This window comes from Pseudomonas sp. R37(2017) (assembly GCF_002113375.1).
Lineage (GTDB): Bacteria > Pseudomonadota > Gammaproteobacteria > Pseudomonadales > Pseudomonadaceae > Aquipseudomonas.
In genome coordinates this window covers 42134-99804 of record NZ_NEHO01000008.1, presented here as the reverse complement: position 1 = coordinate 99804, position 57671 = coordinate 42134, and the positions used below count along the sequence as shown (strand labels likewise).

Here is a 57671-nt window from a genome sequence, read left to right as displayed (position 1 = left end):
GCCACATCCTTGCACAGCTTTTCGCCATCCAGGCGCAAGTGCTGATGCCCTACCCGTGCCTCCTCCCGTTCCAGCTCGCCAGCATCCGGCGAATGCTCCCCCCGTGACTTCGGACCGAAGCCCCAGAGGTTCATCAATGGCAGCACCGTCAGGTCGAATGCCCCGCCACTCTCGCGGGACAGAGACTCACCGTACGCCACCAGGCGACGCATATCGTCCGGCAACGCCTGACAGGCGCCGGCCGGCAGATCGTTGAAGCGGGATACCACGGAGTCGCCGCGCCAATTGGAGAACTGCTGGTCGAGCGCTCCGAGTATCGTCTCGACTTCGGTCTTTACTCGCTGCGAATCGGGCGTCTGCGCGGCGGGTACGTACTGGATCGTGTAAGTGCTCCCCATGGTCGGTCCGGAAACACGCTCGATCCGTTCGCCACAGCCATACAGCAACGTCAACAGCATCACCAGCAGGCTTGCACGCATCAATCAATACCTCTCTGATCCCGTGGGATGAGCGACCGTTCATCAGCAATCTTGTTCAAAAATTGAACAAAGCCTTCGTTGGGCGCTCTGATCTCCACGGGTGATCATTGTCCCCTCCCTATTCGCTTAACGTCCTGGAAGCAAAAAAAACATCATGTGCATTGGCGCACAGGGGTGTTTTTTGCCCAAAAATTGGAGGACAGAAAATGTCTAGCCATTCTTTGCAGAGCGCCGAACGCATACAGAGCCGCGTCCGCGCCCAGCGTCAGCCGCAACAGAAACCCTTCTGGCGCAGCCTGCTGACCATCGACTCATCCTCACAGCGTAGTTGGCGCGGAGGGATTGAGCTCAGAGGCTACAAAGAACTTTCCAACGCCAGGCCGGTTGCTCCGGTCGAGATCGCAAACATACAGCTGGCGATTCCGCTCGAGCGCGGTCGCCGGTCTGTCCAGCCTTGCGTGCAGCCTGGACAGCACGTGCGCAAGGGTGAAGTGATCGGTATTGGCGATGACAACACCCCTTGGGTACATGCCAGCACCTCCGGCATCGTGGAACGGATTGATCTCGCCTTCGCGGCCGACTCGGCCGAGCCGGTCATGGCCGTCATTCTGAACGCAGATGGTCTGGATGAGTGGATCGAGCGCCCATTGCCGGGGCTGCCGCAAACGCCTGAGGCGCTGATCGAACGCGCATTGCAGATGGGCATAGTCGGCCTTGGTGGGGCGGGCTTCCCGACGGCCCTCAAGCTGGCCGGCGCCCGGCAGCCTGATCTTCTGCTGATCAACGGTGCCGAATGCGAGCCCTTCCTTACCTGCGATGACCGTCTCATGCGCGAACGTGCCGAGGCACTGATCGAGACCGCCGACTATGTCGCCGCACTGATGGGAGTAACGCAGACCCGCTTCGGTATCGAAACCAACAAACCTGAGGCGATGGCCACGTTACGCGCCGCCGCTCGCCGGGCGCGCACCCGGGTCGAGATCTGTCCGCTACCGGCGCGCTACCCGGCAGGGGGGCAGCCGTTGATGATCAAGAGCCTTAGCGGCCGCAACCTGGCGCCAGGGACCCTGCCCGCCGATATCGGCGTACTGGCGCTGAATGTCGCGACGCTCTACGCACTGGGCCGGGCCGTCTTCCACGGCGAACCACTGGTAAGACGCGTGCTGACGCTGACCGGGGACTGCGAGCGCCCGGGCAATTTCCTGGTGCCGGTGGGTTACCCGGTCAGCGCACTGCGCGCAGTGGCTGGCGCGGCCCCCGAAGGCCAGTTCACCCAGGTTGGCGGGCCGATGATGGGCCAGCCGTTACCGGACCCTGCCGCTGTCATCAGCAAGACCAGTAGTTGCCTGATATTCGGCGCCGAGCGTTACTTGCCGGCGACTCAGCCCGCAGGCAGTTGCGTTCGCTGCACGCGCTGTGTGGATGTCTGCCCGATGTCGCTCAGACCGCTGGATCTCTACGTTGCTGCCGAACGCCATGACAAGGCCAGCCTGCAGGAACTGCGATTGGATGCCTGTATCGAATGCGGCAGCTGCAGCAGCACCTGCCCGAGCCATATCCCGCTGCGCGAACGTTTCCGCCAGAGCAAAGCGGAGCTGCGTGCATGAGCCTGATACTCCGTCCTGCTGCGCACCGACCGCTGCGCACAATCATGCTGCTGGTCAGCCTGTGCCTCCTGCCGGGCACCGCCCTGTACGCCTGGCAATTCGGCATCGTGGTCTGGATGCAGACCTTCTGGTGCGTGCTGCTCGCCCTGGGCTTCGAAGCCGGCCTGCTGCGCCTGCGCGGACGTAATGTCCGCGAGGGTTTGAGCGACCTGAGCTGGCTGGTGCTGGGCCTGATACTGGCTCGGGCATTGCCGCTGATGGTGCCGCTGTGGATGATCACCGTGGCCAGTTTTGCCGCGCTCGCACTGTGTAAACACGGCAGTGGCGGCCTGGGTCGCAACCGCCTCAACCCCGCCATGGTCGGCCTGGGGATCATCGCAATCTGCTTCTACCAGCAGTTGTACCCTGCGCCTTCGAACTATGCCCCCTGGACGCTCACCCTGGACGCCAAGGCGGTTCTTCTACAGCAGTTACAACTGGCGCCACGCCTTGAACTCGATGCGTTCGCCGGCGCGACCCAGCTGGCCAAGAACCAGTTCACACTGATCACCCCCAATCTGTCGGGGTACGGCTACATTGCCAGCGGTTTGATACTGGCAGCCCTGCGGGTGATCCGGATCGAGATTCCGCTGGCGATGCTCACGAGCACAGTATTGCTGTGCATGGCAGCCGGCCACAGCCTGCAAGAAGCCGTGTACAACCTCAGTCTCGGTGGCCTTCTCTTCACCGCCTTCTTCATCGCCACCGATCCGGTCACCAGTCCCGATACACGCACCGGTCGCATCCTCTTCGCCGCCGCCATTGGCGCGGTGACTGAATTGATTCGCGAATTCGGGCTTTATGCCGATGGTCTGTGCTTCGCCGTGCTGGCCGCCAATCTGCTGGTGCCGCAGTTCGACCGGTTGGTGCTGCGCATACAGCGCCCCTGGTACGTAAGAAGGCCTGCCGCTCAGAGCGTGCACAGCGGGTAGTCCAGGCATTTTCGGCGGGTCCCCCCATACTCGCTGGCGAAAAACGGCTGTCCGTGCCGGGCAGCTGGCAAAGCCCTGATTATTCAGGGCTTTGTCGTTTCCGGGGCTTAGAAAAAAGCTGCCAGCCCACACTTCGCCCCCTGCCCTGGTCGTTTTAATGTCCGCGAATATAGTGTTCCAGTTGCCGGATCAGTTCGGCCTGCTCGACGATGGCTTCTTTGACCAGATCGCCGATCGACAACAGGCCAATCAGTTGGTCGCCCTCCACCACCGGTAGATGGCGCAGATGGCTGTCGGTCATGACCGCCATGCAACGCTCGATGCTCTGCTGACTGTCTGCCGTGACGACGGGCGCGCTCATGATGGCCCGCACCGGCGTACCGACCGAAGAACGCCCCTGTAGAACGACCTTGCGCGCATAGTCGCGTTCGCTGATAACGCCGACCACCTGCCCCTCCTCCATGACGGGTAGAGCCCCGACGTTTTTTTCGGCCATCAGCTTCAACGCTTCAAGCACCATCTGGTCTGGCGCGATGCTGTGTACCCGCTGGTTCTGCACGGCCTTGAGCTTGAGCAGTTGTGCGGCTGTTTTCATACGAGCCTCCGATACTGTTTGTCATTGATCATCGACTCCGCCGGAACCTGGCATGAATCATTCATTGAATGAGCGCCCGGACGCCGGCGAAATCCATGGGGTCAGGCCACCGCGACTTCCACCTGGCCTGCGTTCAAGCGCACCGGCCAGACCCGCAGGCGCTGCTGCGGATATTCCAGGCAACTGCCGTCCTCAAGGCGGAAATGCTGTTTGTAGAGTGGCGAGGCAATCACCAGATCGCCCTTGATGCTGCCGATCAGTCCGCGACCGATGACATTCGCCCCGGATTGCGGGTCATGATTGTCGATGGCATAGAGGGTCTGGCCTTCGGCAGCCGGCAGGTAGAACAGTGCCACTTGTGCGCCGTCGAGCCAGACGACGACGCCGGAGTTACTCACCAGATCCTCCTGGCTGCACACTGTTTGCCAAGCTTGGGGATTGGCCAGGGAGGAATTGGAACAGGCTCGCAGGGTATCGGACTGGCTCATCAGGCAATCTCCTCAATGACGGGGATAAGGTGGAGTTCAGCGGCCATGATCGGCCGGCGCTGACCGCGTTCCTGGACAAAATGGATGTCCGGGTCCGGTCGTTGATCGTTGACGAACGTGCGGAAGCGCTTGAGTTTTTCCGGGTCTTTAAGGGCGTTGGCCCATTCGCATTCGTAGCGGTTGACCACCAGTTGCATCTGCGCTTCGAGCTCGGAGCCAAGCCCCAGGCTGTCGTTGATGACCACGTCCTTGAGGTAATCCAGACCGCCCTCCAGGCTCTCGCGCCAGACCGAGGTGCGCTGCAACTTGTCGGCGGTGCGGATGTAGAACATCAGGAAACGGTCGATGTAACGAATCAGGGTGGCGTCATCGAGGTCGGTGGCGAACAACTCGGCGTGGCGCGGGCGCATGCCGCCGTTACCGCACACATAGAGGTTCCAGCCTTTCTCGGTGGCGATCACGCCCACGTCCTTGCTCTGTGCCTCGGCGCACTCACGGGTGCAACCGGAAACCGCGAACTTGAGCTTGTGCGGTGAACGCAGGCCCTTGTAGCGATCCTCGAGGGTCAGGGCCATTTGCACGCTGTCCTGTACGCCGTAACGGCACCAGGTGCTGCCGACGCAGGATTTCACCGTCCGGGTCGATTTGCCGTAGGCGTGCCCGGTTTCGAAACCCGCTGCAATCAGCTCGGCCCAGATGTCCGGCAACTGATGCAACTGAGCGCCGAACAGGTCGATGCGCTGGCCGCCGGTGATTTTTGTGTAAAGGTCGTATTTCTTCGCCACCACGCCAATCGCGATCAGCTTGTCAGCCGTGATCTCGCCACCGGGAATGCGTGGCACCACCGAATAAGTGCCGTTTTTCTGCATGTTGGCCATGAAGGTATCGTTGGTGTCCTGCAACGGCACCAGCGACGTATCCATGATCGGCTGGTTCCAGCACGAGGCAAGGATCGAGCCCACCGCCGGTTTGCAGACGTCGCAACCAGTGTGGCCACGGCCATGTTTGGCCAACAGTTCGTCGAAGGTGATCACCCCTTCTACCCGCACCAGCGCATACAGCTCCTGGCGGGTGTAGGCGAAGTGTTCGCACAGGCTCTTGTCGACACTGACGCCACGGGCAATCAGCTCATGCTCGAACACTTGCTTGAGCAAGCCGGCGCAACCGCCGCAGCCGGTACAGGCCTTGGTCTGCGACTTGAGCTGGCCCAGGTCGGTGCAACCGCCATCGATGGCCGAACAAATGGAGCCCTTGGTGACGTTATGACATGAACACACCGTAGCCGATTCGGGCAGCGCACCCGGGCCCAGGGTCGGCGCGCCTTCAGAGGACGGCAGGATCAGGCTGGCGGGTTCTGCTGGCAGGACGATGCCGTTCTGCATGTATTGCAGCAAGGTGTCGTAATAGCTGTTGTCACCGACCAGCACTGCACCGAGGACCCGCTTGCCACTCGCATCCACCACCAGGCGGCGATAGCTGGCGCTGGTTTCGTCGATGAATTGATAGCTGCGCGCGCCCGGGGTATTGCCGTGGGCGTCGCCAATGGAGCCGACATCCACCCCCAGCAACTTGAGCTTGGTCGACATGTCGGCACCGCTGAACGGCTCGGCGACTTCGTTGCACAGACGGGCCGCGACGCTGCGCGCCATCTGGTAGCCCGGCGCCACCAGGCCGAACAGGCTGCCGTTCCATGAAGCGCATTCACCGATGGCGTAAATGTTCGGGTCGCAACTCAGGCACGTGTCATCGATCACCACGCCACCGCGCGGACCGATCTCCAGCGCGCATTGGCGTGCCAGCGCGTCTTGGGCGCGGATACCGGCGGAAAACACGATCAGATCGGTTTCGAGGAATTCGTCATTGGCGAAGTTCATGCGATAGCGGTACTGCTCGCCAACGCTGATCGATTGAGTGGCGCGGGACAGGTGTACACCGACGCCCAATCGTTCGATCTGCGCCTTGAGCGCCTGGCCACCGAGGTCATCCAGTTGTACCGGCATCAAGCGCGGTGCGAATTCCACCACGTGGGCTTCAAGGCCCAGGCTCTTCAACGCGTTCGCGGCTTCCAGGCCCAGCAAGCCACCGCCGACCACCACGCCGCGCCGGGCATTGGCCGCCGCGGCCCGAATGGCGTCGAGGTCTTCCAGGGTGCGATAGACCAGACGCGATTCACCTTCGGCGCCTTCGATGGGTGGGACAAACGGATAAGAACCGGTGGCCAGGACCAATTTGTCGTACGTGAAACTGCCTTGCGAGGTGACCACCTGGCAATGGGCACGGTCGATTTCCACCACCGGCACACCCAAATGCAGGGTAACGCCGGGCGTCTGGTAGAGCGACGCATCGGACAGCGCCAGCGACTCGGCATCACGACCGGAGAAGTACTCGGAAAGATGCACACGGTCATAGGCGCGCATCGGCTCTTCACTGAACACGTGCAGCCGGTAATGCTCAAGCGCTCCCCGCTCGATCAGTTGTTCGACACAATGATGTCCGACCATGCCGTTACCGATCACGATCAGCGTTTGCATCTTGTTCAACGTGGCAACATTGGATTTCATAGAAAGCACCCAGCCCGAGCGGTTTTAAAAGCAAAAAAAAACGCCTGAAACCTTGCGGTTCCAGGCGTCTTTGCCTGTTCTTTTGCGGTGTAGAAACCAGACTCCCACGCCTGATTCACCGATGCTGCCCACGACCTGTTCGGCCAATCGATCGTCGTTGACCGAGGGGGCTGTCCACACGAATGCGTTCCGGGTGGACCTGATGTCAGCCTTGCAGCCTTTGTGCCAGTCAGCCACAGAGAGACTTCAACACTCTGCAAACACTGACTCTTGAGCGAAGGGGATTGTCACGGGGATTGCTGTGCAGGCACGTTTGGGCAAGCGAGGGCTGACTTGCAGGAAAGGTGAATCGATAAGGGCAAGCATTCGAGACACTGGAGCTACCGCAGGCGAAAGCGCTTTGCTGCGCTTCCGACTGGTGCACGTTGTTACGCGTAGCGCCTTATAAAAGTGCATCCTCAGCCAAAACCAGAATACCAAGTGCTCAGTCAAACGCCTGACCGGGGGGAACTTCCCCCGCCGGCCGAGGATAGTGAACTATCAATTACCCGAAGTAGTCATGGAGACAGGCACCTATCGCTTCCCCTTCATGCAGACTACGGAAAGATAGGCCCCCCAAAGAACACCACCCAGGGCGAGTATCAGCTCAGGACTGAAAATGCTCTGATCGGCCGGTGCCACCAGGATTTCGCTGTAAAGGCACAAGGCCCCCGCGATCAGCGCCAAAAAGTAATTGGTCCGGTTTCTGGTCCGGCGCAGCAACAGAACCTTTTTCAGACCCTCGTCTTTCCATTCTTGAGGGGGTATGCATTGTATTTCCTCCAGCAGTACAAAACCCCACAGCAACGCGCACAACCAATAGCCGATCATCATGGTTTTTCTCCAGTTGGAACATTGATTCAACAAGAATGCAGCGCACACTTCGCGCTCAACTTGCGAATATCGATTCAGCGTCTTTTCTGACTCGGGCAACTTGCTCCCATATGCATATCCTGAAGCAGTCGAGAACGTTCAAGCGGCTGCAGCACGGCTAGAAAGTCGTGTTCTTTACCGATTGGTTCCATGGGGTACTGCTCCCATTGGGGGATGATTGCCAGCAGGAAAAATCCTCGGGTAACAAGAACTTGGCCAAACGCTCCAACATGCGGCACATGATGGCCAGTTCACGGTTCTTGTCGTAGAAGGCGTAGGCTCCCGCTTTTGTGAAGTACTTCCAATGTGTCGGTTCGGCGCGATTGCTGACCACTATGACTTTTGTCAGCGGATACTCGGCTGCGACCAGACGCAATACTTCCATGCCCTGACCGTCGCCGAGGTTGACGTCCAGCAGGACGACATCGGGCGGTTCACGCCGGATGGCGACGATCGCGGCCGTTGCGCGGTGGAACATCCCGGCAAGTGACAGGCCGGTGATCCGTGGCAACACCGTGCGCCACAGCGCTGGCACGGCGTTGGAATCCTCAACGATAAACAGACGCAAAGAGCCTGTATCTCTGGCAGGCATCAGTGCCCTCAATGGTTCTGTGTGGGTGACCTGCATGACTTCACCTCTCATACATGACATGGCGGTACAACACACTGACGAAGACAACTCCATTCAGCGGACGACATTTTTCGAGAGGTAAATATGCTTAAGTGCAACAGATCCCACTATCGACGTTAGCGGGACTTCTTTGTAGAGATATCGGCCAAGCGCTTGTAGTGGTTCCACTACAAGCAGGCTGGGCGCTCTAGGTCAACAGGCCGTTTTCGAGTGCATAGCGGGCCAGTTTCGCGTTGCTGTCCAGCCCTGTTTTTTCCAGGATGCGTGCCCGGTACGTCGTGACGGTACTCGGGCTCAAGTGCAATATCTGAGCGATGCGAACGATTTTCTCGCCTGAAGCCAGGAGCTTCAGCACTTCAAGCTCCCGGTCGGATAGCGCTTCGTGGGGGGCCGCATCGCCTTTGCCGATAACGTTCACCAGCTTTTCTGCCAGCTCAGGACTGACATGCTTGCCGCCCGAGGCCACCTTGCGAACTGCCGCAACCAGGGTGGCGGCGGAAATATCTTTGGTGAGGTACCCCGCAGCACCCAGCTTGATTGCGCGTAACGCATAGGCCTCGACCGAATGCATGCTCAACATCAGAACCGCGAGCCTGGGCTTTTCCGCACGCATGAGCTTGAGGAGTTGGAGGCCGGTCTTGTCGGGCAGTTGAATATCGACCAGCGCCACGTCGAAATCCTGCTCCCGGACCAGCAGCATTGCGTCTTGCGCCGTCCCGGCCTCACCCGTTACGTCGATCTCGCTGGCAGTCTCCAGCATGCGTCGCACGCCGCTGCGCACGATGCTGTGATCATCTACCAGCAAGACTCTGATTTTGCGATCAATCATCACGCAAGGCCCTGGTCGTATCGTGTCTCGATGCACAGATGACGTTGAGCCCGCCGACACGGTGGAGCGCGCTCATGCATTCCCACCCTAACCCTGCGGCCAGTGGCCAGCAAGCCATGGAATCTACTGCAGAGCTTGACGTTAGCAGTCCCGTAGCGCACTCGCACTTTTGTCTCAGGATCAGGGGCATCGCGCCAACCTTGCTAATATTTCGTAACGCAACGCTCGGTTTTCAGCAGGGTCAATACTGCAATGCTGGCTCCTGCATGACGCCTTGCGCGTGGCATCAAACCTGACTGGACATAGACATGGCCACAGTGACGACACCGATCGAAGATTTCGACATGAATACGTTGCTGGCAGCGCTGAAGTCCTTGCGCAAAGGTGACTTCACCACGCGTATGCCGCAAGACTGGACCGGCGTGCCGGGCAAGATCGCCGACACACTCAATGAAATCATCGACATGGCAGCCGACACCACCACCGAATTCGAACGCGTGGCGCGGCTGATCGGCAAGCAGGGCAAGGTCGACGAACGTATCGAATTGCCAATGATGAAAGGCTCATGGCAAAAGATCGTCAACTCGAGCAATACGCTCACCAGCGACCTCATCCGCCCGATGAACGAGATCATTCGCGTTGTCGGTTCGGTTGCCGAGGGTAATCTGAGCCAGCAGGTCCCGCCCGTGCTCGACGGCCTGAAACTCCGGGGCCAGTTCCTCAAATCCGCCGAGATCGTCAACACCATGGTCACGCGACTGGGCTCCTTCGCCTCCGAGGTGACCCGCGTGGCGCGCGAAGTCGGCACCGAAGGGATTCTCGGCGGGCAGGCCAATGTCAAAGGGGTGTCCGGCACCTGGAAAGACCTGACCGACTCCGTCAATGACATGGCCGCCAATCTGACCACCCAGATGCGCAACATCGCTTACGTGACGACCGCGGTGGCCAACGGCGATCTGGGCAAGACGATTACCGTGGAAGTCAGGGGTGAGATTCTCGAGCTGAAAAACACCATCAACACGATGGTCGGCCAGCTCTCGAGCTTCGCCGCGGAGGTGACCCGCGTGGCGCTGGAGGTCGGTACCGAAGGCAAGTTGGGCGGTCAGGCGGAAGTGCGCGACGTATCCGGCACCTGGCGCGACCTGACCGAATCGGTCAACGGCATGGCGGCCAACCTGACCACCCAGGTGCGCAACCTGGCACAGGTGACGACGGCAGTGGCGCGCGGCGACCTCGGCAAGAAAATTACCGTTGAAGCCAAGGGCGAGATTCTCGAACTGAAAAACACCATCAACACGATGGTCGACCAACTCTCGAGCTTCGCCGCAGAGGTGACCCGCGTTGCGCTGGAGGTCGGTACCGAGGGCAAACTGGGCGGACAGGCCGAAGTGACCGGCGTGTCCGGCACCTGGAAGGACTTGACCAATTCGGTCAACGGCATGGCGGCCAACCTGACCACCCAGGTGCGCAACATTGCCGACGTGACGACGGCGGTGGCCAACGGCGACCTGTCGCACAAGATCACAGCCGCAGCGCAAGGTGAAGTGCTCCAACTCAAGGAAACCATCAACACCATGGTGGACCAACTCTCGACCTTTGCCGACGAAGTGACCCGCATGGCGCGGGAAGTGGGGACTGACGGCAAGCTCGGCGGTCAGGCCAAGGTGGCGGGTGTCGGTGGAACCTGGAAAGACTTGACCGACTCGGTCAACAGCATGGCGGCCAACCTGACCAATCAGGTACGCAACATCGCCGATGTGACCACGGCGGTGGCCAAAGGCGATCTGGGGCGCAAGATTACCGTGGAAGCCAGGGGCGAAATCATGGAGCTGAAGAACACCATCAACACCATGGTGGACCAGCTCAATAGCTTTGCCGCCGAAGTGACGCGGGTAGCGCGCGAAGTCGGCACCGAAGGAAAGCTCGGGGGACAGGCACAGGTGCAAGGCGTGTCCGGCACCTGGAAGGATTTGACCGAAAACGTGAACTTCATGGCGGCCAATCTGACCAGCCAGGTGCGAGGCATCGCGAAAGTGGTGACCGCGGTAGCCAACGGCGACATGAAGAAGAAACTGACACTGCAGGCCAAGGGCGAGATCGCCGAACTGGCCGACACCATCAACGGTATGACCGATACGCTGGCGCTGTTCTCCGATCAGGTGACCTCCGTGGCGCGCGAAGTGGGCGTCGAGGGCAAGCTGGGCGGCCAGGCCAACGTGCCGGGTGCCGCTGGCACCTGGCGCGATCTGACCGACAACGTGAACGGTCTGGCGGCCAACCTGACCAATCAGGTGCGCGCCATTGCCGATGTGGCGACTGCCGTGACCAAGGGCGATCTGACGCGTTACGTGGAGGTGGAGGCAAAGGGTGAAGTGGCGGAGCTGAAGGACAACGTCAACGAGATGATCCGCAACCTGCGGGAAACCACGCGGCAAAACGCTGAACAGGATTGGCTCAAGACCAATCTCGCGAAATTTACCCGCCTGCTGCAGGGCCAGCGCGATCTGGAGGCAGTCTCCAAGATGGTGCTGTCAGAACTGGCTCCACTGATCAACGCCCAGCACGGTGTGTTCTACATGATGAACGAGAACCCACCCGATGCTCCGAAGCTCAAACTGCTATCGGCTTATGCGTACAAGGGAAACATCAATGTGAACGATGAGTGGCGGCTCGGCGAGGGCCTGGTCGGGCAATGCGCTTATGAAAAGCGGCGCATCCTGCTGACCGATGTACCCGCAAGTTACGTCGCGATTTCATCGGGGCTGGGTGCGGCCGCCCCGCTGAATATCATCGTGTTGCCGATCCTGTTCGAGAGCAAGGTCAAGGCCGTCGTCGAATTGGCGTCGTTCACGCGCTACAACGTCATTCATCAAACCTTCCTTGATCAACTGGCTGAATCGATTGGGATCCTGCTCAACACGATCGAAGCCAACATGCGTACCGAAGAACTGCTCAAGCAGTCGCAATCGCTGGCGCAGGAGCTGCAAAGGCAACAGGAAGAATTGAGACAGACCAACGAGGAGCTGGAGGACAAGGCTGGACTGCTGGCAGAGCAGAAAGCCGAAGTCGAGCGCAAGAACCGCGAAGTCGAAATCACCAAGCTGTCGCTGGAGGAGAAGGCGGAACAACTGATGCTGACCTCCAAGTACAAGTCCGAATTCCTCTCCAGTATGTCCCATGAGCTCAGAACGCCATTGAACAGCTTGCTGATCCTGGCCCGGCAGCTCAGCGACAACGCGGAACACAATCTCACCCCCAGGCAGGTCGAATATGCCAGGACCATCCGTAGCGCGGGCAAAGACCTGCTGGAACTGATCGACGAGATTCTCTATCTGTCCAAGATCGAGTCGGGTACGGTCACACTGCATCTGAATGAAGCGCTGTTCGCCGATCTGCACCACCAGATCGAACGCACCTTCCGGCCGGTCGCCGAAAGCCGAGGCCTGGACTTCACGATTGAACTGGCGCCTACCCTGCCCCCCGTCATCTGGACCGACGAAAAGCGCCTGCTGCAGGTGGTCAAGAACCTGCTGTCCAACGCCTTCAAATTCACTGAGCAAGGCAGTGTCAAGATCAGCATCGAACCCGCTGTGTCCGGGTGGAGCGTGGATCACACCGAACTCAATCGCACCGATGCGGTGATCGCCTTCGTGGTCACCGACACCGGCATTGGCGTAGCGGCCGACAAACAGAAGCTTATCTTCGAGGCATTCCAGCAAGCAGATACCGGAACCTCACGCAAATACGGCGGCACCGGCCTCGGCCTGTCGATCAGCCGCGAGCTCGCGCATCGGCTGGGCGGTGAGCTGCGGCTGATCCCCGGTGAGATCGGCAAGGGCAGCACTTTCGCGCTGTACGTGCCCTTGCATGCACGGGATGCCCTGCGTCAAACGCTGGACGAATCAGCGACAGAGACGGTGCCGGGCCAAGGCAAGCGCGATCCTGTGCCAGACCTGCCTGTACAGATACTCGACGACCGCGAGTCTGTCCAACCCGGGGACCAGGTGCTGCTGATGCTCGAGGGCGACGCCCGATTCGCCAGCATTCTGCTCGAAGCCGCGCGCCATAAGGGGTTCAGGGCCATCGTCACGACTCGTGGCTCGGATGCGCTGGAGCTTGTCGAGCGTTTCAAACCCGCCGCGATCACGCTGGACCCGGGCCTGACGGACACCGACGGTTGGTCGCTACTCGAGCAGTTGAAGCGAAATTTCGCCACGCGTCACATCCCGGTCCAGATCATCTCGATCGCCGACGACCACACACGCGGGCTGCGCTATGGCGCTTTCGACTATCTGCTCAAGCCGGTCACAGCCGACGAGATTCAAAATGCGCTGGTCGCAATCGTGGCATTCGCTGGGCGCAAGACCAGGAATCTGCTGCTCATCGACGGCGACGAAGGGAGCCGCACCCGCATCCTCGATCTGCTCGGCAACTCCGATGTGCAGATCGCAACGGCCGGCAGCGGCGCTGAAGCCTTGAAGATACTGGCAACGAAACGCTTCGAGTGCATGGCAATCAATATCAACCTGCCCGACACATCCGGCATCAGGTTTCTCGAAGCGTTGCAGGAAGACCCCGCAATGCGTGAATCGCCGATCGTCGTCTATGGTGCGCAGACACTGACCAGGCCGGAACACGAGCGTTTCAGGACACTGCTCGGCAAGGGCGTCATCAAGGCCGTTCAATCCCCCGAGCGCATACTCGACGAAACCGCGCTGTTTCTCCACCGCGTCATAGCCACGCTGACACCGACCCAGCGCAGGATGCTGGAAAAACTCTATGCGGGTTCGGACAGTCTCGAGGGTAAAAAGGCCCTGGTGGTCGACGATGACGTGCGCAATATTTTTGCCCTGACCAGCGTGCTTGAGTGCAACAAAATGCTGGTGGCCACGGCCGAAAACGGCCGAACCGCCATAGAACTGCTGCAGCAGCAGCCCGATACCGACATCGTGCTGATGGACATCATGATGCCGGAGATGGATGGTTTTGAAACCATGCGCCAGATTCGTACATTCAAAAGATTTGAAACCCTGCCCATGATTGCGCTGACAGCCAAGGCGATGATGGGTGACCGTGAAAAGTGCATCGAGGCAGGAGCATCGGACTATGTCAGCAAGCCGGTGGATACCGACCAGTTGCTGTCACTGATGCGCAAATGGCTCTATCGATGACGCTGTACCGCGCTGATTGCGCGACAGTTCTAACCGAAGTGACATGAATATGCAGCAGGAACCCCCGGTATTCAAAGAAAGAGCCCAGGTGCGGCAACCGCTCCCGCCCGATGGCGTGCCAGCCCCCGTGTTGCTGGTGGATGACAATCCCGCCAAGCTTGCGGCGCTTGCCGCGGTGATTGCCGACATGGGCCTCGATACTGCCATGGCGACTTCCGGTCGCGAGGCACTGCGCCTGCTGTTGCAGCGCGACTTCGCCGTCATTCTGCTCGATGTGAAAATGCCGGTGATGGACGGTTTTGAAACCGCGGCACTCATACACGGCCGTCCGAAGTCGGCCCACACGCCCATCATCTTCGTCACGGCTGAGGCCGATACGGATTCCGAGCGTTTCCACGGTTATACGTCCGGCGCAGTGGATTACATCTTCTCGCCGATCGTGGCCGAGGTTCTTCGCGCCAAGATCCGGGTGTTTGTCGACCTGTTCTACCTGCAGCGCAAATTGACGATGCAGGCCGAAGAATTGCTGCAATCGAAGCGGCTGCTGCGTGAACTGGCCTCTTATCAGGAACACATCAAGGAAGAAGAGCGAAAGCGGATCGCACGCGACATCCATGACGAACTGGGACAGAGTCTGCTGGCGTTGCGAATGGATGTTTCCATGCTGCAGGCGCGCACCAGTGCCATGCACCCCAGGCTCAATGAAAAGGCCAGCGATGCCCTGAACCATCTCGATACAGCCATCCGCAGCGTCCGCAGCATCATCAATGATCTTCGGCCGCCCGTACTCGATCTGGGATTGCAGGCCGCGATCGAGTGGCAGCTTGAAGAGTTCCGGCAGCGCAGCGCGATCGATTGCACGATGTCGGTGAAAGAGCAGAATTACCGTTGCGATCTGAATGAAAAGTCCGCCACGACGCTGTTCCGCATCGTGCAGGAATCGCTGTCGAATATTGCCCGGCACGCACAAGCGACACAGGTGCATGTCGAACTCTACAAGGAGGATCACCGGCTTTACCTGCAGATCGAAGACAATGGCATTGGCATGACGGATCGCAAAAAATTGAACTCGTTCGGGTTGGTGGGGATGAAGGAACGCATCAGCATGCTGGGCGGGGAATTGACGATCGACAGCGCACCGGACAAAGGAACGAGATTGACGATATCGCTGCCACTCGACTGACTTGGGTTTCCAGGATCAAGAAGCCCGCGGCCCCAGCTCCTGGGCAAGTCCGATGAGAATTCCTTCGGGACCGCGGATGTAACACAGACGATACATGTCTTCGTACCGGGCCACTTTGCCGACGAGCTCCGCGCCGCGCTTTTTGAGCCTGGCGAGCGTGTCGTCGATGTCCTCCACGGTGAACATGACGCGCAGGTAGCCGAGCGCGTTCACCGGGGCGCTTCGGTGGTCGGCGACCACAGGTGGTGCGAGGAATCGGGACAACTCGAGGCGGCTGTAACTGTCCGGCGTACGCATCATGGCAATCTCGACGCGCATGCCGCGCAATCCAGTGACACCATCTGCCCAGTCACCTTCGATTGGAGCGCGTCCCTCGAACTCAAGCCCCAGCTCGGTAAAGAATTCAATGGCGGCATCGATGTCTTCGACAACGATACCGATGTTATCCATACGCTTGACCGTCATGATCTCTCCTCGGCGTCTTGGACGACGAAATGAACCGGGCCATCGTCAAGATCCAGCGTCCCTCGTTGAAAGGTCGGCTACTGATCGTGTGTAGGCCGCCGTCGCAATTTCGATCAGTGTGTTGCGCTCTGACCTGTCGATGACGCCTCGACATCGAAAGTCGTCAGCCAGCTTGAGCAACTCGTCATATCGTTCTTGCGCACCTATCAGGATTTCGGGATCCGTCAAAAGTTCGTGCCATTTGCCGAAGGCCAGCATTTTCGCTTCGCTGTACATGACTGCATCGCTCCGTCGTCTTTGTTCAGTAGAGGGCGACGGCAAATGCTCGTTCATTGCGATAGACGGATGGCGTTGCGGAGTTGGGTTTAAGGACCGCGGCTCGGCGATGGAGCCCCGACGAGCAGCCGTCACTGCTCGAACACTGCCCGCCAGCAAAGACAGACAAGAGGCGCAGACCCCATGAAAGCGGGCGCCTCTTCACTTCTCAGTGCGCCACCGTACTCTCGGAATACTGATCAGCGGCTCGATAAACGGCACAAAATTTGCACACATGCAGCGCCATGACGGCTTTCTGTCGCCAGTGAAGCCAATGTAGTGGCCACTGATATGTTTTGTAACAAAGCTGTGATTTAATCGCCGCCCTCCTCCGGGCTCGACCTGCCAGACAACCGCAATGGAGTGCTTGATGCGCGCCGCACATATACAAAACCTGACCGGGTTACGGGGATTCGCCGCCCTGTCGGTCCTGCTGCTTCACATTCGATACGGCGAGCTCGCCAATGCCTACGGCAGCCTGGCATTTCTCTTCCAAACGAGAGGCCTCGGCGTCGATGTATTTTTTGTCCTGTCCGGTTTCATTCTGGCCTATGTCCACGGCAAAGACTTTGCAGACGGTGTCAGTCCAAGGGCAGCGAAAAATTTCTGGGTAGCCAGGCTTGCCCGGATCTACCCGGTGCACTTGTTCATGCTGGTCGGTACAGCCTTCATTCTGCCGATGCATCGTCTATATGAATGGTCGCCGGTCGACAGTGCCTACACGTTCTACGCGAACCTGTTTCTGGTGCACGCATGGGGCATAACCCCCGACCTGACATTCAACCAGCCTTCGTGGTCGATCAGTTGCGAGTGGGCGGCATACCTGACCTTTCCGTTTGTCGCCTATTTCACGAGAAAGTGGGGAAAGATTTCGTTCTCACTGCTTTTGATCGGTCTGGCACTCTATGCGCCCTTCCTGCAACCGAATTTGCTTGCCAATGGCATCTGGACCATCAAGTGCATCGTCTACTTTGTAGCCGGATACTGCACCTACCAGGTATGCCATGACCTGCCGGACTCCAGACTCTGGAGAGTCATCGCAATCGCGATAGCCCCGCTGATCCTGCTGATGCTCTGGGCAACCAGCATCCAGTACTACTTCAACATTGTTTTCCCGTTCCTCGTGATCGTGATGATTGCCAGTCTGTTCCGTGCAGGCCCGATCTGGGCGTTTTCCAACCCAGTCTCGGTCTATCTCGGGAAAATCAGTTTCAGCCTCTACATGTGTCACATCATGGTGCTGTTTGTTGAGCGCAAGCTGTTTGGCATGATGGATCTGAAGTATGAGATCCCTATCATCCTCGCCTTCTCGATGTTCCTGTACCACTGCGTTGAAGAGCCGGCGCGCAAAGTTATCCGGATGGTGTCCGAAGGTGGTCAGAAAGAGCCCCGCCAGAAAAACTTCGCCGATAGCTTCGCAGTGCCAGCTCCTGCAGCGGAGCCGGAACCACAGAAAGAGCGCCCGGCGCTCGTGTAACAAAGAGGCCCGCCACATCGGCGGGCCTTTTTTTGCGCAGTAAAAACCTGCGAAAGACCTGGCTAACGGCCCCGGGCCTTGACGTCGTTCACGCGTTGCAGAGGGAGCAAGCCACGGCGCGGCTCCTGGACAATGCAGGAGCGGCTAGGCTGTCCTCAGTGTTGATGATCAGGTAGCTGCCAGCACCAGCAAGGCTGGCATTTAGCCTATCGACCGTTCATTGACACAGGTCTAAACAATGAACGACCGAATCCTGATAATGATTTTTCAGTTTTTAGGCAGGCCTTAAATGACTTCACAGATCTTCCAGGTTCACGGTCTCGTGAGCTTTACACTCGCCATCCTTCTGCTTTTCCTCGGCAAGACCCTCGTCCAGCACAACACCTTTCTACGTCAATACTGTATCCCCGAGTCGGTCGTCGGCGGCTTCGTCTGTGCGGCGGTGACGTCCCTGCTTTACTTCGGCCTGAATGTCCAGATCGAATTCGATTTACAGGTTCGCGACACCCTGCTGCTCTATTTCTTTGCCGGCATTGGCTTGAAATCGGACATGCGCCAACTGCTCAAAGGTGGGCGCCCGCTGCTGATCCTGCTGTTACTCGCCGCTGTATTCATTCTTCTGCAGAACTCGCTGGGCATGGGTGTGGCCGAGGCGTTCGGGCTTGATCCCAAGGCGGGCTTGATGGTGGGCTCCATTTCCCTCACGGGTGGGGTGGGCACGACCCTGGCCTGGGCCCCGCTGTTCGTGGAAAAGCTGGGAATCGGTAACGCACACGAACTGGGCATCGCCAGCAACACCGTCGGCCTGATTGCCGCTTGCGTCATTGGCGGCCCGATCGCCAACCGACTGATACATCGTTACCACCTGTCAACCTCCGGGGATGCGGCACTGGAAGTTGGCATTCTCGACCAACAACCGAGCAAGCCACTGGATTACTACGACGTGCTCTGGGCCTGGATGTGGCTCAACCTGACCCTGATGGCCGGCTATGGGCTCAACCTGCTGCTGGTCGATGCCGGCGTCACCCTGCCCAAATTTGTCAGTTGCCTGTTCGCGGGCATCGTCATTCACCACCTCGTTCTCGCCTTTGTGGGTGATCAACGACTGAAAACCTGGAGCGGTGCCAGCCTGGGTCTGTCGCTGATCTCCGATATCTGCCTGGGCATGTTCTTGACCATGGCCCTGATGGGGCTGCAACTATGGCAACTGAGCGGCGCCTTGATGTTCATCCTGTGCGCGCTGACCCTGCAAATTCTGCTGACGGTCGCCTATACCTACTTCGTGGTCTTCCGCTGCATGGGGCGCGATTACGAAGCCAGCGTGATTGCTTCGGGATTCGGCGGGATCGCCCTCGGATCCACCGCAACGGCCATCGTCAACATGTCGACCGTGACGCAAAAATACGGTGCGGCGCACCAGGCCTTCCTGATCGTGCCCTTGGTATGCGGCTTTTTCATTGACCTGGTCAACGCCGTGATCATCAGTATGTTCAGCGGTTTGTAGCGCTACGATTGGTCCTGTGAATGGCATAATCGCTACCGGTTCATAACAGGTGCGAATAAATGACCGTCGAAAGCTACGACCAATTGGCAATCTTCTCGGCCGTGGCACAGGAGCGCAGCTTCACCCGTGCCGCCGCCAGGCTGGGCATGTCGCAACCGGCCTTGAGCCGGGCCATGCGCCAGCTCGAGGATCGGCTGGGCGTCAGGTTGCTGTCGCGTACCACGCGCAGCGTTTCACCGACCGAAGCCGGTGAGCATCTGCTGCGGGTGATCGCCCCCCGATTCGAAGAAATCGACACCGAGCTGGCCTTGCTCAGTGAATTCCGCGACAAGCCCGCCGGCAAACTGCGGATCACCGCCGGCGAGCATTCGGCGATCACTGTTCTGCACCCCGTGCTCGCAAAATTGCTGCCGGACAATCCCGACCTCAACATCGAAATCATCGTCGACTACGGTTTTACCGACATCGTGGCGGAAGGCTTCGATGCCGGCGTTCGATTGGGTGAGCAGGTCGCCAAGGACATGATCGCCATGCGCATCGGCCCCGACATGCGCATGGCGGTGGTCGGCTCCCCGGCGTATTTCGCCCGATACTCGAAGCCAGTCGTGCCGATTGATCTGATGCAGCACAACTGCATCACCCTGCGCATGCCGACTTACGGCGGGCTGTATCTATGGGAGTTCGAGAAGAATGGCCAGGAACTGAAAGTCCGCGTCGAAGGCCAACTGGTGTTCAACAACATTGCCATGCGCCTGGAGGCCGCCCTCCAGGGGTTGGGTCTGGCTTACATGCCGCAAGACCTGGTGCAGGAGCATGTCGCGCAGGGGCGCTTGATCCACGTGCTCGCGGATTGGTGCGAGCCGTTCTCTGGCTACCACCTCTATTACCCGAGCCGACGCCAGAGCTCACCGGCCTTTACCTTGCTGCGCGAAGCCCTGCGCTATCCGGGCTGATTGGCCTGGGTGGCGTCGAGCGCCTCGGTGGCCCGCTTCGCCGCATCGGCATCGCCCTGTTCCGCCAGTAGCCCGGTCAACTGACGCAATTGCGCGACGGTCAACCCGACCCGCAGGCTGGCGGCCATGTGCGAACGCAGTTGTGACTCCACACCCGGCGTAGCGGCCAGCGCTGCGACGGTCGCCAGTTCCCGGCTTTGCCAGTCAAGGTTGTCTCGCTCGAAAATATCGCCGAACAAATGCGCTTGCAGGTACTGGTTGATGACGGGAACGAAATCGAACAGCGGCCCCTGCACCGGCGCCCCGGCAATGCGCGTCTGGTTGGCCTTGCCGACCGACAGCAGCTCATCGCCGACAGGGATCATGCGACCCGGCTCACGCCCGGGATCGTCCTGCACGCCGCGCTGTTTACGCGCCTCCACCACTTTCATCAACTCGCCAAGGGCATTGAGGCTGCGCGGAAAGCCACTGTAGGCGTAAAGCTGGACCAGTATTTCCTTGGCCTCGCTGACTGTCATCCCGGCATCCAGCCCCTGGTTCAGGGCAACGTTGAGCCGGGGAATATCGCTCGTGGCCATGGCGGCGGCAATCAAGGGGATGGCCTGCTGTTTGCCGGACAATGTCTGCGATGCGGGTTGAGCCACCGTCTGCGGTGCTTTGGAACCCTGGGCGCCGTACTGCGCATCGGTGACTTTCTCCAGCCACTGCACGCTTTTGCCCTCTACCGAACCGGTCACGGCCAGGTGCGTCATGGTGCTTGCCGGAGCGGCACCATGCCAGTGCTTGACGCCCGGCGGGCAGACAATCACATCGCCCGGATGGATTTCCTGAACGGGCTTGCCCCACTCCTGCGTCAGCCCCACACCGGACATCACGACCAACCGCTGGCCGGCAGGATGGGTATGCCAGGCCGATCGCGCGCCGGGCTCGAAAGTGACGTAAGCGCCAGACGCATTGTTTTCGCCAGTGGCGGCAAACAACGGATCGACGCGCACCCGGCCGGTGAAGTATTCCTCGGGACCCGCGACCGAAGCCTGGCTGCCTGCACGGCTGATCTGCTGGGCAGCCCCGGGCTGGCTGAGACTGTCTGACCCGGCTGCATCGGCGAAAGGCGCCGCGACGCACACGGCGATGCCAAAAAGCGTGTTTTTCATGATGGAAACTCCTTCAAGTCAGAGCGTTCGGGTGTAAAACGCAGTCAACTGGGCAATGGCGACATCCACATACTCAGGCACCCAATAGGTTTCGATATGGGTCGCGCCATCGATGGTGAACAGTTTCTTATCCCGGGTTCCGCTGGCCTTGGCGAACGCTTGTTCCGACATGTACAGGCTGTCGGCCTTGCTGCCGGCGATCATCAGCAACGGCTTGTCGATCAGTTCGATCTGGTCCGTGGCATCGAAACTCATCAGGTCCAGCAGACTGCTCTGGGTGTACCGGAAGGTCGAATTCGGGTGCGCGTGGGTCTTGCCGTAATACTCGAACCCCTGCCGATACAGATCGAACGGCAACCTGGCGATCTGCTCATCGGTCAGTCTGGCGTCGCCTACATAGTGCACCTCCCCGCCCGCCGCTTCCTCTGCGCGGGCCGCCGAAGCCTGTTGCAAACGCTCCTGAATCGTCGACAGTTGCGAGTCCTGGTAGCCGTTGCGACGCACCAGTCCGGAGTTGAACATGCTCAGGGTCGCAATCGACTGGAAGCGCTTGTCGGTTTGCGCTGCCTTCAGCGAATAGCCCCCGCCGCCGCAGATGCCGAGCAAGCCCAGTCGCGTGTTATCGACGCCAGGATAGCGGGCGATGAAATCCGCCATGCCATGGATATCCTCGATGCGATACGCAGGCTTGTCGATGTTGCGCGGTTCGCCACCGCTGGCGCCCTGATACGCCGCATCCGCCGCGATCGTTATGTAGCCCTGATCGGCCAGGCGCTGGGCGTACAGGCCGGCGACCTGCTCTTTCACCCCGCCATTGGGATGCGCGACGACAACGGCCGGATACTTTTTCGCGGCGTCATAATTGGCCGGGGTGTAGACGTTGGCGGCAATGTCCAGGCCATCGAGTTTGTAGGTGACCGGGTGGATGTTGACCTTGCCCGGCTCGTTCTTCACCAGCGCGCCGGCGTAGGCCAGGGTATAGGGATTCTGTTTGTAGTCCGCCGCCTCGGCTTCAACACCGGACATGCCAATCATGGCGGCCATGAGGGTGGCCTTTATCGTGGTTCGCATCATGTGAATACTCCTGACGATTGCTGTTTGCAAAGGTGTGCGGCAGCGATTGCCATGCTCGTTGTCAATTCAGGTTTTTCTCGGCGAGAAACCGCGAAACCAGGTCCGCAATCTCGACGTTGTTCAGGTCGGAAAACGGAAAGTGGCTGTTGCCCCTGATGCCGATCTCGGGCAAGTGAACGAGCCGCACGTCCCCGCCATGGCGGTTCACGGCGTCTCGCCACAGTCGAGCCATTTCAAGCCGGGCACGCCAGCTGTCCTGTGCCGGCAAACGAACCGGATGGTCCGGAATGTTGTCGCCGTAGATGATCAGGATGGGGATATGGGTCAGCGCCTCGAACTGCGCCTTCGATACGACCTGCGCCGTGAGCGTGTCGAACGCGCTGGGAATCGGCGCGGGCACTTCGCCTTCGGGAAACACGAAGCTGCTTCCCGGCTCGAACGCCACAATGCTGCGCACATTGCGGCTCTTGATCGCCGTCATCCAGCCGGGGCCACCGCCCTGCGAATGGGTGAACAGTATCGCCGGCCCGGTCTTTTCCAGTAGCGCGGATACGCCGTCGGAGGCGACTTCGATGTCGTAAGGGCCGGTATTGGGCGTCATCGAACGGAAGAACTGCTCCAGCGCCTGCGGCCCACGGGGAAACTGACTGCCTGCGAAGATCTCGGGCCACAGGCCAATGCGGAACTGGTTGAACCACAGTTGTTCGTCCGGCACAGGCTTGATCGTCGCTTCCACCAGGCTACGCCCGGCGTCGCCCCGGCGCGGCTGGTCGACCAGGTAAGTGGAGAAACCGCGCCGCAGGAAGATGTTCTGGAACCCTTCGCGGCCATCGGCCGTGGTTTCCCAGGACTTTGCCGATTGCCCTGCGCCATGCCACATGACGATGGGCAACGGGTGAGCGTCGACCGGCACCTGATAGAACGCGTACACGTGGTCGCCATGGTAGGTCTGGCCATCAGGCATCATCGGTTTGTAAGGGTCGAAGCGACCCGGCTGGGTAATCAGCCCTCCGCCGGCCATCAGGCTTCCCTGATCCTTGATGATCAGCGGGCTACGCTCGACAGCGTCCACGAGTGCACTGGTAGTCAGACTGAAACAAAGCGCTCCCACCCTGACTGCGGCGTGTGCGGACTTGCGGATGGAATCCCGGGTCATGAGTTGCTCTCGATCTGTCATCACAGAGAGGCAACTTACCGTTCAGGTATTAATTTATGAATAGATGCAATCGGATAGCACTGATACCAAAAACACATAAACAAGAAGTGTGAGACAGAAACCCACTGGCGGCGGATGATGGTTAGACAGGGCTCTGACCTGAGCCCGTTGATACAGGGGAACCGAGATGACCGGGCAATCGGCACGACAATCCTCGCCATGGGTCCTGCTTTCGCTGCTCGCCATCGACCTGGCGCTGACAGCCGGATGCTCAGGCAAATCCAGCACAGTTGCAGCGCCCTATTCCCCCCCAGGCACCGGCTCGACCTGCTATGCAAAAGCCCTCCCCACAGTAGGCGAAGGTGGCCTCGCCTGGGCTGACACCTTGAGCATGGCCCGGCAAAAATCCCTGGACAATTGCATACGTTATGCCGGCCGATCCGGCGGTACGCCGAATACCTGCAAGGTGGTGCTGGCGGAATGCAAACCTTGATAGAGCGGTTTTTCGTTTCTGCGCCGCTTTTGCATTTCTGTGCGACAGATCCCACTTCAGGGGCTCCCGTTTCACGCGCGCGGGGTGTTAGTTTTGAAAGGTTTCTGATCAAGCAATCAGATATTTCTTACAAACCGCCTGCAAAGGAATGCCCCCAGCAATGGATTTTTCACTCAAGCACCTGGCTGCGACCACCCTCATGCTCGCCAGCCTTTCGTCGTTCACCACCGCCGTGCAAGCCAACATCGCCCCGGAACAGAGCACCGTCATCCTCAAGACCTTCAACGATGCCTCGGTCAAGGATTTCAGGCAGTTCCTGGAAAGTCTGGCCAAGAGCGATGTCGCCAGAACCGACGACCTCGGCCCGGCCATCCGTGGGTTTCTCGACAACAAGACGCTGTCCGCTGAGCAACAAAACGAAATCCATCGCCTGCTTGGCCTCTATGCCCGGGTGAAATACGGCAGCGCGGCCACCGAAACCTTGAAAGAGCTGGTGGCCATTCCAACCGTGCGCGTGGACGGTGTCGAGCAGCACGACAATCCGGAATTCCTCAAGATTGCCGAGAAGATCAAGGGCCTCGCCCAGGCCTTCGACCTGAACTTTCGCAACATCGACAACCGCGTATATGAGATTTCCCTCGAAGGCAGTGGCGATGAAGTCGTGGGCATTCACGCCCATGCCGATGTGGTGCCGGTGACTCCGGAGAACTGGGTGCTGCAGGACGGCACCCGCCTCGATCCGTTCAAGGTCACCCTGATCGGTGATCGCATGTATGGCCGTGGCACCGAAGATGACAAGAACGGCATCGTGGTGACGCTCTACGCCATGAAGATCATCAAGGAAGAAAAGCTGCCGCTGGCCCGCCACTTCAAGCTGCTGGTCGACACCACCGAAGAGACCACGGGCGACGCCATTCCCTACTACTTCGAACGCAACCCGACGCCGAACTACAACCTGGCGCTGGATGGCGGCTACCCGGTGGTGATCGCCGAGAAAGGCTACGGCACGGTCATGGCCAGCTTCGCCAAACGCAAGGCTGAAGGCAAAGGCGCAGAAATCATCTCGATGACGGGCGGCCTGGCCACCAACCAGATTCCGTCGACATCGGTCGCGACCCTGGTGACCGACAAGCCCGCCGATCTGGCTGCCAGCCTGCAAAAGGCCGGCACCGAGTATGCCAAGCGCAATGGTGGCAATTTCGAAGTGACGGCCAAGGTCGACGGCAAGGACGTCAAACTGACGGTCACCGGCGTTTCCGCGCACTCCTCCGACCCTGAGTCCGGCGTCAACCCGGTGGCCAGGATGCTCGATTTCATCAATGGTCTCGACGGCAAGGTCGCGCTCAAGCACAACCCGATCACTGACGCCGCCCGCTATGCCGCCGACAACTGGGGGCTGGATTATCTGGGCGGCAAGTTGGGGGTCGGTTTTTCCGATGAATTCATGGGTCCGCTGACCACGTCCCTGACCTATGTCGGGATGGACGACAACGCCTTCAAGCTCGCGGTCAACCTGCGCGTTCCGAAGGGCAAGTCGCCGCAAGCGCTGAAGTCCGAAATCGCCGCCAAGCTGGACGCCTGGAGCAAGAAGACCGGCATCGCGCCGGTCTTCGACCTGTCGATTGCCGAACCGATGTACCGCAACCCCGAGGGTGAATGGGTCAAGGCCCTGCTGGCGGTGGCCAGCGAAAACCTCGGCATGGAACACAAGTTCGGTACTTCGGCAGGCGCTACGTCCGTGCATGAACTGCCCAACGGCGTGCAATTCGGCCTGGCCATGCCGAACGTCAAATACACCGGTCACAACGACAACGAGTTCAAGACCACCGAGCAGTTCCTGCTGGACCTGCAGATCGTCACCGAAATGATGGGCCGCATCGGGCAATTGCCGAAGCTGTGATCATCCTTCGGGCCCGCCTTTGTGGCGGGTCCGATTGCAGGCCTGTGACGAGGCGCCTGGCATTTGGCGCACGATATACCTCCACCTGATGGATCAGGACAGGCTTTCCAGTAATTCCAGCGCCTGATCGAAATCGAAGCACTGCGCTTGCTGGACAACCCGATGCAATTGCTCGGCCATCCGCGGGTCTGAAGCCAGCCTCTGCAGCTCAAGCAAGGCAGTCAGGGCCTGGGTGTCGCTCTCGGCCAGCAGAGACCGGGTGTGGGCCAGTTGCACATGCCATTCGCTGTCGAGTGGCGGGGTTGACGAGTCTGCGCAGGAAGCCGCTTCGCCGAGCACCGCTAATCCTTCCAGCACAGGTGTCAGGCAGCGTTCGACCTCCGCCAGCCGGTCAGCCAGGTCCTGCTGCGCCCCATCGTTTTGACACGCCAGCTCCAGCGCAGCGGCAGCGTTCGCCACCTCGATGGCACCCATGTTGCCCGCCGTACCCCGCAAGGTATGGGCCAGCCTGGCCGCCGCCAAAGGATCGCCCTGATCTCGGGCTGCCTGGAACTCGCTGCAAAAAGCCTGGTGGCTGGAGCGAAACCTGCGCAGCAGGCGCAGGTAGAGTTCGACCTTGCCCATGCAGGTGCCCAGGCCCGCTTGCATATCGATACCGGGAAGGCTGGCTGGCAGGCTCGCCGCCGACTCCGTGGTGACTGGCAAAACGTCGGCCGGCATCGCGCCACGGCCAGGCCGCGGGTGTATCCACTTGGCCAGCGTGACGAACATGTCCTCGACGTTCAAGGGTTTGCAAATGTGGTCGTTCATACCGCAGGCCAGGGCCCGTTCACGGTCTCCGGCCATGGCGTTGGCCGTCATGGCGATCACCGGCAGGTTCGCCCAACGTGACTGCTCGCGTATCTTGCCGGTCGCGGTATAACCGTCCATCACCGGCATCTGGCAGTCCATCAGCACACCATCGAATGGCCCGCCACGTTCCAGTTGCGCGAGCGCTTCTGCGCCGTGAATGGCCAGGCACAGTTCGATCCCGGCGCTTTCCAGCAGTTCACAGGCAAGCTCGCGATTCAGCTCATTGTCTTCCACCAGCAGCAGCCGCGCGCCGCGCAGGCTGGCCATGGCGCTGGCACTCTGGCCGGATCGCTCGCTGGCGCGGGTATCGGCCTGGGGTATCTTGCCGAGCACCGTACCCAGCGCCTCAAGCAAAGTAGACGGCGTCACCGGCTTGGTCAGGACCACCGGCAATTGAATGCCGTGTCGCCTGGCTTCTTCGCGGGCCTCTTCGCGACCGAAAGCCGTGACCATGATCACCGACGGCGTTTGCGCCAGCCTGGCGGCATGCATCTGCCGCACCGTCTCCACACCATCCATGCCAGGCATGCGCCAATCCATCAGCACCAGATCGTAAGGCAGCACCTTCGCTTCGGCCTCCACCAACATGGCCAGTGCGGTCCGGCCACTTTGCGCGACGTCCACCTCCACGCCAAAGCTGCGCGCCATGCCGGACAGGATCTCGCGCGCGCTGGCATTGTCATCGACCACCAACACTCGGGTGCCCAGTAATTCGTCGGCGGTTACCATACGCCGCAACTGGCTGTCGTGCTGCACGCCCAGGCTCACCTCGAAATGAAAGGTGGAACCCTGGCCCGGCTCGCTCTCGACCCAGATGTGTCCGCCCATCAGTTCCACCAGATGCCGGGAGATGGCCAGGCCCAACCCGGTGCCACCGTACTTGCGGGTGGTGGAGCTATCGGCCTGGCTGAACGGTTGAAACAGGCGCGAACACTGCTCGGTGCTCATGCCGATCCCGCTGTCGCGTACCCAGAAATGCAACTGCACTTGCTCTGCCACCGAGCCGCGCCGCTCGACACCGAGCACGATCTCGCCCTGCTCGGTGAATTTTGTCGCATTGTTACCCAGGTTGATCAGCACCTGGCCCAGTCGCAGTGGATCGCCGATCAAGGCCGTCGGCAGATCGGCATCGGTGCTGAACAGCAATTCCAGGCCTTTGTCTTCCGCTTTCAGGCCAATCATGCTGGCAAAGCCATCCAGCACGTCCTCAAGGTGGAAGGGAATGTGCTCCAGGAGCATCTTGCCGGCTTCGATCCTGGAGAAGTCGAGGATATCGTTGATGATCACCAGCAGATATTCCGCCGAGCGATGGACCTTTTCGATGTAGTTGCGTTGGCGGTGGTCGAGCTCGGTGCGTAATGCCAGATAGCTCATGCCGATGATGGCGTTCATCGGTGTGCGGATCTCGTGGCTCATCGTGGCCAAAAAGTTGCTTTTGGCCCGGGTCGCTTCTTCCGCGGCCTCGCGCGCACGCTGAACCTCGGCTTCAGCGGCCTTGCGGTCGGTGATGTCGAAGTACCAGTTGGCCTTGATATGACGCTCGCCCAGCGTCAGGGTGACGGCCGAGACCAGTACGTCGAAGCGTTCGCCTCCAAGGCGTTGCAGGCTGGCCTCGAAGTTGACCACCGGACCTTGCGCCGCTGCGGCGGTAAAGCGCTGGTGTGCCTGCGGGTCAACCCAGAACTGCCCCAGATCCATGGCCTTGAGTTGCTCAAGACGCGTCGCGAACAAGCTGTCGAACTGCGGATTACTGTAGGTCGGACGACCACCGACATCCTTGATCAACATGGCCACCGGGCTGCTGTCGAGTACTGCGCGCAACTGCGCCTCGCTGGCCTTGAGCGCCGCCTGCAACTGACGGCGCTCACTGACATCACGCACCGAAGCGCACACGCAGACGCCCCCCCCTTCAAGGCTTGGAAGATGCGAAAGGCTGATCTCGGCAGAGAACAGACTTCCGTCTTTGCGCACGCCTTGCAGATCGTCCAGGTTGGCGCCCATTTGTCGGGTTTCACCCTGGGCCATGAATCCCTGGCGCAGCGTCTTGTGGTGTCCTCGGCTCTTCAGCGGCACCAGGCGTTCGATCGGCTCACCGATCAACTCACCGGCGCTGTAGCCGAACAGTTGATCCAGTTGGCGATTGGTCCGCAGGATGTGCCCCTCGGCATCCACCACCAGCATGCCGTCCGGTGCCGCTTCGATGATCCCGCGATACCAGGCCTCGGTAGCACGCAACGCCGACTGCTGGTTTTCCAGCGCTTGCGCCTGCGCCTCCAGTCGCAGCGACTGTTCCGCCATTTCATTGGCCTGGCGCCGGGTTTCCGCCAACAGGTTCTTGACCGCCTGATTACGCTCCAGAATCGCCATGGCGGCCGCCAGACGTGACGTTGCTTCCTGCAACAGGAGCATTTCCCGCTCGCCCAACGGCTCCAGCCCAGCCAACTCGAGCACGCCCAGCAGCCGCTCGCCACGCACAATCGGTTGCAGCAGCAGATAATTGGCCGGGGTCTCGCCAAGCGGCGAACGCAAACGCCAGGAATGCTCCGGCATGGCTTGCAACTGACGCTGCAGGCGATCCACCGCACACTGCCCCAGCAGGCCATCGCCGAACCTGACTTGCGCCTCGGGCGGTCGCTCGGAATCGGTGGCATAGCGACCCATCAGCAGCAACGTGGCGCACTCCTCGTTGGCGCTGTAAAGCACGCCCTGGCAAATACCGTGCAGGCTCGCCATATGCTGCAAAAAGACCTGGGCCAGTTCCGCTGGCGTTTCGGCCTGCTGCAGATCGACCTGTAGTTGCGCGGTATGCGCTTTGATCCAGCGTTGACGCTCCAGTTGCTGGGACTCGGTCTGGAGTTTGGCAATGGCCCGCGCCAGATCGCCCGTTTCGTTGTTCAAGTCGGTATGAGGAATCGGCTGATCGAGCTGCCCTGCGGCCAAATGGTCGACCGCAGCCCGCACCCGATTGAGCGGATTGCGGATCGACTGACTGACCAGCCAGGACAACAGCAACGCCAGCGACAAACCACCGAACAAGAGTATGTAGGTCAGCTTGGTGCTGCGCTCGGCAAAGTCGGCGAGGTCCTTGGCCGTGTCGCGAATCGCCGCCTCCTTGACCTGGGATATCGCGTCCAGAAGCGTGTCGGCCTGCTGATCGAGTTGCTGGAACTCACTGCTGTTGAGCAGCAGCAGCGCCTGGCCCTGGCGCCCCTGATCGATCAGCAGAAAGACTTGTTCGCTGCCGCTTTCCAGCTGTTGCAGCAGCAAATCGAATTCGGCAAGGCGCGCCAGGTTCTCCGGGCGTGTGAGGGTCAGCTTGGCATGGGCAAGCGCCAACTGCAGGCGATTGCGGGTGTCACGAAGTTGCTGCAGGGACTCAATGCGTATCTGCGCGTTGTTGGTGCCCACGGCACGCTGCAGCGCTTGCACCAGGTGAGGCAGATGCACTCGTGCCTCACTCAAGTGTTCCATCCCGACCAGTTCCTGGAGATAGAGCGTCTGCATGTCCCGCTTCAGGGACTCCAGGGTACGCAGGCTTTGCACGCCGAGCACCAGCACCAACAACAGCAGTGCCGCGAATCCCAGGATCAGTTTGTGCAGAAGCGCCAGACGCTCGAGCACGGAGCGCAGTCCGGTCATGGATTATCCTCGTGGACCTGATGAAAGCTGCAACGGTGCAAGTGCGGGCTCACTGAGTCTGGCCGATACGCTCCAGCGCAGCCCGCTTGACCGCCATGTCCTGGTCGGTATCGGCGAAGTGCTCGGCAATCGCCTGGAACTGCTCGAGGCAGGCCAGGAAGGCATCGCAGATATCAGGGTCGAAATGCGTGCCCCGGCCCAGGCGGATAATCTCGACGGCCTGCTCATGGGGCATCCCGGGTTTATAGACCCGACGGCTTATCAGCGCGTCATAGACGTCAGCCACGGCCATCAAGCGTGCACTGATGGGGATGGCGTCTCCCGCCAGCCCTTGCGGATAGCCGCTGCCGTCCCATTTTTCCTGATGACTGTAGGCAATCTCCTTGGCCAGGCTGAGGAACTGCGCGCGAATGCCAAGTTGATCCTCGGCATGCTGGATGGCGTCACGTCCCAGCGTTGTATGGGTCTTCATGATCTCGAATTCCGCCTCGGTGTAGCGTCCAGGCTTGAGAAGAATATGGTCGGGAATGCCGATCTTGCCGATGTCGTGCAGCGGCGCCGACTTGAACAGCAACTTGATGGTGTCATCGCTGAGAAAGTGGCTGAATCGCGGGTGATCACGCAAATGTTCCGCCAGCACCTTGATGTAGTGCTGGGTCCGCCGGATATGGTTGCCCGTTTCGTTGTCGCGAGTCTCGGCCAGTGAAGCCATGGCCTGGATGGCCACATCCTGGATCGCAATGACCTCGCGGGTCCGACGCGCCACTTCCTGCTCCAGATAGTCGTTGTGATCCCGCAGGAAGTCTTGCGCGGCCTTGAGCTTGAGCTGGGTATCCACCCGCGCCAGGACCAGCGCCGGCCTGATCGGTTTGGTGATGTAGTCGACGGCGCCCAGTTCCAGGCCAACGATCTCGTCTTCGGTCGCGGCCATGGCCGTCAGAAAGATAATCGGGATGTCACGGGTACGCGGGTCGCCCTTGAGTTGCCGCGCCACCTCATGGCCCGAGAGCCCAGGCATCATCACATCAAGCAGGATAAGGTCCGGAAGTGTATCGCCCTGAAGTACGCGTAACGCCTTTTCACCGCTATTGGCGGCCTTGACCCGGTAGCGATCCTTGAGCAGATCAGTCATCAGCATCAGGTTATCGGGCGTGTCATCGACCACCAGGAGGGTCGGTGGGCTGTAACGACTCTGTTCGGCACTCATGGCGCATGGCTCCCTTGCCCGACATAGACACTCCAAGGCAACACTTCTCACTGCCGCCCCAGCGCAGGAAAGCTTAGCTGCTGTTCTGCAGGGCTGCCCGATGTCGAGCGACGTGCAGAGAGGCTCGGCGACTGCGCAAGGCGTTGTGCCCAGGGCAAGACGCCAGGATAACGCGGGCATTCAGACAGCCCGCGTTATCGTTGACGTCCATCGCGAGCGTGCTCGCTCCTACAGGGTTTTGTGCAACACCACAGATTTACTGTAGGAGCGAGCATGCTCGCGATGGTCGTCAACGATGACACTGGCTACCTGACACCCCGCGGAGCCTGCGCCTCCATCGCGAGCGTGTGCCAGTCGCTGGTTCACGTATCCCATGAGCAGACCAACAGGTTCGTGGCGGTACGGTTCACCTTCTTTTGCATCCAGTTGCTGTGCTTTCTCGCACTTATCGGCATAGCCGCTTGTTACAGCCTTTGAGTGCCACTGTAACGGCTGGTGATTCGTGCTGCGCTTGTTAATTCAATCGGTTATTTGGGTGAGGAGCATTCGTTCTATGGGTCCCGGTATTGATAGCTAATCTACTGAGGTCACAAGGAACAACCTTCAGAAAGGCGCAAGCATATGGACGCAAATCTGATCGAAACCGACTATCTGATCATCGGTGCTGGCGCGATGGCCATGGCTTTCGTCGATACACTGCTCGAGGAAACCAATGCAAGCATCGTGATGGTGGATCGGCACGACCGGCCTGGCGGGCACTGGAATGATGCCTACCCTTTCGTCCGCTTACACCAGCCTTCGGCTTTCTATGGCGTCAACTCACGGGAACTGAGCAGCGGGAAGAAAGACCATGCGCAATTGAACCAAGGCTTGTATGAGCTGGCTTCTGGCGCCGAGGTGGTGAGCTACTACGACCAGGTGATGAACCAGCAGTTTCTGCCGTCAGGCCGAGTCCGTTACTTCCCCATGTGCGACTACACCGGCGACCGCATTGACGACCATCGCTTTACCTCGCTGGTCAGCGGCGCAAACCATCAGGTGCGGGTCCACAAAAAGGTGGTGGACGCCACCCATACCCAGACCGCTGTGCCCTCGACCCACCCGCCCAGGTACAAGGTGGAGCCCGGCGTGCAATGCGTACCACTGAACAACCTGCCGAAGATCCAGCGCCCGCACTCCAGCTACGTAGTGGTGGGATCCGGCAAGACCGGGATCGACGCTTGCCTGTGGTGTCTGCAAAGCGGTATTGCGCCCGCAAACATCTGCTGGATCATGCCGAACGATCCGTGGTTGATCGACCGGGCCAACCTGCAACCGGGCCTCGATAGCTTCGAACGGACAATCGGCGGCCTCACGGCACAATTCGAGGCCATCGCGGCCGCCGACTCGATCCCTGACCTGTTCTCCAGGCTTGAGGCGTCGGGCCAGTTCCTGCGCATGGATAAGTCCGTCGAACCGACGGCCTTCCGCTGCGCCATCGTTACACAGGCAGAATTACGTGAACTGCGGCGCATCGACAACATTGTGCGCCTGGGGAGGGTACGGATTATCGAGCCAACGCGCATCGTGCTCGAGAAAGGCAGCATCGCTACCAGTGCAAATGCTCTGCATATTGACTGCAGCGCCAGTGCCATCCCGACACTGCCTGAAATGAAGGTGTTCGATGGGAACAAGATCAACCTGTTGATGGTAAGCAGCTGCCAGCCCTTGTTCAGCGCAGCCTTGATCGCCTATGTCGAAAGCCATCTGGCCGATCAGGAGGAAATGAACGCCCTTTGCACCATGGTCCCCCCGCCTCACGTCCCCACGGACTGGATCAGAATGTGGGCGGTCTACCTGGGTAACCAACTACGCTGGGGAGAACATGAAGGCCTGACGCGCTGGATCAGGCAGTCGCGCTTGTACTTCCTGACGTCGGTGGTCAGGGGCTTGCAAGAAACCGACACCGAGAAACTGGCACAGCTGCATCGGCTCTCCGTCAGCAAGCAGCAGGCTCTGACCAGACTGCCACGGTTGCTGGAGTCCATCGCTTGAACTGCAGGGAGCGCACATGAACGAACCACAACTCGAAACGCTCGACATCAATGGCATCCGCATGCAGGTAGCCTCCCAGGGCTCAGGTCCGCTGGTCCTGCTTTGCCACGGTTTCCCGGAGCTGTGGTACTCCTGGCGCAATCAGCTGACCGCGCTGGCGGCCGCCGGCTACAGGGCGGTCGCGCCCGACATGCGTGGCTATGGCGGCACGGATGCGCCGGTCGAACCCGACGCCTACACCACACTCCACCTGGTGGGCGACATGGTGGAGTTGGTCAACGCACTCGGTGAACAGCAAGCCGTGATCGTCGGTCATGACTGGGGCGCACTGGTGGCCTGGAGCGCAGCATTGATGCGACCCGATCTGTTCCGTGCCGTGGTCGGCATGAGCGTCCCCTACTCGCCACCGGGGCGCGTGGAGCCCCTGAGCGCGCTGGCCTCGCGGGGTATCAGCGACTTCTACATCCAGTATTTCCAGACGCCGGGTGTGGCCGAGGCCGAGCTGGAAAGGGACGTCGAGTCGTCGATCCGACGCATCTATTTCAATGGCTCGGGTGACGGGCCCGATTGGCCGGTGTTCGGCCAACTGCAGGCGGGCAAAGGCTTCCTGGGGAGAATGATCGAACCGGAAACCTTGCCAGCCTGGCTGAGCCTCGAGGACATCGCCTACTACACCGGCGAATTCACCCGCAGCGGATTTCGCGGCGGCTTGAACTGGTACCGCAACATGACACGCTCATGGGCACTGCTGGCGCCCTGGCGCGGCTGCAGTATCCGGCAGCCGTCGATGTTCATTGCCGGAAGCCGCGACGGCGTACTGAAGTTTCCGGGCTCCCCGCGGCAGATCGAAGCCTTCGCGCAGACACTGCCAGGACTGCGCGGGTGCCATATCCTTGAAGGTGCTGGCCACTGGATACAACGAGAACGCGCGACAGAGGTCAATGAACTGTTACTGGGATTCCTCGAAAAACTCTGATGTTTGATCGCAATGAACGCGTTCCCTGTAGGAGCGGGTGCCCGCTTGCGGCATGCTCGCGATGTACGTCAACGATAACGCGGGAAGCCTGATGCCCCGCGGTGTTCCCGCGTCCATCGCGAGCATGCTCGCTCCTACAGGGGGCGGAGACCAACCTGTGGGAGAGCCGGCATGGCAACCCTGAGAACCAAGCCCGCCAAAAAACCAAACCTGACGGCGGAACTTGTCGCTCGCGTCGAGCGTTTTGAGCCCGATCCCGGCCCCGAGCCGGGCACGACCGAACACACCGAAGCAGAGTTCGATGCAATGGTGGAAGCACTGTTGTTCGAATACAAACCGCAGGAGCTTTGGATTTTTGCTTATGGCTCACTGATCTGGAATCCGGAGTTCGATGTTTTGGAGAGCCGTAGCGCCACCGCCTTCGGCTGGCATCGATCGTTCTGCCTCAAACTGACTCGCTGGCGCGGCACGCGCGAACTGCCGGCCCTGATGTTGGCCCTCGACCGGGGCGGAAGCTGCAACGGGTTGGCATACCGGCTTCCCGCGCAAGACCATTTCAAGCAATTGGGACTGTTGATGGTGCGGGAAATAGACGCCAACCCACCGACCAATGTCCCACGCTGGATTTCGGTTAAAACCGAATCAGGGACAGTGCGTGCCCTGGCCTTTGTCGCAGCACGCGACGGAATGGCCTATGCCGGAAAGTTGCCCATGGAACAGGTTGCCCATGTACTGGCCCGCGCAGCCGGGCACTGGGGTTCGGCGGCCCAGTACCTGTTCCGGACAGTCACAATGCTGGAGGAGCATGGCATTCGGGACCGCAACATGTGGCGAATACAAAGCCTTGTCGCACAGGAAATCGAAGATGCCGTGCTTGCTGGGAAATAGCCAGGTCGGGTGAGTGAATCCCGCCGATCATTGACCCTCGTGTAAACCGTCACTCATGAAAGGCCTTCACCCGAGGCCGAGCACCTTGATCGCATTCTCTTTCAAAATCAGTGAATGGACTTCCTCCTTGAAACCAGCCTCGGTGAAATCCTTCATCCAGCGATCAGGTGTAATCAACGGATAGTCGGAACCAAACAACATCTTATGTTTGAGCAAGGTATTGGCATACTGCACCAGCTGAGGCGGGAAGTACTTGGGCGACCATCCCGACAGATCGATGTAGACATTGGGTTTGTGCAAGCACACCGAAAGCGCCTCGTCCTGCCAGGGCCACGAAGGATGCGCCAGGATAATTTTCATATCAGGAAAATCCGCCGCGACATCGTCCAGGTGCATGGGGTTGGAGTACTTCAAACGCAACCCTCCTCCCCCGGGCATTCCGCTGCCAACACCAGAATGGCCGCTGTGGAAAATGGCCGGCAAGCCGTACTCCGCGATAACCTCGTACAGTTGATAGGCCATGCGGTCGTTCGGAAAAAAGCCTTGGCATGTCGGGTGGAACTTGAAGCCCTTGATGCCGAAATCCTCGATCAACCGGCGCATTTCCCGCACCCCCATTTTTCCCTTGTGGGGATCCACGCTGGCAAACGCCATCATCATGTCCGCATTGTCCTGGGCGGCACGGGCAACCTCTTCGTTGGGCACCCTCCTGCGTCCGATCTCGAACTCCCAGTCCACGGTAAACATCACCAGGCCAATCTTGCGCTCACGGTAATAGGCAATGGTTTCGCCGATGGAAGGCGGTGAGCCGGATTTAAAGTATTTGCGCTTGGCGTCTTCAAATTCGATGCGATAGTCATCATCCGGTTCATGACAGGAGAACTCGGCATGGGTGTGGACATCGATAGCGACCAGATCGGCAATGTTCATCTCAGTTCCTTCAACAATCAGGCAAAAAGCGAAGCAGCAGCGTTATTGACACGCGCAGGCGGTCGCTGGCTTCAAGCAGTAGGTAAGCGGGATGTGCGGTGTGCGAAAAACCGACTCAGCGAAGACTCGCCAGTTGCCGATCCGGATCGCTGCCGGCATACAGCGCCTCGATTTTTTCGGCACGATGGGACATCACCGCTCGCTGATTGATCGAGCCTTTGTCCGTCAGCTCGCCGCGATCCAACGAAGCCGGCTCATCGAGCAATGCAGCCCAGTCCACGCGCGTTGCGACACCCGTCGCCGCACCATTGAGTCCATCGATGAGTTGCAGCAGCCATTGTTTGACTGTGGCACTGCTCACGGCTTCACGCAGGGAAGCGCCGGACTCGACTCCCGCCAGTTGGCGAATCTCGACGGGGCGCGGAAAAATCAACAGGCCAATGTGCTTGCGATCAGGCCCGGTGACCACCACGTCATGGATGTAGGGAGCGCCCTGCGCAATCACTCGCGCTCGCAAAGGACCCACGCTGACAAATCCTCCCGAAGACAGCTTGAAGTCCTCGGCGATGCGGCCATCGAACATCAACCCCAGATGCGGGGAGTCCGGGTCGGCGAATCTGACGGCGTCACCTGTGCGGTAAAAGCCTTCCTCGTCGAACGCTTGTGCCGTCTGCTCCGGTGATCGCCAGTATCCGGGCATGACATGGGGTCCGCGGAAACGCACTTCGAGCTTCCCGTCCATGGGAACCATCTTCACTTCACATCCGGGTGCAGGCAAACCGATGTAGCCCGCAACGGAAAGTGGGCCGGTGGTGAAGGTACAGCTGGGCGCCGTTTCGGTCATGCCCAGGCTGGCCATGATCTGGATGCGCTCTCCACAATGCTCCGTCGCCACTTTTTCCAGGCGGTTCCAGACTGACTGGGACAACCCGGCCCCGGCGAAAAAGAACAGCTTCATGCGCGCAAAAAAGCGCTCCCTCAGTTGTGAGTCCGTTTCCAGCGCCGACGCAAGCTCCTCCCAGCCCTTGGGCACGGTCAGGTAAGCGGTGGGCGAGATTTCACCCAGATTGCGCAGAGTCTCTGCAAAATGCTGGGCTGTTGGCTTGCCATCATCGATGTAATAGCTGCCACCGTTGTACAGCACGATACCGACGTTATGGCTGCCCCCGAAGGTGTGATTCCACGGCAACCAGTCAACCAGCAGCGGAGGCTCGAGGGTGAACTCCGGGAAGGTCTGGCTGAGCATCTGCTGGTTTGCACAGAGCATCTGCTGCGTGGTGATGACCGCCTTGGGCAGTCTGGTCGAGCCGGAAGTGAACAGGAACTTGGCAATCGTCGAAGGCTGCACCGCCTCGAAAGCGGCGTCGGCATCGGCGCACTGCGTCTGCCCCAGCAGCTCATCGAAAAACATGTGCGCGCGCTCGGACAACCCGCCCGTCGTCAACAGCACCGGCGTATCCGCCGCAACGACAGCCTCGATGGCGCGAGCGTAGGTATCGCCCTCGGCGGCGAAGACCAATCCCGGTTCAAGGGTCGAGATGATGTGCCTGAGCTTCTCGAAATCCCGGGAAACCGTCGAGTACGCGGGAGAAACCGGGCAGTACGCAATGCCGCAGTACATCGCCGCACAGGCCAGTTGCAGGTGCTCCAGGTCATTGCCCGAGAGGATCACCAAAGGACGTTCCTGGCTGAGCTCGAACCCCATCAGGTGCTGCGCGATGGAACGCACTCGCTCGAGCATTTGCGAGTAGGTGATGTATTGCCATTGCCCGGTGGCGTCACGCCGGGCGACGAAGGTCTGGTCAGGTTTGACCTGTGCCCAGTGAATCAGTCGCTCCATCAACCGGCGAGGATAAGGCCCCAGTGGCTCGGTGGAGCGCAGGTAGGTCACGTCCCCTTTTCGCTCGATGGCGACACCGGGCCGCCCTATCGCGACGGCGCGAAAGGGTGCAACCTGGGCAAGTGGCGCATGGTCGGCAAGCAAAGACGGCGCTTGCGCCGGGTATTCGATATTCACGTGTTGAACCTCTGCAAAGGTTGCAACGCAACGTCGGGCCAAACGGACTTGGCCAAGGACATCAGCTGCATGGGGTAGCGCCGGACTACGGGCGCGCCCTGTTGTTTTTATTCGTAGCTGTCGTTGTGAGGGCTTGCTGCCTGAAGCCCTCGATCAGATCGGATAATGCCGCGGCCCCTGATGCAAAGTAACCCAACGCAACTGGGTGAATTGCTCAATGGCGGTCTTGCCACCAAAACTCCCATAGCCGCTGGCCTTGACCCCACCAAAGGGCATCTGTGCTTCATCGTGTACCGTCGGCCCGTTGATGTGACAAATGCCCGATTCCATTCGCTGTGCCAGCGACAGGGCGCGACTGGTATCGCGGCTGAAAATGGCGGCGGCCAAACCGAACTCTGAATCATTGGCCAGGCGCAGCAGTTGCTCGTCACCCGTGCCGCGGATCACTACCGCCACCGGACCAAAAGACTCTTCCCGGTACAGGCGCATACGGTCGTCGACGTTATCGAGCAGGGTCGGTTGCATGATGCTGCCTTCCACCTGGCCACCGCAGATCAGCCGCGCCCCTTTACCCAGCGCATCGTCGACCAACTGCTTGATGCGTTGCCCGGCGGACGCATCGATCAGCGAACCCAGCACCGACTGTTCATCGCCCGGATCACCGGCGCGCAACGTGGCAACCTTGCGCGCCAGTTTATCGATGAAGTCATCGGCAACCGCTTCGTCGACAATCAAGCGCTCCGTGGACATGCAGATCTGGCCCTGGTTGAAGTAGGCACCAAAGGCTGCCGCTTCGACCGCCGCATCGAGGTCGGCATCGGCCAACACCATCATCGGAGCCTTGCCCCCCAACTCCAGCAAAGCGGGCTTGAGATGACGCGCGCACAGCTCGCCAACAATTCTGCCCACATGGGTGGAACCTGTGAAGTTGACGCGGCGCACTGCCGGGTTGGCGATCAGTCGCTCGACGATCGCCGCGGCATCCTGCGGCGCATTGCTGATCACGTTGACGACACCCTCGCCCAGGCCGGCATCATGCATGACCTGCCCGATCAAGCGGTGGACGGCCGGGCTGAGCTCGGACGACTTGAGGACCACGGTGTTCCCGCAGGCCAGCGGCATGGCGATCGCTCGGGTACCGAGAATCACCGGGGCGTTCCAGGGGGCGATCCCCAGCACGACGCCGCATGGCTGGCGCAGCGCCATGGAAAAGCTTCCCGGCAGGTCGGAAGGAATGACCTCGCCGTTGATCTGGGTGGTCAAGGATGCCGCTTCACGCAAAATGTTGGCCGCCAGCTTGACGTTGAACCCGTACCAATTGCCCATCGCGCCGGTTTCACCTGCCATCTCAATGAACAAGGCGCTTCGAGCCTGCATCAGGTCCGCAGCCCGCAACAGGCGGGTGCGGCGCTCATTGGGCGCCAACGCGGACCATGCCGGGAAAGCGGCCTTGGCCGCGGCCACAGCGGCATCGGCATCCTCGAGCGTGGCGGCTGCGACAGTCGAGACGACTTCGCCGCAGACCGGATGACGACGCTCGAAGGTCCGTCCATCGCCACCAGGACAAGGTTGACCTGCAATCAACAAGGGCACGTCGAACATGAATCATTCCTCGATTGTTCTTGAATACTGGAATGGTTGATTTCAGATCAGTGCGTGGGCAAACGCAGCCGCAAAGGATCATGCCGCCTGGCGAAAGGGATCAAGCACCGACCTGAAACGGGCTTAACGCTTGTAGGCCTGCAGCCCCGGCTTGATGCTCTTGTCGTCCAGAAACTGCTTGAGGCCCTGTTCGCGCCCGTGTTCCGGGTCACGCAGTTGCGCCTGGTCGAGCTTGGCGTACAGGTAGTCCTCATTCTGCTCCCACGTCAGCTCACGGCAGCGCTTGAAGCCGATCTTGGCTGCGCGCAGCACCACGGGGTTCTTGTCCAGGAGATCCTGGGCCAGCAGGATCACTTCTTCACGCAGTTGCGCCAGGGGCACGCTACGGTTGACCAGGCCCATCTCGGCGGCTTTCGCTCCTCCGAAGGTCTTGCCGGTCATGATGTAGTAAAGCGACTCGCGGTGGCCGACCGTGTCCGCCATCGCCTTGCTGACCAGGTTGCCCGGTGGGATACCCCAGTTGATTTCCGACAAGCCAAAGGTCGCTTCGTCGGCACAAATCGCCAGGTCACACGCCACCAGCGGGCTGAAGCCACCGCCGAAACACCAGCCATTGACCATGGCGATCGTCGGCTTGCTGTACATGCGCAGCAGTTTCCACTGCCACTCGGAAGCATCACGACGAATGCGCTCCTGAAGAATCTCGGGGCCACCATCGACCTCACGGAAATACTCCTTCAAATCCATCCCGGCGGTCCAGGCAGTGCCGGCCCCTGTCAACACCAGCACCTTGGCATCGGCATCCTGCTCAACGGTCTCCAGCACATCACGCATTTCCCGGTTCAAGGTCGGGCTCATGGCATTGCGCTTTTCCGGGCGATTCAAGGTCACCCAGGCGATGCCGTCCTGCACGTCGACATTGACGGTTTTCCAGCGATTCTCGTACTTGCTCATGTCCCACCCCGTTTCCTGGCTTGTCTGCCGTTTTTGTTGGAACGAAATTAGCTTCGCAATTTAGTTATGTCAATTAATCATTATTTAAATTAATCAAATTCCCTGCTGGCTGGCCCTGATCCCTTGAATGGTGCGATAATCGAAACATTCCCTTAATCCCAGTAACTGATGAGATCGCGGTGGATATGCCTCCCCAGAATGACAATCCCGAGGTTTCGCTGGACACATTGATCGGCTACGCGCTGCGTAAAGCGCAGCTGAAGGTATTCCAACACCTGGTCAATGAGCTTGAAAAATTCGACCTCAGACCCGCGCAGTTTTCCGCATTGGCCATCATCGATCAGAACCCGGGCCTGGTGCAGGCCGACCTTGCCCGCGCGCTCGACATCGAGCCACCGCAACTGGTGCCATTACTTAACAAGCTGGAAGCGCGAGCGTTAGCGGTGCGCGTTCGCTGCAAACCCGACAAGCGCGCCTATGGCCTGTTCCTGAGCAAGGCTGGCGAGCAGCTTCTCAAGGAATTGAAAGTCATCGCGCAGCAGAGCGATGAAGCCTCCACCGCGACCCTCGACGACGCCGAGCGCGCGCAGTTACTGGGCTTGCTGCAGAAAATCAATCGCAACCACGACTGCCTCTAGCCCTCCCCTTTACACGACCGCCCTCCCCTGACCGCCCCAAACCCAGTCGTTTGGGGGCGTGTCCGTGTCCGCTCGAAATCAGATCGTTTTGGCGTTGACGAGATTGTTCTCGAGATCTACCATCGAAAACACGTTAATAGACATAACTAGTTTCGTACAACAACAATACAAAACGAGAACATCCATGCCCAAGCCTTCCGAAAGTGTCGTGCCAATCAAGCTCACCACAGCCATTGCCCACACCAGCAGACTCGCTCGAATCACGCCAGCACGCGCTATTCGGTTGCCTGCTTGCAGGGAGGTCGCATGAACCGTTCGCCAAAGGGTTTGACCGTCATCACCGTTCTGCTGTGTTTTGTCGTGGCGCTGCTGGAGGGCATCGATATCCAGTCCGCCGGCATCGCCGGTCCGGGTATAGCCGCAGCGTTTGGCCTGGATAGAGCGCAGATGGGCTGGGTGTTCAGTGCGAGCATCCTGGGGTTGCTGCCCGGGGCTTTTCTGGGCGGCCTGATGGCTGACAGGATCGGCCGCAAATACGTGCTGATTGGTTCAGTGATTCTGTTCGGGTGCTTCTCACTGATCACCACGGCGACCTGGGATCTTCCTGGCTTACTGGTCGCGCGCTTCATGACCGGCCTGGGCCTCGGAGCCGCATTACCCAACCTGATAGCCCTTTCTTCCGAGTCCGCCGATGATTCGGCAAGGGCGACTGCGGTCAGCCTCATGTACTGCGGCGTGCCTCTGGGTGGCGCACTGGCTTCGCTGGCGAGTCTGTTCGGGGGCATAGAGAACTGGAAACTGGTGTTCCATGTGGGTGGCTGGACACCCCTGCTGGTTGCGCCGCTGTTGCACGTTCTGCTTCCTGAATCGGCGGCTTACAAAGGCCAAGCGCAAACCGGCACTACGCCTCGCCCCAGCGTTTGGCAGGGCCTCTTCCGGGAAGGACAGGCGCTCTCCACACTGCTGCTGTGGGTCAGTTGCTTCTTCACCCTGACCGTGGTGTACATGCTGCTCAACTGGTTGCCCTCCTTGCTGATCGGCCAGGGCTTCACTCGACCGCAGGCGGGCATGGTCCAGCTGCTGCTGAACCTCGGCATGGCGGCAGGTTCGGTTCTCGCAGGGCTGCTGCTGGACCGGTGGCGCGCCAGCCTGCTCGTCAGCCTGATCTACATCGGCATCCTGGTATCGCTTCTGGCGCTCGGCCGTTCGAGCGACCTGACCGGCATGCTGCTGGCGGGCTTTGCCGCAGGCTTCTTCGTCCTCGCCGCGCAGTTGATTCTGTATGCGCTGGCACCCCAGCTCTACCCGGCACAGGTTCGTGCCACGGGTGTCGGTTCGGCCGTGGCCGTCGGACGGCTGGGTTCAATCAGCGGCCCCTTGATCGCAGGCCAGATGTTGGCCACCGGCGCCGGTGCATCCGGGCTGATGCTGGCTGCGTCCCCAGGCATCGTGATCGCCGCCGTTGGCCTGATCGTTCTCCTGCGTCAGCGCAACGCAGGCCTGAGCCATTCGCCAGCTCCGTAGAAACCGAGCCTGGCTCCGAGACACCTTGCACGCTCAAACGACTGACAAAAAAAGAGGTTCACCCATGAAAGGCTTCACCCCCACTTTGCTGGCCCTGGCGCTGGCTTTTTCCTCAACGCAGTCCATGGCCGCGGCCGACCTCATCCTGTTCAATGGCAAAGTATTCACCGCAGAACCCGGCCAGGCCCTGGCCCAGGCGGTAGCAGTGGAAGACGGCAAGATCCTCAAGGTCGGCAGCAATGCCGAAATTCAGGGGCTCGCCGATGCCGCCACGCAACGCATCGACCTCGGTGGCAAGGTGTTGATGCCAGGCATGATCGATACCCATAGCCACCCGGTGATGGGCGCCTTCGACAGCATGGGCTCGAACCTCCACGACGAAATCAAGCCGCTGGCCGAGCTCGAACAATGGGTGATGGCCGAGGACCAGGCCGGGCGTGCGCGCAAGGCTGACGTAATCAATATTTCCGGGGTCAATTCAGCTTATTGGGAGCAAAGCCGCGAACTGGGCAAAATCTTCAACCACGGCCGCTGGGCCGGGCAGCCTGTGGTCCTCAGCGGCGTCGATGGCCATACCGGCTGGGCCAACGACGCCATGCTCAAGCGAGCGAAAATCGACGCGGCGCTGGTCAAGAGCCTGTCGGAAAAAGACCGCAGCTATATCGCCCACGACGCCGATTTCACCCCTACAGGCTACATGGCCGAGGGCGGCTGGGACCGCGTGCGCAACCAACTCCCCGGCCCTACCGAAGCGACGATGCTCGAGGCTGCCCGCAAGGCCGTACAGATCAACATCCAGTATGGCGTAACGGCCTGGATGGACGCCGCCGCCAATGCCGGCCATAGCGATTCGACGTTCGAGATGCACCCCACCGAAAACGACCTCGGGGTACTGCCGCTCTACAGCCAGTTGGCGCAGAACGGCGAACTCAGCGCCCACGTCGCCGCCCTGCTGATCGCCAACCCGAAAAGCGAACCGGCCGACCTGGAAGTGCTCGGCAAGGTCATGCACAAATACCAGGGCATTCCAAACCTGACCTTCCCCGGCATCAAGATCTTTGCCGACGGGGTCATGGAGTTTCCGGGGCAGACAGCTGCGGTCATCGAACCGTACAAGAACAGCCAAAAGCGTGGTCAGTTGCTGATCGACCCGGCCAGCTTCGGCCCGTTGGTCGTGGCAGCCGAGCAGCATGACTGGATCGTGCACGTACATGCCGTAGGCGACCGTGCCGTGCACGAGGCGTTGAACGGCTTCGACTACGCACGCAAGCTCAACCCAACCCCGCCCGTGGCGCACAGCATCACCCACCTGCAACTGGTCGAACCCGCGGACTACCCGCGCTTCAAGCAGCTCGGCGTGATTGCTTCGATGCAACTGCTGTGGGCCACCGCCGAAAGCTATACCGAGACGTTGGTCAAACCCTACATCAGTGCGTCGGCCTACCAGCGCCAGTACCCGGCCCATTCGCTGTTGGCGGCCGGGGCGACCATCTCCGGTGCCAGCGACTGGCCAGTCTCGAGCCCCAACCCGTGGCTCGCCATCGCCCAGGCCGTCACCCGCAAAGGCCCGTTCGGCGTGCTCAACGGCGCCGAAAGAATGGATCGCGACAGCATGTTCCGGGCCTACACCCTCAATGCCGCCAAGACGCTGCGCCTGGAACGGCAGATCGGCTCCCTGGCGCCCGGCAAACAGGCTGACCTGATCGTCCTTGACCGTGATGTGTTCAAGGTCAGCGACCAGGAGCTGTCTGACACCCAGGTCCTGCAGACCTTCTTTGCCGGCAAGCAGGTGTACGCCCCCGCCTCCTGATACACCCACGCCAATAAACGCCTGACTCCCTGCCTCACGGCGGGGGGAATGGCGAAGCCATGTCCAGACAAACGTGCCCCAATAACAATAAGGAAAACCCCATGCACGCAACACAAGCACTCATCCTCGCCGGCCTTGCGTTGGCCTCTCAGGCCTCCCAGGCCGTGCCCCTCAGTGAAGATTTCAATCTCCAGGTCAAGCTGACCGCCGTCAGCGATTATCGCAGCCGCGGCATCAGCCAGACCCTCGGCGACCCGGCCGCGCAGCTTGAACTGACCCTGCTCCACAACAGTGGCCTGTATGCCGGCGTCTGGACCTCGAACGTCGATTTCGGTTCTGCCATCGACGCCGAAGGTAACCGGCAAACGCTCAAGACCCGCCAGGAACTCGACTCATACGCCGGCTATTACTGGCAGATCAGCGATGTTTTCAACCTCGACCTGGGCTACATGAAATACAGTTACCCGAAGAACAGCGAGTTCAACATGAGCGAGGTCTACGCCGTGCTCGGCGCGTATGACGCACAGTTGGGCGTCAGTTACTCCAACGATGTCGAGAACTTCTTCGGCAAGCATCAGGACACCCTCTATACCTGGCTGGGCTACAAGACCGTACTTCCGGCCGAAGTCGGCCTCGAACTGCGCTACGGGCGCAATGACATGAAGGACCCGGCATTTTTCGCCCACGACGGCAGCAGCCGCGACGCTTACCGTGAGTGGCAAGTACGCCTGACCCGCGACTTCATCGGATTGACCTGGGGCTTGAGTTACATCGACACCGATTTGTCACAGAGCGAATGCGCCAGCTGGTACGGCTATGGAGACTCGTGCAGCGCAACCGTAGTCGCCAGCGTCAGCAAGACGTTCTGAGGCTGATCTGAAGAGGGTATTGAGCAAATTACCCTGTTCGACCCAGCACCTGAGGGGGGGCGCAGCCAGAGATGGGTAGGACCTGCCTGCCCCCACCCCATACCGCCTATAAAAAGCGACAGGCACCGAACGGCCAGAAGCGGCAATGAGCACCTGTCACTCTCCCCCCCTCACAAACTGGTTACGTCCCGACGCCTTGGCGTTATACAGAGCCTGATCAGCCACCTTGATCAACCCTTGCAGATGGTTCAATCGAGAACCCATGGCTGCAGCAATGCCGATGCTCACAGTCAGCCGCCCGAACGGGCTGGAGTCGTGCGCAATATTCTCCTGCATCAAACGGTCGAGGATAAGCTGCGCCACCACCGCAGCACCGTCGCTGTCGGTGTCAGGCATGATGATGCCAATCTCCTCTCCGCCATAACGTGCCACCAGATCCGACGGTCGCCTTACGCATGCCTCGAAAATCCCGCCAATCGTCTGCAGGCATGCGTCTCCAGCCACATGTCCGAGGGTGTCGTTAAAACGCTTGAAGTAGTCGATATCAATCATCAGCAATGCCAACGTCGTTCCCTCACGCTGTGCTCGCCGAGCTTCCATGGCAAGGCTCTCATCAAAGCAGCGCCGGTTTGCCAAACCGGTAAGGGCATCCTTCATCGCAAGCAGCTCAAGTTGCCGATTCGATGAGAGCAACTGCTGCTGAGCCCCACGCAACTGATCCTCTGCTCTGGTACGCCGGCGGATATCCAGGATCAGAAACCAACCGATGAGACCGGTGAGGCCCAGCAGACCCGTCACCACCACCGCGGACAGCAATGCCTCCGTTCGCCACGCGGCGAGGGCTTCGTGCTTGCCGAGTGCCACAGTAGTGACCAGCGGCAGCAGCTCGCTCTTCCGGAAGGCGTAAAGCCGTTCCACGCCGTCCAGGCTGGAGGTGAACGAAGCGGTGCCGACTGATCGATCGACCAGATACTTTTCGTAGATGGGTGACTTGGAAAAGTTACGCCCCATATCCTGCTCGCGGAAAGGATAGCGAACCAGCAACGTACCGTCGGTATAGGACAAGCCAATAGCGCCCTCCTGCCCTACATCGATCTTTCCAAACAACCGCAGGAAATTTTCGATCCCCAGGGTGACCGCCACGACGCCGGCAAACTCGCCGCGAGGACCATTGAAACGACGGCTGACGGTGATCACCCATTCGTGATTGGAACGGCTCTGGATTGGCGGACCGACAAAGATCTCACGGGATGGATCGTCGCGGTGATGAACGAAATAGGCGCGATCAGCGCTGTTCGCCCCGGCGGGAATCGGCCTGTTGGAGGACATCAACCAGCGTCCCTGATTATCGTAGATCGCGATACCACTGAGTTGGGGCATCAGCGGCACCTGGCGGTTGACCAATGCGCTGAGCCGCTGAATCTGCGCAGGGCCGCTACCTTCGGTTTCCAGGCGTTCGACAAGCCCGAGCAAAAGCAGCGAGCTTTGACGGACAATGCCCTCCGAATAAGTAGCGAGCGCCTGGGTAAGGTTCAAGCCATGGACATCCACTTCCTCCAGTGCTCGATCACGAGAGGCCAACACCTTCCAGACGGTCAGTGACGCCAGGGAACAACCGATGACCAACAACAAAAGCACAACAAGATGGGTATCACGCTTCACGTTACTACCTTAGAAAAAGTCCGCTTTTCCGCTCCAGCGACCAAGGGGCCAAGCCCATCTCTGCAGCCATTCGTCCTTGAACAAGGGTACAAGTAGAGATGAACCGTTGCAGCAACTGATTTTATGAGGCTGTTCGCTCGAAGAGCTGCTCGTTCGGCGGCCAGGCAATACGCCTGACACCTGTCCCCGACGGATTGTGGATTCAATCGGTCGCGACGGGCAGGAAGCGACCAGAAGCGATCAGTCGCTCAAAAAGACTTAAATACCACTGATTGCCAAAGTAATCAGAACCCGAAAATAGCTCACTTGGTCGAAGGGACGGAAGGGAGAAGTCAGAGGGCCTGGCCCTTCGCTATGCAATATGAATTGACGAACGTTGCAGTGTGCTGCAATGACTGACGTATATCCGGCTTGGCTATTCCATGCCTGTTGGCAAATTGCTCGACCGCTGCTGTATCAAAACGAGTGGTCTGGATAAAGTCCAAGGCTTCGGGTTTTGTATTCAAAAACCACGCGACGGGAGGAATACTCAGTAGCAACTTCAGTAGTCGGAGTGAAATGTAATGTTTGGGAGACTTCAAGCCCAAAGGTTGTGCCACCTGTACCAGGAGTTCTCGCAAGTTTGGAGTCTGGTCATCAAGCGCCAGCAGTTCCTGGCCCACCATGGCAGGATCAAAAGCGCAAACCGCCACCAGCTCGACCAGGTAATCCACGGTAACCAGTGGCAGCCAGTGCTTGGCGGTACCGGGCACTGCTGTCAGCTTTCCCTGCACGAGGTTGCGTATCAGTTCCACCAGCGGCTGACCGTCAAGGATATGCCCCGTGCGGCTGTGACCACAAACTGTCGCAGGATGGACAACGGTAATATCCCCACCCTTGGCAGACATGACCTCAAGGGTCGCAAAATGCGCCTCCAGCTTGCTTCCCTCGTAACCACCGACCTGTCGGTAGACGGCAGGCCAATTCGTCAACTCCGGACGACGTGGATCAATTCCGATGCGTTGCAGATGCTCATGATTTTTCAGCATGTAGCCACCGATCATCACTAACCGGCTCTTTTGCTCAGCCGCCAACAACGCCACGCGCTTTGCCCCTTCCACATTCACTGCACGAGAATGCTCCACTGAAAGCCCCCATGCGAAGTGGGCGCCCAGGTGGAATATGACTCTGGCGCGCTTCAGCACTTCTCGGTCGGCAAGACTCAGCCCGAGGTTGTCCCGTTCCAGATCGCCAGCTACGGCAAATACCCGGGCTGCGCACCCGCCCAAATTGTCGACCTGCTCCCGCAGTGCAGCGAGTCGCTCCGGTCGACGCATCAACACCCGAATGGTGTGACCTTTTGCACTCAGATTCGCCAGCAAATGTTGACCGATAAAGCCGGTCCCCCCCGTGACAAAGCACTCCACGCTCATTTCCCTGTTCCTTGTTCAAGGTGAGAAATCAAGCGTAAACTATCGAGCCAACTCTATAGTCAAGCGGTGTTTTCATGAAAATCGGAGAACTCGAGGCCCGCAGCGGCGCCAGCCGCCATACGCTGCGTTACTACGAGCAAATCGGCCTGATCTCACCGCTGCGGCAAACTAACAACTATCGCGTTTACTCAGCGCAAACTCTGCAGGATCTGGACTTTATCCAGCGTGCGCAAAGCATGGGGTTTTCCCTCGGGGAAATAGGCGAGATTCTGGATGCGCAGCGCAACAAGCTGATTGATTGTGCTGACGGCGCCAGGCTAATTGAAAAAAAAATGGCAGAGATCAAACAGAAAATCACCAACCTTCAAGGCATTTATCGGTATCTGGATGAAGAGCGTGCAAATCTCGAAGCCAGTGCCGCCAAGCAACTTGAGCTTCAGCAGTTGAGCAACTCTTCCAACTGAACTGTCAGCATCCGGGAACCGGAAGCTGCAGCCTGCTCCCGGTTTCACGCCCATCGCTTACGCATTTTCCAAAACCTTGTGGCCAGGCCCTGGGCATTAAGCGTCCGCCAAAAAGACCTTGCGTGGTTAAACGGGCGCCCATCTTTTCGGCAGCTACCTGATAAATTCACTCAGCTTCTGCATCGGCAGCCCCGTGAGCACGCCCCCTTAAATACGCATACGGATAATGGCAATTTAGCCGTGCCGACTGGTTCAAACGCATCATCACGGCCGCACGTTTGCCGCTGCGTAAAGAGCACGCGAATAGCCAGTTTGAACGCCCGAAAGTCCACGGCCGGATTCGATTTCCCCATCAGTGAATTGCTCCGGATTTGCCAGACACATGATGTCTGCTTTGGGTCGCTTTTTGCCTCTCGCGACGGGCAGGAAGCTGCCGATTCTGTTGCAAAAGTCGGTCTATCCAAACTGCCTGATCATTGACTGGTGAAAACGCCTTTTTTGCACGCGGCTACGTGAAATCCGAGTCCGAAAGCCTCTACCAAAAATAAGGACTTCAATCTCGGGCGCGTATTTTTCTGATGGGCAAACCATGGTCGACTTTTTCAACAGAATCGGCCAGGAGCGGAAACTCAGAGTGTCCGGTCCTGAAATGGGTTTACACCTGTGTCACCCAACAACCGGCGCATGCTCGGCCATCAATTCCATTACCCAGTCGATAAATACCCGCATCTTGGCGCTGACATGGCGATTCGGCGGGAATGCCAGATACATCGGCATTGGCGCCATGTGCCAGTCTTCAAACAGTGGCAGCAGTTCGCCGCTAACCAGGTGCGGTCTGGCCATGTACTGCGGTAGCCAGAGCATGCCCAGACCAGCCAAGCCGGCGGCGAGGTACGCATTGCCGTCGTCGACCGTCAGTTGCGGGCGGCCCTGGGCCTCTATACGCTCCTCACCCCGCTGCATCGCGTAGGGCAAGGTTTTGCCTGTGCGAAACCAGAGGAAACCGACGGTGTTGTGCCGGCCCTCCTCCAGCTCACGGGGATGCACCGGCGTACCGAAGCGCTGCAAATAACCGGGCGCGGCATAGATGCCGAGTTTCAAATCGCCCACATGCCTTGCCACCAAGGACTGATCGGTGATCTCGCCGCCACGCACCACGCAGTCGACGTTTTCACCAATGATGTCGACGATGCGATCGCTCACGCCCAAGGTCAGCTGAATTTCTGGATAACGTGCAAAGAACCCCGGCAAAGCTGGTATCAGCAGCATGCGCGCCAGTGGGCTGGGTACATCCACCCGCAGCCGCCCGCGCGGTGTCATCGACGCGCTGGACAAGCTGGTCTCGGCGTCGTCCATGTCGACCAGTAGCCGGACGACGCGTTCGTAGTAGGCCGCGCCGTCGGCGGTGACATTGACCTTGCGTGTGGTGCGGTTGAGCAGGCGCACGCGCAGCCTGGCTTCCAGCTGCTGAACGAGCTGCGTCACGGTGGTCTTGCTCATGTGCAGGGTGGCTGCCGCCTTGGTGAAGCTGCCAGTTTCCACCACTCGGGCAAACGCCTGCATTGCATCGAAACGGTCCATTTCACGCCTCACTCGGGTCTGGATTGTTTGGATTCTACAAACAGTCATGACCAGAGCTGCGCGTTTATTCAGGTCGGTGGCCTTTTTTATAGTGGCTTCACCATAAACACCGGGCCGCGATGGCCCCGAAGGAGGTATGCAATGACCAGCAAACGTGATGTCGTTTTCCCGCCTGACCGCCATGCATTGTACGAGCTCCACCGCTACTCGCCGGCGATTCGCTCCAACGGTTTTCTGTTCGTATCCGGTCAGGTCGGCAGTCGCAAGGATGGCTCGGCGGAGCCGGACCTCGCGGCACAGGTTCGCATGGCCTTCGCCAACCTCAACGCGATCCTGGCCGAGGCCGGCAGTAGTTTCGAGGATGTGGTCGACACGACTATCTTCATGGTCGACCCCGACTTGAAATTCGAAACCATCTGGGAGGTGGCGGCCGAGTACTGGGGCGAAGCTCCCTACCCCACGGCGACCGCTATCGGCGTGACCTGGCTGTCCGGCTTCGACTTCGAAATCAAGGTGATCGCCAGACTACCGCAATAGAGTCGGTCAAACCTCAGCCGTGCACCAGGTAGGCCCCTGACGGAACCCGATGTCGCAGCTTCTTGCATTTGCCGGGTGCAGGCTGATGCCCCGGCGGGCGGTCAGGAAACCAGATTCGGCATTTACCCGGAGGCGGCATATGGCCACGGGGAATCTCAACCTCGGTGTACGCCGGCTCAGGCTCGACATTGACCATTTGTAATTGTCCTTCGGGCTCGGCTCTGCCAGCCGCCGGCGCATCCTAAAGCCGATCTGTCTCTGCACCAGCGAAGTTGCCAGCGTCGCGCCCGGTGTCCGGATTGGATTGCTCAAAAACCGCCATTTCCGCTTTGCGGCGCCTCTGGGTCTCCTCTTCCAGCCCCTTCTGTACCGCGACCAGGTCCTCTTTGGCATTGGGTTTCGCTCCCGAAGCCTGGGCCTGCTGCGCCGCCTGGATCAGTTGGAAGTTGCGGTTGCGCAATGCGACGTTGCCACCAACCCGCAAGTTCGAGCGCGCCGCCAGGGTTTCAGCCTGCTGGTACTGCCCCTGCTGAAGACGCAACACACCGAGGTAATGCAGCGTCGCGGGATTGTTCGGCTGGATATGCAGGGCACGCTCCAACGTGGCAGCGGCCTGGTCCAGTTGGCCATTTTCATACTGCCGCGAGGCGGTTTCGATCAGGGTGGTTGATGCATTGTTGCTTTGCGCGGACACCCTTCGCTCGGCAGCAACCGAACAAAGCGACGCGACGGCGCAGTACGCCAGGATGAGTCCGGACAGAAAACTCTTGGTTGGCATCAGGGGGCGAACTCGGCTGACCTCGGACGGCACTGAAGTAAAACAGGCCATAGCGCTGCTCGGCATCTGCGATACAGGGCCCCAATTGACCTGGGCAGTGCCCTGAAGTTCCCGCTGCACAGGCCACCGCGGCCAGGACTTTACCGCCAACAGAGCCCATCGCGAATGTGTTCGCGATGGGCTCCGCAACCGCGCAGCAACGCGCGGTCAGCAGCAAAAGCATCATGTCGCCAGGATAAAGTCCGTCTGATCGATACCTGCACTGTCAACACCGACAAGGCGAATCGTGTCCACTCCGATCCCGATCACTGTGTCCGCCCCGTCAGACGCAATGCTCACGTTGGCAGCGAATGTCTCGCTGCTGATCCCCAGCCCCGCGATATTGAGCAAGTCCTGCCCTCCGGCCGGATTGATATCGAAGTCCTGGATCGAGTCGTTGCCGAAGTCTGCCGCAGCAAACACGAAGGTATCGTTGCCAAGACCGCCGATGAGCATGTCGTTGCCCTGCCCGCCGACGAACAGATCGTCACCCGCACCGCCAACCAGAGTGTCGTTGGCCAGGCCACCCAGCATCGTGTGATTGGCCGCCGCAGCATCGTAGGCCAACTCACTGCCGCCGCCCTCGGCGTTCGCCTGCAACCCCGCCGCCACGTATTGGCCATTCATCGCGACCTGCGTCAAATGTGCACCGTCGCTCAGGGTCAGCATGCCGCCGGTGCCTGTGTCATTCGCCGCATAGGTGATCTGCGTATTGGCGCCGAACGCAATATCGCCAAAGTCCAGCCTGTCACCTGCGGTAAAACCGCTGACGCTGCCACTGAACGCCGTGGACTCATCAAGCTTGAGCGTGCCGGCCGCGCCGCTGTCGAACGTCACATGCTGATCGGAGGCAGCACCGAATTCCAGGATCGCCGAACCGCTGATCGTCGCCCTTCCTGCGCCACTGGCATCGGCGTGGACAGTGATGTTGCCATCGTTCGCCCACAGGCTGCCGCTGTTGAGGAGCGCACTTTCAATCACCAGTCCGCCGCTGCCGCTGGCTTGCAGCACACCCGTGTTGGTAACGGCGCTGCTACCGGTATCGATCACCAGCGCATTGACGCCGCTGGCCAGGATCTGGCTCGAGTTGACCAGCATCATCTGCCCCGTACCCAATTGGCCGGCACCCGAGATGGTGTTGTCGGCATTGGTGAGCACCGTGTCGGCGCTGCCACCAAAGATCACGTTCTGCGCGCTGTCGGACAGCACCACTTGCCCGCCGCCGGTCAATGTCGCGCCACGGAACAGAATCTCGAGATCGGTCCTGCTGCCGGTGGAGCCGAGCGCTATGGTGCCGCTGTTGTCGATGCGGCCACCGAACGGCATGATCGCGCCGTCGGCAATGGTGATGGTGCCCGTATTGGTTGTGACCGGGTCCACATCGAACATTAAATTGGCCGCGCTCAACGCCGCCGCATCCACGCCGTTGACCGTGATCGTCTGATGGTCGCTGATGCTGAGCACGGCATTGCCGCTCGCGTCGTTGGCGATAGACACATCCGCAAAATCGTTGACGCCTGTGAAGCCGATCAAATCGATCTTGTCCGCCGCCGCGTCGAAACTGTAAATGACGTTGTCGCCGATCGGCTGGGCGAACACGAAGGTGTCGGCAGCGGACGAGCCGGTCAGGTTGTCGTCGGCGGACAAGGCGAAGATCGGTGCGCCTGGGGCATAGATTTCGACGTTGTTGAACACATAGGCGCTGGCGCTGCTGCCGTCGCTGTTGTTCCAGTACATGTTGACATCGAGCACCAACGCACCGGCGAATTCGCTTGGAGTTGTCACAGTCAATGCGCCGGGATCGCTGGTCTGCACGGTCCAGGTGCCATCGCCATTGTCGGTTCCTGCATTGAATACCCACCCCGAAGGAGCACCGCTGATGGTCACCGTCACGGGGCCGCTGATATCGGCCCGTGGAACGTTGAGGGCCAGATTGATGGGTTCGCCGGCAACGCCTGCCGGAAGGTTTGCACTGCTCCCGGCCGCACCAGGATTACCCGCCAGGTCGGTGTAGCTGTTCGCGGCAACGTCGACTTTTATGCTACCGCCCAGCGTTCTGGTCAGCGTTGCCGTGTAGGTATCGCCGTCAACCTGGGTAAAGTTACTGAAGGTTCCCCGTGGCGTTCCGCTCGTTGTCGTCATTGATACATCAGCCAGGCTGAAACCGCTCACCGTCTCACTGAACTGGAATGTGACCGTCGACGTTGAACCCGCCGAACTGCCCAAGGCAGTCCCTGTCACTATCACCGTTGGCGCCACGGTATCAACGGGCGTCTCAACGACGTTCTGCACGTTCACCGTAATCGTCTGCGTGTCGACTCCGCCATTGCCGTCGGACACCTGAACGTCCACAACGTAGGCATTGTCACCGTCGGTACCACCGACATCCTGGGGATTCTCGTAATCGGGCGCCGAGTTGAACGTCAGTACCCCGTTCGAACTGATCGAGAACTTGTTGAAGTCCGTCCCGGCCGTGTTCAGCAGCGAGTAGCTGAGCGTCTGCGCCGGCAGATCGGCATCGGTCGCCACCACCGTCGTAACCGCCGTGGTGTTTTCCGCCACATTGACCGAAGCCGTCGCACCACCACCGTTGGAGGTGATCACCGGGGCATTGTCGTTGACTCCCGTCACAGTTACCGCGATTGCCTGGTCGTCAAACAGCGTGCCGTCCGACGCCCGCACAATCAGGTCATAAACGTTGTTCGCTCCCGAATCAGTCGGTGCTTCAAAGTTGGGTGCAGAAATAAAGCTCAGCACGCCTGTGCCCGAAACGATCGAGAACTTCGCGGCATCCGCTCCGCCGACGATGCTGTAGCTCAGCGTTTGTGCCGGCAGATCAATATCGGTCGCCGCCACTGTCGAGACCGCCGTGGTGTTCTCCGCCACGTTGATCGACGCCGTCGCCCCGCCACCGTTGGAAGTGATCGTCGGTGCGTCGTTGCTGCCGGTGACGGTGATCGTCACCAGCTGGGTGTCGATGCCACCGAGGCCGTCGCTGACCTGCACCGTGAACACTTCGTTGTGACTCTCGCCGGCCTTCAGCGATTGCACGGCACTGGCAACGCCGTCGCTGCCATTGGCCAGGGTGTAGGTCCATTGGCCGCTGTTGTTCACGGCGATCGAACCGTAGGTGCCGGTGGACGCGCCATTGATGCTCCAGGTCGCCGTGGCGTCGTGATCGACATCGGTCGAGCTGAACTGACCGCTGACGCTGAGGGTGGTGTCTTCCTGCACGGCGCCGGCATCATTGCCAGTGGCGAAGCTGAGCACCGGTGCGTCATTGCTGCCAGTGACGGTGATGGTCACCAGCTGGGTATCGACGCCGCCGAGGCCATCGCTGACCTGCACCGTAAACACTTCGTTGTGACTCTCGCCGGCCTTCAGCGACTGCACCGCACTGGCAACGCCGTCGCTGCCGTTGGCCAGGGTGTAGGTCCACTGGCCGCTGGTGTTCACGGCGATCGAACCGTAGGTGCCGATATTTGACCCGGCAATACTCCAAGTGGCAGTGGCATCGTGATCGATGTCGGTCGAGCTGAACTGGCCGCTGACGCTGAGGGTGGTGTCCTCCTGCACGGCACCGGCATCGTTGCCGGTGGCAAAACTGAGCACCGGTGCGTCATTGCTGCCAGTGACGGTGACGGTCACCAGCTGGGTGTCGACGCCGCCGAGGCCGTCGCTGACCTGCACCGTAAACACCTCGTTGTGACTCTCGCCGGCCTTCAGCGACTGCACGGCACTGGCAACGCCGTCGCTGCCGTTGGCCAGGGTGTAGGTCCATTGGCCGCTGTTGTTCACCGCGATCGAACCGTAGGTGCCGGAATTTGAACCGGCAATACTCCAGGTCGCCGTGGCATCGTGATCGATGTCGGTCGAGCTGAACTGGCCGCTGACGCTGAGGGTGGTGTCTTCCTGCACGGCACCGGCATCGTTGTCGGTGGCGAAACTGAGCACCGGCGCGTCGTTGCTGCCGGTGACGGTGACGGTCACCAGCTGGGTATCGACACCGCCGAGGCCGTCGCTGACCTGCACCGTAAACACTTCATCGTGACTCTCACCGGCCTTCAGCGACTGCACCGCACTGGCAACGCCGTCGCTGCCGTTGGCCAGGGTGTAGGTCCACTGGCCGCTGGTGTCCACGGCGATCGAACCGTAGGTTCCCGTTGGCGAGCCATTGATGCTCCAGGTCGCCGTGGCATCGTGATCGATGTCGGTCGAGCTGAACTGGCCGCTGACACTGAGCGTGGTGTCTTCCTGCACCGCGCCAACATCATTGCCGGTGGCAAAACTGAGCACGGGTGCATCGTTGCTGCCGGTGACAGTGACGGTCACCAGCTGGGTATCGACGCCACCGAGGCCATCGCTGACCTGCACCGTGAACACCTCATCGTGACTCTCGCCGGCCTTCAGCGATTGCACGGCACTGGCGACGCCGTCGCTGCCATTGGCCAGGGTGTAGGTCCATTGGCCGCTGGTGTTCACGGCGATCGAACCGTAGGTGCCGGTATTTGCCCCGGCAATACTCCAGGTCGCCGTGGCATCGTGATCGATGTCGGTCGAGCTGAATTGACCGCTGACGCTGAGGGTGGTGTCCTCCTGCACGGCACCGGCATCGTTGCCGGTGGCAAAACTGAGCACCGGTGCGTCATTGCTGCCAGTGACGGTGACGGTCACCAGCTGGGTGTCGACGCCGCCCAGGCCGTCGCTGACCTGCACCGTGAACACCTCGTTGTGACTCTCGCCGGCCTTCAGCGACTGTACCGCACTGGCAACGCCGTCGCTGCCGTTGGCCAGGGTGTAAGTCCATTGACCGCTGTTGTTTACGGCGATCGAACCGTAGGTGCCGATATTTGCCCCGGCAATACTCCAGGTCGCCGTGGCATCGTGATCGATGTCGGTCGAGCTGAACTGGCCGCTGACGCTGAGGGTGGTGTCTTCCTGCACGGCACCGGCATCATTGCCGGTGGCGAAACTGAGCACCGGCGCGTCGTTGCTGCCAGTGACGGTGATGGTCACCAGCTGGGTATCGACGCCGCCGAGGCCATCGCTGACCTGCACCGTAAACACTTCGTTGTGACTTTCGCCGGCCTTCAGCGATTGCACCGCACTGGCGACCCCGTCGCTGCCGTTGGCCAGGGTGTAGGTCCATTGGCCGCTGGTGTCGACGGCGATCGAACCGTAGGTGCCGGTGGACGCGCCATTGATGCTCCAGGTCGCGGTGGCGTCGTGATCGATGTCGGTCGAGCTGAACTGGCCGCTGACGCTGAGGGTGGTGTCCTCCTGCACGGCACCGGCATCGTTGCCGGTGGCAAAACTGAGCACCGGTGCGTCATTGCTGCC

Annotated in this window: 40 protein-coding genes and 3 pseudogenes (1 of these 43 cut by a window edge); 19 read left to right on the top strand and 24 right to left on the bottom strand. The window is 60.0% G+C overall.

Annotated features, from left to right (window positions below; genetic code table 11):
• On the bottom strand, window positions 1-479 hold the 5' portion of the coding sequence (locus CAG47_RS15030; RefSeq protein ID WP_085725646.1) for an FAD:protein FMN transferase. Its footprint begins 535 nt before the window's first position; the window shows 479 of its 1014 coding nt (coding positions 1-479); it begins with the start codon at window positions 477-479; its stop codon lies beyond the left edge, outside the window.
• Between the two features lie 206 nt (window positions 480-685).
• Here CAG47_RS15030 and rsxC point away from each other — a divergent pair, with 206 nt between their 5' ends.
• Window positions 686-2086, top strand: a complete 1401-nt coding sequence (rsxC, locus tag CAG47_RS15025) for an electron transport complex subunit RsxC (protein WP_085725645.1) — start codon at window positions 686-688, stop codon at window positions 2084-2086.
• Window positions 2083-3057 carry an RnfABCDGE type electron transport complex subunit D gene (locus tag CAG47_RS15020; RefSeq protein ID WP_085725644.1) on the top strand — a complete coding sequence of 325 codons (975 nt, stop codon included), beginning with the start codon at window positions 2083-2085 and terminating at the stop codon, window positions 3055-3057. The genes rsxC and CAG47_RS15020 overlap by 4 nt, the downstream gene beginning before the upstream one ends.
• Window positions 3058-3211: 154 nt before the next feature.
• Here the strand turns inward: CAG47_RS15020 and CAG47_RS15015 are convergent, their stop codons facing one another.
• From CAG47_RS15015 to CAG47_RS14990, 6 genes are all read right to left on the bottom strand, one after another.
• Window positions 3212-3652: a CBS domain-containing protein gene (locus tag CAG47_RS15015; RefSeq protein WP_085725643.1), complete on the bottom strand. Its 441-nt coding sequence runs from the start codon at window positions 3650-3652 to the stop codon at window positions 3212-3214.
• Between the two features lie 101 nt (window positions 3653-3753).
• Complete coding sequence (nirD, locus tag CAG47_RS15010) at window positions 3754-4140, bottom strand: nitrite reductase small subunit NirD (protein WP_085725642.1); 387 nt, start codon at window positions 4138-4140, stop codon at window positions 3754-3756.
• Window positions 4140-6701 (bottom strand): nitrite reductase large subunit NirB, encoded by a 2562-nt coding sequence (gene nirB, locus CAG47_RS15005; RefSeq protein ID WP_085725641.1) that lies wholly within the window; start codon window positions 6699-6701, stop codon window positions 4140-4142. Before nirB ends, nirD begins: the two co-directional genes overlap by 1 nt.
• Before the next feature lie 573 nt (window positions 6702-7274).
• A complete protein-coding gene (locus tag CAG47_RS15000; RefSeq protein ID WP_085725640.1) occupies window positions 7275-7574 on the bottom strand; it encodes a hypothetical protein in 300 nt (99 codons plus the stop codon).
• Window positions 7575-7731: 157 nt separating this feature from the next.
• Window positions 7732-8241 carry a response regulator gene (locus CAG47_RS14995; RefSeq protein WP_085725639.1) on the bottom strand — a complete coding sequence of 170 codons (510 nt, stop codon included), beginning with the start codon at window positions 8239-8241 and terminating at the stop codon, window positions 7732-7734.
• A 190-nt stretch (window positions 8242-8431) separates the two neighbouring features.
• A complete protein-coding gene (locus tag CAG47_RS14990) occupies window positions 8432-9073 on the bottom strand; it encodes a response regulator transcription factor (protein WP_085725638.1) in 642 nt (213 codons plus the stop codon).
• Window positions 9074-9381: 308 nt separating this feature from the next.
• On the opposite strand from CAG47_RS14990, the gene CAG47_RS14985 reads away from it, so the two are divergent.
• Together CAG47_RS14985 and CAG47_RS14980 are read left to right on the top strand one after the other, a co-directional pair.
• Window positions 9382-14244 carry a HAMP domain-containing protein gene (locus CAG47_RS14985; protein ID WP_085725637.1) on the top strand — a complete coding sequence of 1621 codons (4863 nt, stop codon included), beginning with the start codon at window positions 9382-9384 and terminating at the stop codon, window positions 14242-14244.
• A gap of 43 nt (window positions 14245-14287) precedes the next feature.
• On the top strand, window positions 14288-15427 hold the full coding sequence (locus tag CAG47_RS14980) for a response regulator (RefSeq protein ID WP_256577442.1): 1140 nt from the start codon (window positions 14288-14290) through the stop codon (window positions 15425-15427).
• A 15-nt stretch (window positions 15428-15442) separates the two neighbouring features.
• Here CAG47_RS14980 and CAG47_RS14975 read toward each other — a convergent pair whose 3' ends face one another.
• Complete coding sequence (locus CAG47_RS14975; protein ID WP_085725635.1) at window positions 15443-15892, bottom strand: VOC family protein; 450 nt, start codon at window positions 15890-15892, stop codon at window positions 15443-15445.
• A 45-nt stretch (window positions 15893-15937) separates the two neighbouring features.
• Window positions 15938-16168 (bottom strand): hypothetical protein, encoded by a 231-nt coding sequence (locus tag CAG47_RS14970; protein WP_085725634.1) that lies wholly within the window; start codon window positions 16166-16168, stop codon window positions 15938-15940.
• Window positions 16169-16577: 409 nt separating this feature from the next.
• Here CAG47_RS14970 and CAG47_RS14965 point away from each other — a divergent pair, with 409 nt between their 5' ends.
• The 3 genes from CAG47_RS14965 (at window position 16578) to CAG47_RS14955 (ending at window position 20141) form a co-directional block, all read left to right on the top strand.
• Entirely contained in the window at window positions 16578-17684 is a 1107-nt protein-coding gene (locus CAG47_RS14965) for an acyltransferase (protein WP_158091318.1), read from the top strand.
• A gap of 289 nt (window positions 17685-17973) precedes the next feature.
• Window positions 17974-19188, top strand: a complete 1215-nt coding sequence (gene gltS, locus CAG47_RS14960) for a sodium/glutamate symporter (protein ID WP_085725632.1) — start codon at window positions 17974-17976, stop codon at window positions 19186-19188.
• A 59-nt stretch (window positions 19189-19247) separates the two neighbouring features.
• A complete protein-coding gene (locus CAG47_RS14955; RefSeq protein ID WP_085725631.1) occupies window positions 19248-20141 on the top strand; it encodes a LysR family transcriptional regulator in 894 nt (297 codons plus the stop codon).
• Here the strand turns inward: CAG47_RS14955 and CAG47_RS14950 are convergent.
• From CAG47_RS14950 to CAG47_RS14940, 3 genes are all read right to left on the bottom strand, one after another.
• Window positions 20129-21295: a carboxymuconolactone decarboxylase family protein gene (locus tag CAG47_RS14950; protein ID WP_085725630.1), complete on the bottom strand. Its 1167-nt coding sequence runs from the start codon at window positions 21293-21295 to the stop codon at window positions 20129-20131. The two genes, CAG47_RS14955 and CAG47_RS14950, sit on opposite strands and share 13 nt — an antisense overlap.
• 18 nt (window positions 21296-21313) lie before the next feature.
• Complete coding sequence (locus tag CAG47_RS14945) at window positions 21314-22369, bottom strand: alpha/beta hydrolase (RefSeq protein ID WP_085725629.1); 1056 nt, start codon at window positions 22367-22369, stop codon at window positions 21314-21316.
• 61 nt (window positions 22370-22430) lie between these two features.
• Window positions 22431-23525: an alpha/beta fold hydrolase gene (locus tag CAG47_RS14940; protein WP_143515859.1), complete on the bottom strand. Its 1095-nt coding sequence runs from the start codon at window positions 23523-23525 to the stop codon at window positions 22431-22433.
• Window positions 23526-23712: 187 nt separating this feature from the next.
• Between CAG47_RS14940 and CAG47_RS29005 the strand changes: the two genes are divergently transcribed.
• Window positions 23713-24018, top strand: coding sequence for a hypothetical protein (locus CAG47_RS29005; RefSeq protein ID WP_085725627.1), 306 nt, complete (start codon window positions 23713-23715; stop codon window positions 24016-24018).
• 160 nt (window positions 24019-24178) lie between these two features.
• Window positions 24179-25918: a dipeptidase gene (locus tag CAG47_RS14930; RefSeq protein ID WP_085725626.1), complete on the top strand. Its 1740-nt coding sequence runs from the start codon at window positions 24179-24181 to the stop codon at window positions 25916-25918.
• Between the two features lie 93 nt (window positions 25919-26011).
• Here CAG47_RS14930 and CAG47_RS14925 read toward each other — a convergent pair whose 3' ends face one another.
• Together CAG47_RS14925 and CAG47_RS14920 are read right to left on the bottom strand one after the other, a co-directional pair.
• Complete coding sequence (locus CAG47_RS14925; RefSeq protein WP_085725625.1) at window positions 26012-30409, bottom strand: response regulator; 4398 nt, start codon at window positions 30407-30409, stop codon at window positions 26012-26014.
• A 49-nt stretch (window positions 30410-30458) separates the two neighbouring features.
• Window positions 30459-31616, bottom strand: a complete 1158-nt coding sequence (locus CAG47_RS14920) for an HD-GYP domain-containing protein (protein ID WP_085725624.1) — start codon at window positions 31614-31616, stop codon at window positions 30459-30461.
• A gap of 336 nt (window positions 31617-31952) precedes the next feature.
• Here CAG47_RS14920 and CAG47_RS14915 point away from each other — a divergent pair.
• The 4 genes and pseudogenes from CAG47_RS14915 to CAG47_RS14900 all read left to right on the top strand — a co-directional run.
• A pseudogene (locus CAG47_RS14915) lies at window positions 31953-32093 on the top strand (MAPEG family protein); the annotation flags it as partial.
• Between the two features lie 144 nt (window positions 32094-32237).
• Window positions 32238-33650 carry an FAD/NAD(P)-binding protein gene (locus CAG47_RS14910; RefSeq protein WP_085725623.1) on the top strand — a complete coding sequence of 471 codons (1413 nt, stop codon included), beginning with the start codon at window positions 32238-32240 and terminating at the stop codon, window positions 33648-33650.
• 16 nt (window positions 33651-33666) lie between these two features.
• Window positions 33667-34626, top strand: coding sequence for an alpha/beta fold hydrolase (locus CAG47_RS14905; protein ID WP_085725622.1), 960 nt, complete (start codon window positions 33667-33669; stop codon window positions 34624-34626).
• A 171-nt stretch (window positions 34627-34797) separates the two neighbouring features.
• A complete protein-coding gene (locus CAG47_RS14900; protein WP_085725621.1) occupies window positions 34798-35514 on the top strand; it encodes a gamma-glutamylcyclotransferase in 717 nt (238 codons plus the stop codon).
• A gap of 66 nt (window positions 35515-35580) precedes the next feature.
• Here CAG47_RS14900 and CAG47_RS14895 read toward each other — a convergent pair whose 3' ends face one another.
• From CAG47_RS14895 to CAG47_RS14880, 4 genes are all read right to left on the bottom strand, one after another.
• Entirely contained in the window at window positions 35581-36444 is an 864-nt protein-coding gene (locus CAG47_RS14895; protein ID WP_085725620.1) for an amidohydrolase family protein, read from the bottom strand.
• A gap of 115 nt (window positions 36445-36559) precedes the next feature.
• Window positions 36560-38428, bottom strand: a complete 1869-nt coding sequence (locus CAG47_RS14890) for a feruloyl-CoA synthase (RefSeq protein ID WP_143515866.1) — start codon at window positions 38426-38428, stop codon at window positions 36560-36562.
• Between the two features lie 186 nt (window positions 38429-38614).
• Window positions 38615-40063 (bottom strand): aldehyde dehydrogenase, encoded by a 1449-nt coding sequence (locus CAG47_RS14885; RefSeq protein ID WP_085725618.1) that lies wholly within the window; start codon window positions 40061-40063, stop codon window positions 38615-38617.
• A 123-nt stretch (window positions 40064-40186) separates the two neighbouring features.
• The gene (locus CAG47_RS14880) at window positions 40187-41017 is read right to left on the bottom strand and encodes a p-hydroxycinnamoyl CoA hydratase/lyase (protein ID WP_085725617.1); all 831 of its coding nucleotides are present in this window, start codon (window positions 41015-41017) and stop codon (window positions 40187-40189) included.
• Window positions 41018-41202: 185 nt separating this feature from the next.
• Here CAG47_RS14880 and CAG47_RS14875 point away from each other — a divergent pair, with 185 nt between their 5' ends.
• The 4 genes from CAG47_RS14875 to CAG47_RS14860 all read left to right on the top strand — a co-directional run bounded on the left by CAG47_RS14875 (window position 41203) and on the right by CAG47_RS14860 (window position 45858).
• Window positions 41203-41655, top strand: a complete 453-nt coding sequence (locus CAG47_RS14875; RefSeq protein ID WP_085725616.1) for a MarR family winged helix-turn-helix transcriptional regulator — start codon at window positions 41203-41205, stop codon at window positions 41653-41655.
• Window positions 41656-41961: 306 nt separating this feature from the next.
• The gene (gene mhpT / locus CAG47_RS14870; RefSeq protein ID WP_085725615.1) at window positions 41962-43179 is read left to right on the top strand and encodes a 3-(3-hydroxy-phenyl)propionate transporter MhpT; all 1218 of its coding nucleotides are present in this window, start codon (window positions 41962-41964) and stop codon (window positions 43177-43179) included.
• A gap of 64 nt (window positions 43180-43243) precedes the next feature.
• Window positions 43244-44989, top strand: coding sequence for an amidohydrolase (locus CAG47_RS14865; protein ID WP_085725614.1), 1746 nt, complete (start codon window positions 43244-43246; stop codon window positions 44987-44989).
• A 101-nt stretch (window positions 44990-45090) separates the two neighbouring features.
• Window positions 45091-45858, top strand: coding sequence for a TorF family putative porin (locus CAG47_RS14860; protein ID WP_085725613.1), 768 nt, complete (start codon window positions 45091-45093; stop codon window positions 45856-45858).
• A gap of 156 nt (window positions 45859-46014) precedes the next feature.
• Here CAG47_RS14860 and CAG47_RS14855 read toward each other — a convergent pair whose 3' ends face one another.
• Both CAG47_RS14855 and CAG47_RS14850 read right to left on the bottom strand, forming a co-directional pair.
• The gene (locus tag CAG47_RS14855) at window positions 46015-47520 is read right to left on the bottom strand and encodes a sensor domain-containing diguanylate cyclase (RefSeq protein ID WP_085725612.1); all 1506 of its coding nucleotides are present in this window, start codon (window positions 47518-47520) and stop codon (window positions 46015-46017) included.
• 332 nt (window positions 47521-47852) lie between these two features.
• On the bottom strand, window positions 47853-48932 hold the full coding sequence (locus CAG47_RS14850; RefSeq protein WP_085725611.1) for an SDR family oxidoreductase: 1080 nt from the start codon (window positions 48930-48932) through the stop codon (window positions 47853-47855).
• 74 nt (window positions 48933-49006) lie between these two features.
• On the opposite strand from CAG47_RS14850, the gene CAG47_RS14845 reads away from it, so the two are divergent.
• The gene (locus CAG47_RS14845) at window positions 49007-49396 is read left to right on the top strand and encodes a MerR family transcriptional regulator (RefSeq protein ID WP_085725610.1); all 390 of its coding nucleotides are present in this window, start codon (window positions 49007-49009) and stop codon (window positions 49394-49396) included.
• Window positions 49397-49549: 153 nt separating this feature from the next.
• Here the strand turns inward: CAG47_RS14845 and CAG47_RS29000 are convergent.
• Window positions 49550-49742: pseudogene (locus CAG47_RS29000) on the bottom strand (IS66 family transposase); the annotation flags it as partial.
• A gap of 320 nt (window positions 49743-50062) precedes the next feature.
• Window positions 50063-50977, bottom strand: coding sequence for a LysR family transcriptional regulator (locus tag CAG47_RS14840; RefSeq protein ID WP_085725609.1), 915 nt, complete (start codon window positions 50975-50977; stop codon window positions 50063-50065).
• Between the two features lie 141 nt (window positions 50978-51118).
• Between CAG47_RS14840 and CAG47_RS14835 the strand changes: the two genes are divergently transcribed.
• Entirely contained in the window at window positions 51119-51514 is a 396-nt protein-coding gene (locus CAG47_RS14835; protein ID WP_085725608.1) for a RidA family protein, read from the top strand.
• A 13-nt stretch (window positions 51515-51527) separates the two neighbouring features.
• Here the strand turns inward: CAG47_RS14835 and CAG47_RS14830 are convergent.
• Both CAG47_RS14830 and CAG47_RS14825 read right to left on the bottom strand, forming a co-directional pair.
• Window positions 51528-52292: pseudogene (locus CAG47_RS14830) on the bottom strand (tetratricopeptide repeat protein).
• 222 nt (window positions 52293-52514) lie between these two features.
• Window positions 52515-57671: VCBS domain-containing protein (locus tag CAG47_RS14825; RefSeq protein WP_085725607.1), on the bottom strand; the 5157-nt coding region annotated here is incomplete at its 5' end.

What these genes read in the sequence shown, in the direction of transcription:
- CAG47_RS14995 (WP_085725639.1), bottom strand. Translation starts at nt 8,241, where the DNA reads ATGCAGGTCACCCACACAGAACCATTGAGGGCACTGATGCCTGCCAGA.
- CAG47_RS14880 (WP_085725617.1), bottom strand. Translation starts at nt 41,017, where the DNA reads ATGAGCAAGTACGAGAATCGCTGGAAAACCGTCAATGTCGACGTGCAG.
- CAG47_RS14865 (WP_085725614.1), top strand. Translation starts at nt 43,244, where the DNA reads ATGAAAGGCTTCACCCCCACTTTGCTGGCCCTGGCGCTGGCTTTTTCC.
- CAG47_RS14875 (WP_085725616.1), top strand. Translation starts at nt 41,203, where the DNA reads ATGCCTCCCCAGAATGACAATCCCGAGGTTTCGCTGGACACATTGATC.
- CAG47_RS14905 (WP_085725622.1), top strand. Translation starts at nt 33,667, where the DNA reads ATGAACGAACCACAACTCGAAACGCTCGACATCAATGGCATCCGCATG.
- CAG47_RS14985 (WP_085725637.1), top strand. Translation starts at nt 9,382, where the DNA reads ATGGCCACAGTGACGACACCGATCGAAGATTTCGACATGAATACGTTG.
- CAG47_RS14950 (WP_085725630.1), bottom strand. Translation starts at nt 21,295, where the DNA reads ATGAAAAACACGCTTTTTGGCATCGCCGTGTGCGTCGCGGCGCCTTTC.
- nirB (WP_085725641.1), bottom strand. Translation starts at nt 6,701, where the DNA reads ATGAAATCCAATGTTGCCACGTTGAACAAGATGCAAACGCTGATCGTG.
- CAG47_RS14925 (WP_085725625.1), bottom strand. Translation starts at nt 30,409, where the DNA reads ATGACCGGACTGCGCTCCGTGCTCGAGCGTCTGGCGCTTCTGCACAAA.
- CAG47_RS14840 (WP_085725609.1), bottom strand. Translation starts at nt 50,977, where the DNA reads ATGGACCGTTTCGATGCAATGCAGGCGTTTGCCCGAGTGGTGGAAACT.
- mhpT (WP_085725615.1), top strand. Translation starts at nt 41,962, where the DNA reads ATGAACCGTTCGCCAAAGGGTTTGACCGTCATCACCGTTCTGCTGTGT.
- nirD (WP_085725642.1), bottom strand. Translation starts at nt 4,140, where the DNA reads ATGAGCCAGTCCGATACCCTGCGAGCCTGTTCCAATTCCTCCCTGGCC.
- rsxC (WP_085725645.1), top strand. Translation starts at nt 686, where the DNA reads ATGTCTAGCCATTCTTTGCAGAGCGCCGAACGCATACAGAGCCGCGTC.
- CAG47_RS14945 (WP_085725629.1), bottom strand. Translation starts at nt 22,369, where the DNA reads ATGATGCGAACCACGATAAAGGCCACCCTCATGGCCGCCATGATTGGC.
- CAG47_RS14975 (WP_085725635.1), bottom strand. Translation starts at nt 15,892, where the DNA reads ATGACGGTCAAGCGTATGGATAACATCGGTATCGTTGTCGAAGACATC.
- CAG47_RS29005 (WP_085725627.1), top strand. Translation starts at nt 23,713, where the DNA reads ATGACCGGGCAATCGGCACGACAATCCTCGCCATGGGTCCTGCTTTCG.
- CAG47_RS14965 (WP_158091318.1), top strand. Translation starts at nt 16,578, where the DNA reads ATGCGCGCCGCACATATACAAAACCTGACCGGGTTACGGGGATTCGCC.
- CAG47_RS14990 (WP_085725638.1), bottom strand. Translation starts at nt 9,073, where the DNA reads ATGATTGATCGCAAAATCAGAGTCTTGCTGGTAGATGATCACAGCATC.
- CAG47_RS14845 (WP_085725610.1), top strand. Translation starts at nt 49,007, where the DNA reads ATGAAAATCGGAGAACTCGAGGCCCGCAGCGGCGCCAGCCGCCATACG.
- CAG47_RS14860 (WP_085725613.1), top strand. Translation starts at nt 45,091, where the DNA reads ATGCACGCAACACAAGCACTCATCCTCGCCGGCCTTGCGTTGGCCTCT.
- CAG47_RS14955 (WP_085725631.1), top strand. Translation starts at nt 19,248, where the DNA reads ATGACCGTCGAAAGCTACGACCAATTGGCAATCTTCTCGGCCGTGGCA.
- CAG47_RS14970 (WP_085725634.1), bottom strand. Translation starts at nt 16,168, where the DNA reads ATGTACAGCGAAGCGAAAATGCTGGCCTTCGGCAAATGGCACGAACTT.
- CAG47_RS14835 (WP_085725608.1), top strand. Translation starts at nt 51,119, where the DNA reads ATGACCAGCAAACGTGATGTCGTTTTCCCGCCTGACCGCCATGCATTG.
- CAG47_RS14940 (WP_143515859.1), bottom strand. Translation starts at nt 23,525, where the DNA reads ATGACCCGGGATTCCATCCGCAAGTCCGCACACGCCGCAGTCAGGGTG.
- CAG47_RS15020 (WP_085725644.1), top strand. Translation starts at nt 2,083, where the DNA reads ATGAGCCTGATACTCCGTCCTGCTGCGCACCGACCGCTGCGCACAATC.
- CAG47_RS15000 (WP_085725640.1), bottom strand. Translation starts at nt 7,574, where the DNA reads ATGATGATCGGCTATTGGTTGTGCGCGTTGCTGTGGGGTTTTGTACTG.
- CAG47_RS15015 (WP_085725643.1), bottom strand. Translation starts at nt 3,652, where the DNA reads ATGAAAACAGCCGCACAACTGCTCAAGCTCAAGGCCGTGCAGAACCAG.
- CAG47_RS14930 (WP_085725626.1), top strand. Translation starts at nt 24,179, where the DNA reads ATGGATTTTTCACTCAAGCACCTGGCTGCGACCACCCTCATGCTCGCC.
- gltS (WP_085725632.1), top strand. Translation starts at nt 17,974, where the DNA reads ATGACTTCACAGATCTTCCAGGTTCACGGTCTCGTGAGCTTTACACTC.
- CAG47_RS14900 (WP_085725621.1), top strand. Translation starts at nt 34,798, where the DNA reads ATGGCAACCCTGAGAACCAAGCCCGCCAAAAAACCAAACCTGACGGCG.
- CAG47_RS14920 (WP_085725624.1), bottom strand. Translation starts at nt 31,616, where the DNA reads ATGAGTGCCGAACAGAGTCGTTACAGCCCACCGACCCTCCTGGTGGTC.
- CAG47_RS14910 (WP_085725623.1), top strand. Translation starts at nt 32,238, where the DNA reads ATGGACGCAAATCTGATCGAAACCGACTATCTGATCATCGGTGCTGGC.
- CAG47_RS14885 (WP_085725618.1), bottom strand. Translation starts at nt 40,063, where the DNA reads ATGTTCGACGTGCCCTTGTTGATTGCAGGTCAACCTTGTCCTGGTGGC.
- CAG47_RS14895 (WP_085725620.1), bottom strand. Translation starts at nt 36,444, where the DNA reads ATGAACATTGCCGATCTGGTCGCTATCGATGTCCACACCCATGCCGAG.
- CAG47_RS14980 (WP_256577442.1), top strand. Translation starts at nt 14,288, where the DNA reads ATGAATATGCAGCAGGAACCCCCGGTATTCAAAGAAAGAGCCCAGGTG.
- CAG47_RS14850 (WP_085725611.1), bottom strand. Translation starts at nt 48,932, where the DNA reads ATGAGCGTGGAGTGCTTTGTCACGGGGGGGACCGGCTTTATCGGTCAA.